We start from the raw sequence: 57,671 nt of genomic DNA on the forward strand, positions 1-57,671 counted from the left end.
TTCATCTACAAGCTAAATCGAAGATATTTTGGAGATAGCCTCTTTGAAAGGCTTATTATTGCTAACATTACAGGGTTATGATTAAAAACGGATAATCAATTTTTTGTTCTATTAAATTAATATCAGGCTTTCTGTTTACTGTTATTGAAATTTCAGTTTCTATCATTACTTTGATTTAGCGATTTGTAATTGTTGACAAATTTCAAATTTAATCAATTAGAAATTGTTTGATAGCTTACAAAAAAAACAAAAGACAAAATTAACCAAGCGACGTTCTTTTGCTTCTTTTCTTTGGTCGCTGTGTGGAAAGAAAAGAAGTCATTACAAAACAAATAATGGGATACTGAATATCCCACACAATAATATCGTAACCTATTTTGATAAAATGTAAAATGGGGAAAGTGCAGAGCGGTTGCATTTTGACAAAGGGGTTACACCTATTCAATGCAAAAAGACTGTTCCGACCATCGGAAGGATCTGTCTTTTTGCCGCCCGACTTTTCGGGTCAGGCGGTTTGTTAATTTTTCGGGTTATTTAACCCTACTTTTAAAGCTAATAATTTCTCGTGTATATCTGCCCAATATGCCTGTCTTTCCTTATCGCTTTCAACGGGTGGGTTATGCTGATATTCTTTGTACCACCCAGTTTGCCAAATACCTTTTTTGAGGTCAGTAACTTCAATCCAATTTCCGTTTTTATCTCTGATTTTCATTGTGCTGAATTTTTCTGATTAAGCAATTAACTTGATTAATGAAAACTCTTCCGTCCAAAATTCTTCGCTCGTATGCTTTCCGTATGCTGTATAGTAGCCTGTACCGTTTGCCCGCAATACAAGCCTGAAACAATCCAGTCGGTTTTCAGGAACGGTAAACGTTTCCTGCTCTTGCTCGTCAAGCTCCACGAATACCCATTCCTTACCGTTTAGCATTTCTTCAATGTTCGGGTTATCGTCTTCGCCTGTACTGTAAAAATCTACTGCCGTATCATAGTAGTTCATTGAGCAGAAATAAGAATTGCCCTCTAACGGCTTAACCAGTGCAAGCCGTTTTTCCTGTTCTTTTTTCCATTCTTCGGATAGGTGGATAATTGCAAACCCGCAATTATCCCATTCGCTGTTAGTATTGGCTTTAACCAAAATATGTGCTGTCGCTTTATCTGATAGTTTCATCGTTCTAAATTTTAATGGTGTTTAATTGATTTTCGCTTTTACGCTCTAACAAAGTGTCGAGTATTTCCCATTCGCTGTCGTACTCCTTGCCCTCAAAATGGTACGTGTCTGTGTCCTCGTCTAATTCATAGCTGCAAAAGTCCTGACTATCTAAGCAGGTGTTTGTTAGTATGCCGTCTTCAAATATTGCCTGACCATATACTAAGCATCCTAATTCCTCATAGTCCTGTGTGAAATTCACTTTGAAATGTTCGGCTATCTGCTTAACGGCATCCGTATTTGGCGACCATTTTGTTTCATACTGGAATACACCCGCACTTTCATTGTCCTGACTGATATTGTAGAAATAATCTCCGTGCGTGTCCTGTACGAAATGGGGTAAATGCCCGCAGTTGTCTTTCTGTTCCTGTTCAGCCATTGATTTGAATAGCTGTGTTATCTGCTCTATTGCTTCGGCTGTTCCCTCAAAAACAACCCAGTTGTTGCACCAATTAGCCATAATTATTTATCGTTTAAGGTTATCTGTAAAAATTTGTCGTTCCCGAAAAGCAGGTGTATCGCCTGTTTTAATTGCGGGTCGCATTGTGCATCCTCTGTATATTCAATCAGGCAGTGGATAGCGAAAATTGAATTGTGTCCGTCAAAAAAATGGTCTGTAAACCAGTTCGGGCGTTTCCAAAGTGGTTCATTCTTGTCTATGCCTTTTTGTGCATTCTGCACAAGCCTGTACCAAAATTCAGCGGTAAAAAATCCCTTTTGATACCAACCCTCACGAAAGGCGGTTTCATTTTGCAGGAAGTAGTCGCATTGCGTTTTTATAGCGTTTTGCAGGTTCTCCAGTTCTGCGGGAAACAATTTGCACAACAAGCCCGCTTTATCGAGGTTGTCCATTTTATCTAATGCTTTCATATCTTTTGTTTTTAGTAGGCGACCACCTTTGCAGGCAGTCGCCTTTGATGATTAATTGAAGTTGAAAATCTCTGCTCCTGAATAGGCAAAGTCTGTACACAGTTCAAAGGCTTTTTGTGTCTTTAGCTGTGCTGTACCGCCCATTACAATAGATTGTAGTTTGGCTTCGCTATCCCTATAATTGCGTACATTCTGAAAGTAGCCTGTAACGGCATTATAAGCCCCGAACAATGTGCCTTTGGTAGTTTCCATTTGTTGAGTGTCGCTTATCATAGCGTACTGAAAGGCATCATCTACGGTGTTTCTGAACACGGTGGAAACCTCATCTTCCGCACCTTTTTTCAGCAGGTCAAGCGTTTCTTTGTTCGGGCATAGTGCCAACTGGATTAACTTTCTTACTTCACGGTCTGTTACTCGTACTTTTGTCCACTGGTTAAAAATGCCCTCTAATTGGTTGCTCAAAGTATTGGCAAGTCCCATAATCTTATGGGCGTTCTCGATACGTTGTTTTGCTCCTGACGTATGTTTGATACGCACTACATTGGTCATACTCCGCAATGAAGCGTTAAGGGTGTTTTGGCATACGATACGGATAGGGGTAAATGCTGCGGTAATACTTCCGCTACCGTCGTGGCTTGTGGTTAAAAAAATGTACTTTTCTGTTACGTCGTCGCCGTTACCTACTCGGATATAGTCGGGCAGCTTGGCAGTGATAAAAATGCGTTCCCCGTTGCCCAATGCTCCTGCGGTTTCGTACAATATTCCCTCGCCTCCGCCTACAATAGCATCAAAGAAATTGAACGCCTCACGGTTTTGTACGATATGGTAGTCTTTGCCTACTACGCCTAACGGTCTATTAGTGTCTGTGCGGAGTGTTGCGAAACTGTTAGGTACTAAAATGTCATTAGCTTCAATTAGTTCTCCGCTGTCGCCTATGTTCATCGTTCTGCCCTGTGTAAACAGTGGGGATTTGATAACCTCGTAATCTAAACCTGCGTGTACGATTGCTTCCTCGCTTGTTGGGTACTGCTCTACGATTTGCCCCAAACCGTGCCACGCTTTTTGCTGAACGCTGAAGAATGAATGACGTCCTGTTTGCTCGTTGAAATTGATGTTGTGTGCCATAATGCTAAATTTTTGATGTTTGAAAAAATGTTATTTGCTTACTCGCTTTTCTCGTTTCCCGTTTCCCGTTGTGGTTTGCTCCGCTTCGCTTCGCATAAATTTTTCCAAAAGAAAAACCGGAAAAAAGAAAGCAGATAATCCAAGCGGGCAATAGCGTAAAACCGAAAGGAAACGGAATAAGTCCCAGAGGGTGGCAAGGCAACACACAGCAACTCGGCGAAGCCAACATTTTGCCTTGCCATTATGCCGTAGTCTTTTGGTTGGGAGTGTGGGGTGGCTGCCCGCTATAACTTAGCTGCCTTTTTACCGGTTGATTGTGGAAATTTTCTATTCTAAATTTTTATGGCATTAATGACCAGGCTATGATAGCCTGTAATAGAGATTTGAAAAACGGAATAGCAAGGGGGCGTTAGATATGGGTTTCGTTTTTCAATTTTCTATTTAGCAAGTAGGTAATAAGCTCTTTTACAGCGTTGGACTGGGTAGAGGAAAGTAAATGTGCTTTACCTACCTAAAAAGTATGGGCATAAAAAAGCAGAACCGTTAAGTTCTGCTCATTGTGATTAAATAAAAGCTGATTAGATTGCCATCATAAATGCTTCTTCCATTGCCTTAAATTTCGGTGTAACCAAATCCATATCCTTACTGATTTTTTGGCTTGTAATTTTAGCGTAAATCTGTGTGGTGGAAATGTTTTTATGTCCCATCATTTTGCTAAGGCTTTCAAGCGGTACGCCCTCCGTCAAAAACATTGTTCCGAAAGTATGTCTTGCCGTGTGAAAGGTTACTTTTTGTTCTGTAATGATTTCTGCCTTTTCAACCAGTTTACCTATGTGTGTATTGCAGGTTGCATTGGTCGGAACCGGAAAGATAAATTCATTCCTTGTCGTACCCTGATACTTCTCAATGATACGCTTAGGGATTTCCATTAACCGAACATTAGAAGCAATATCTGATTTCTTTCTCCTGCTGATAATCCACTGATGACCGTCAAAGAATGATTGAATATTGTTCCTTGTCAGTTTCTTAATATCCGCATAAGCAAGTCCAGTAAAGCAACTGAAAATAAACAGGTCTTTTACCAGTTCATACCGTGGGTGCGATGGTACGCACATTATCAGCTTTTCTACATCTTCTTTAAGGATATAACCCCGGTCGGTTTCTTCCATATTGATTTCATAATCCTGAAACGGATTATCACGTATCAAGCCCTTTTTAATAGCCAGTTCCACAACGGCTAATAAAGGCATCGTGTACACCCAAACCGTATTATGCGAAGACTGTAAATCGTACCGGAGGTAAAAATCAAACTCCCGGATAAAATCGGCAGTCAATTCCCGGAAAGCCATATCATCACGATGATAGCGTTCTTCGATAAACGTGGTAAGATGATTGTAAACTGTGATATACTTGTTGTAGGTGCTTTGTGAGCGTTCTTCCTTTTCGACCAGTTTTTTAAAATCCTCATTTTGGTCGTTGAAGACTTTAAGTATTGCATCATCCATTACACCAACACCTAAAAAAGATAGCTTTACTTTTTGGGCGGTCGCAAAGCCCTCGTGCTTCAGCATATCTTCATAAATCTTGTCGATACGCCCACGTATGTTATCCAGTTTTTTATTAATGCTTAGTGCCTGCGCACTTTTTCCCTGAACTCTTCCGTGTTTCAAATCCCAATTATTGGGGTCAATTTCTAACTTTGTTCCGAAAGTCTTAGGGGTTCCGTCAATGGTAATACGTGCCATAATCGGGGCATTACCGTTCTTTTTCAGTTCGTTCTTTTTCAAATAGAAAAGCAGTTTGAACGTCGATTTTTTTGTCTGCTCCATAACTCAAATGTTTAATGTTTAAAATTAAATTACATTGAGTTACAAGGGAATGTAGAAAAGGGCGCAAAAGACTGAAATATAATCAGTTAAGCCATATCATTACCTTTGTCAATCGGTAACGAATTAGTAACCTAACCTTGTCAATTTAAGCCCCAAACCTATCAGACACCGACTTCCGAACTAAGACTACTCTTTTTATAAAGCCTTGTATAGCAAAGGTTTTAACCGTTTTGCTTATTTTTGCTTTTTACTAATCTTTTTTTGTAAAAATAGAAAAATAATATCATTCTACAAATGTAGAACATTGAAATTATAAAAAAACAACTCCTTTTATAAAGAGCTGTTTTTAAATATTTTGAATTGAATTATCTATAATTAACCTTCAATAAAAAACTTTACATTTTCTACCGGTCTGCCAATCATTGCCACAGAACCTTTAATAAGAATAGGTCTTTGGATAAGAGAAGGATTTTCTGCCAAAATTTCTAACCATTCGTCTTCAGAAAATTCTTTACCTGCATATTTTTCAAGATAAAGCTTTTCATTTTTACGAATCATATTTTCTACTGGCTGATTGAGTTTTTTGAGAATTGTTTTAAGCTCCAGAACGGTTAAAGGATCTTTCACAATATCAATAATTTCGAACTGAACACCATTTTCATCCAAATATTCTAAAACAGCATTGGATTTGGAACAGTTACTGTTGTGTAAGACCTTTATCATAATATACAAGATTTAAAATAATCCGTTGAGTTCCGCATCTATTTTCTCGAGAATAAAACCAAAATCTTCAGGTTTTTCTACAAAATCCAGATCATCTACTTCAATAATCAGAAGTTTGCCTTCGGTGTAATTAGAAATCCATTTCTCGTATTTTTGGTTGAGTTTAGATAAATATTCTATACTGATAGAAGCTTCATATTCTCTTCCTCTTTTATAGATTTTTTTTACAAGATTAGGAACATCAGACTTAAGATAAATAAGCAAATCGGGTGCCGAAACAAAAGTTTTCATTAAATCGAAAAGCGAAGCATAATTGCTGAAATCTCTGTCTGAAAGAAGCTTCATATCATTAAGATTTTCTGCAAAAATATGAGCATCTTCATAAATTGTACGATCCTGAATAATGTTTTTTCCGCTCTCGCGAATTTCTTTTACCTGACGGAATCTGCTTCCTAGGAAATAAATCTGTAAAGCAAAACTCCACTTATTCATATCTGCATAAAAATCTTCCAGATAAGGATTATGATCTACGTCTTCGAACTGTGCATCCCAACCGTAATGTTTCGAAAGCATGGTAGTAAGTGTGGTTTTTCCGGCTCCAATGTTACCTGTAACAGCAATGTGCATTTTTTGTATGAAGTTTTTTCTAATTAAATACCCAAAGATTCTACTCTGGAAATTTCATCTATTATTTTTATAATATCTCCTTTTTCAGATTTTTCTTTTTCCAGCCTTTCTATCTCTTTCTGTAATTCTATTTTTTCCTTTTCCAGTTGTTCAAGAGTTTTTTCCGGCTTCAATTTCCGAAGATTTTCCAGAGTGTAAAGATAGAGTTTGTTGCCTTTTACTTCAAAATAAGCCAAAGAGTTTTTATCCACAATCTGCGTTGCAGGATCCTCAAATAATTTCGAGAGTTCTTTATCCTGAACATAGGTAAAAACAGCGGTATTGGTAATCACCATAATATTTTCGTTTTCTCTGCGAAATCTTTTTGCGTTGACAACAGGAGCTTCAAATAGTTTTTCGAACTTTAAATTGAAAACACGAAATGCATCCTTAGATAAAATATAAACCTTACTTTCATAAACAAGTAAATCTATGAGATCATCTACATTTACAGTGTAAGGAAAAGAATTGATGGTGGTATCGTTTCTGAAATTATACTGCAGCATTCTCTTTGTACTTTCATCGAGTACCCAAACCTGCTGAAGATCTTCTGCATAGGCATGTTTCACAAAACCGAATTTCTGTTTAAAATCTAATTTCTGAATTTCGTTAAGATTCTGGTCTACAAATTTCATTTCCTGAGCATTTTCAGAAAAAAGTGCAACGCTGAGAGGATTCTGTACTCCCTGAACTTTGAAAGGAACGGTAAACATCATTTTACCCAACTGTTTCCCAAGAGAATCGTATTTGGTAAAACTAAAATCTTTGTTTTTGTACAAATAGATGCTTCCGTAATCATCGGCAAACATGTCTCTTGCTTCGCTGAGTTTCAAGCTGTCGAAAGGCAAAACTTTCTGAGCCGAAACGGAACAGAAAAAAAGAATAAGCAAAAATGATAATATTCTCAAATCTTCTTTAATAAGATAGCGTCCCGAAAAGGAACGCTACCAATTTACATTTTTTATTTATTGTAATAAAATTCTGAAGGTTTTTTAACTACTTTAAAGCAACTTCATAAATTTTAGACCAATTCTTACCGGTAACCAGCATATTATCTCCTTTAAAGGCAATACCGTTCAGTACATGTTCAGAATCTACATCTGTGAAAGGATCTGCCAATTTAGAGAAATCGAATTTACCTACAACTTCTCCGTTTGCAGGATTTATTTTCAATATAATTGGTTTATGCCAAACGTTTGCATAAATAAATCCTTTGTAATATTCTAACTCGTTTAGCTGATCGTAAACACTTGTATTTCCCGCTACCGAAATGTATCTTACCAATTTAGATGGATTATTAACATCCAGAAAATAAAGATTTTTGGAACCATCTGAAGCAATAAGGTTTTTGCCGTCAAACGTTAAACCCCAACCTTCTCCTAAAACACTTGGATAATCGAATTCTGACAATAATTTCAAAGTTTTCTTATCATAAACAAATCCTTTTTTGTTTTTCCATGTAAGCTGATAGACTTTGTCTCCCGCAATAGTACTTCCTTCCGAAAAAACATCTTCAGGCTGTTTGGTACTTAAAACCGGAGTTGTATTTCCCAACTGATAGGTAAGAATTTGTGAAGAACCATTTTGCCCGTCGCTTTCATAAATTATATTTCCATCAATCTGAAAACCCTGTACGAAATTTTTAGGATCGTGTGGATATTCTGCAACAACTTCATAATTAAGCGTAGTTTCCGGAGATTTGCTGTAGACATTGATGGTTGCATCCTGATATAATGTTTCCCCACCTTTTGTTTTCACATTAAACGTAACCGCATTATCACCTAATGTAAAATACTTGGGATCAATTACAAGATTGTTCGTTTCTTTTTCTCCAAAACTTATGGTAATACTTTCTGCATTATCTATAACTTCTTGCGGCAAAGTAAGTTTATCGCCAAAATGATATCCTTTCTGCTCCATTCCTGTATTATAATCTGCAAGAGAAGTGAGGATTTTTTCGTCATTTTTACAAGAAACAATCAGTAATAATGCTGCAAAACCTGCTATTAATTTATTTTTCATTGTTTTTATCGAAATTTTTTTCAAAAATAACAAAATTTATTCCTCTCTGCTAATTTCTTGTACAGATTCGCCAAACTGAAGGATATATCCGTTGTTATCGTAAATGGCAAATTCTCTCATTCCCCAATCGAAAACTTCGAGTTCATAACAAATTTTTGCAGTAGACTTCAAAAAATCCCAAAAAGACTGAATATTTTCAATATTAAAATAAAAAGATCCGGAAAAACCTATTTCGGTTTTCTTTTCATGAGAATTGGGCAAAGAAATCATGATTTGAATTTCATCTTTCTCTAAAACAGCCCAATTCCATTCTGAGTTTTGGTTTTTTACAGAAAACTTCAAAACATGAGTATAAAACTGAATCGTTTCTTCAAATTTTTCAGTCCATAATACCGGAGTTAAAGAATTTACTTTCATTCTCAGTTCATTAATGGGTAAATCCTGTAATTTTAGCTTCATCAAAATCGAGCTGCATTTCTATACCCCGTAAGACTTGATCATCAAATATTTTTTCGCGTTTCATTCTATGAAGTTCGTTTCTCTGTGCCTGAATTACCTGACGAAGAACGTCTTTACTCTCGTGAAGAGAGGAAGAAAAATTTTCCGTAGAAGCCATGCATTGCGTTTTATCTGCCATCATCATCATTTCATTTTCAAGTTTACGTTTTTGATGACGAACCAAGCTGTTGGTTTCTATTAACTGAGTATAATCGTTCTCTAATGTATGTAAAGCCGTTTCTTTAAGCTTTCTCCAAAGTATAACTTCTTGTTTTTCCTCCGGAATATCGCTTTCTACATCTTTAATTTTTAAAAGTTTTAAAATAGGGGAAAGCATTAAGCCTTGTCCCACCAAAGTAATAAGAATGATAACAAAAGTGACAAAAAGGATAATATTTCTATGTGGAAATGCCTCCCCATTCGGTAAAAAAGCCGGAATTGAAAGTGCTGCAGCCAAAGAAACTACCCCTCTCATTGCCGCAAAGCTAATGATAAAAGGTTCCCGCCAATCTGGTTTTGGAAACTTCAGCCTATAATCTTTCGAACACAGCCAAGGCAGATAAGCCACTGCATAACTGTACAAAATTCTGGTAAAAACTATTGCTCCTCCGATAACAACACTATAGATGATACCTTCAGAAATCGTATAATCTTTCATTCCTGCTACAACCACCGGTAATTCTAGTCCGATAAGGATAAAAATAATGGTATTCATTAGAAAAATAAGAACATTCCAGACATTTCCTGCCTGAATTCTCGTGGTATGACTCATGTAACAATGAGAATTATATGACATTAACAACCCACCTGCAACAACCGATAAAACACCGGAAAAATGGAAATGTTCTGCACCTACATACATTATATACGGTACAATGAGAGTAATAACTGTATCTATATTAGAATTAGAAGGAATGTATCTTAGAAAAAATCCAAAAACAAAACCGCAAGCAATACCAACTGCTACTCCACCAACTGCCATCATAAAGAAGTCTTTAGCAGCATCAGCAAAGATAAACTGTCCAGAAATAACTGCCGCCAAAGCAAATTTAAAAACAATTAAACTCGAAGCATCATTAATTAAACTTTCTCCTTCTAACACACTGGTAATTTTTTTTGGAATTTTCATGTGCTTCAGTACAGAAGTTGCTGCTACAGCATCTGGCGGAGAATTTACTCCTCCTAAAAGAAATCCCATCGCCACAGTAAGTCCCGGTATAATTGATGATGACAGATAAGCTACGACGATGGAGGTAAGAAAAACCAATCCAAATGCCATAGAAAAAATCTGCTTTTTCCATTTCCGAAAATCCTGCCAAGAAGTAAACCATGCCGCTTCAAATAAAATGGGAGGAAGAAAAATAAGAAAAACCAAATCTGGCTCTATTTCGATATGTGGCATACCGGGAACTAAACTTATTAAAAGCCCTGCAATAACCAAAAATATAGGATATGCAACTTTAAGCTTTTGCCCGATCATTACCAAAATCATCACCGCCAACAATACTACAATGGATAAAATGACATAATTGTGAATCATTCGTTTTTTATGTATTAAGTTAAAAAAATAATTAAGAATTTATTATAAAGCTCTGCTTATAAAGACCGAATAAAAGTATTATTTACTTTAATTTTTTGTGAAAGGTATATTATTATAAAAACCAATCTGTATTTGCCCACGGTTTTTATTTTCCTGAATTTGATTCATATAACCTGCTTCAATACGCATATTTTTATTAATCACAAAACCAACTGCTCCATAAACGCGGTTTCTATCGAAAACAGGGCTGTTGAAATGCAGGAAAATTTCATTATATGCCGAAGCATACCATGTTTTAGGCAGCATTTCTTTATTGTTAATGGGAATATTAATCCCAAGCAAATAACGGAATCTCATTCTGAAATCATCCTGTAAAAAACGTTCTTCTAAACGATAACGATGCTGAAGAAAAACTCTTCCGAATTTTTGTTTTGTAATATATTGCTGAAATAGTCTATGCTCAATATTTTCGGATTTTTCTCCATTGATGTAGGGTTTACTCAAAACAAAACCATATCCTACTAAGACATTATTATTATTCTCAGTAAGATCGTATCCAATCCCAGTACGTATTAATAATTGTTCTAAATCTGTTCCTGCATTGAAATTTCTGTACTGAATTTCATTATGAAAATTAAATCTGTCACTAATTTTATTATTTCCGAAATACATATACCAAGCTCCCCATTCGTTTTTCTGTGAAAAAACTGAAATACTCAAAAAACATAATACTACAACAATTACTCTGCAATAAGCCTTCATATTTAATAATTTAAAATAACTATCATTTATTACAAAATTAATAATAATTATCTATCAATCAAAATATAAATTTCAGACTTTACTTAACTAAAAAAACCGGCAATAACCGGTTTATAATTTTAAGGATGTTGTTGCATTTTTTCAGGATCATCATAATTAACCATCCATTGGATTCCAAATTTGTCTGTAAACATTCCAAAATAAGCTCCCCAAAAAGTATCTTGCAAAGGCATGGTTACAATTCCTTCATCCGAAAGACCTTCAAAAAGTCTGTTTGCTTCCTCCTTAGATTCTGTATTAATAGAAATCGCATAGTTATTTCCTTCTTTAAAAGGATAATCTCCCATAATATCGCTTCCCATCAACATGGTTTCTTTAGAAATCGGTAAACAAACATGCATAATTCTGTTTTTATCCTCTTCCGGTAATTCTTTACCGTCAGATGCAGGCATATCGCCGAAAGTTCCCATGTATGGAATTTCTCCGCCAAAAACTGACTGATAAAATGCAAAAGCCTGTCTGCAGTTTCCATTGAAAGTAATATATACATTTACTGTTGCCATAGTTTATTACTGTTTAAATGTTTTTAGATTAAAATTTACAATATTTCTATCTGTGCTGGTCTATAAGAATCATATTTCCGTCGGGATCTTTAAGATAAATATGTTCCGGACCAAAAGAGTTTTCGTCTGCTTCTTTTTGCAATTCTACTTTATTATTTTTCAAATGTTTTTGAATTTCTCTTACATCATCAAAAATTTCCAAGTTTTGCGCATTTTCATCCCAACCCGGATTGAAAGTGAGCATATTCCCATCAAACATTGCCTGAAAAAGCCCGATAAGTGTGGTTCCGTTCTTCATGATAAGATAGTTTTGCTCTACGCTTCCACCCATTTCTTTAAAGCCGAGTATTTCATAAAACTCTTTAGATTTCAAGAGGTCTTTTACACTTAAACTAATAGAAAATGCACCTAATTTCATATTCTTACTGATTTTTAAGTTTAGTTTTAAGATTTAAATCTCCATCATAACTCTTCCAGTTTCCCACTAAATCAATAGTCTGATTTTCGATTGTTTCGGATGCATTATTCCAGCGAAACGCAAAGGTGAATTTTCCGGAGAAAATACCAGAATGTTTTCCTTTATTTTCTTCCGCCAATTCGTAATTCCCGAACACCAATCCTCTTTTTCTACCGTCTTTATATTGGGTAATGGTAAACTTACCTTCAAATTTTGTATAATTTAAATCTACCAAAGAGTATCCGGAAACAAAATATTCCTGATCGTTTTTCTTACTCTGTTCCGAAATAGTAATTTTCAACTTAATCGGCTGGTTTTTGTTGCCAATTGTACCTATGTAAGGATTAGAATTATTCTGCCAAACATTGGAAATGTTCGGCATTTGGGAAAACAGTAACTGAGCTGTGAACAGTAATAAAAGAAATATTTTCCTCTTCATGAAATTACGGTAAAATTACACTCCAAATTGACTTAAGTGATGATTGAGATGTTTCGCAAGCATATTATTCCATTCTTTTGACGATAATCTGCCGAAAGAGAAAGATTCTTTATCTTCAAATGCTGTAGCTCCCAATTGTTGGGTTTTTTGGATATATCCAATCAGTCTTTTCTTTTCATCATCAAAATTCTTTCTTTCTTTAATTATAAATTGGGGAGCGGTCGGAGAATCTTTCGTATAAGATTTTTCGCTTACAACCTTAGATTTCACAAAAGTTTTCAGGATAAATTTAGCAACTGCACCCGGCTTTTTATGTTTTTCGGGTTCATAGATCATTTCGTAGGATACACAACAATGTGCCAACATCTGGTCGACAGTCATTCTCCCCCACAACCCATGAGTATCTTCAATTAAATTATTGATTCTGTTGATATAATTCTGTGCATCTTTTGCATCGAATACATTTTCCATGATAATTTACTCTTTTATAACAAATATATCAGTTTTTTTTCTTGTGTGAAATATCAGAATGATTTCAGTTTGAGAAAAAATATTTCTTATGATTAAGACACAAAAATAGGAGCTGAATTTCTCCCGCTCCTATTATAATATTCAAAAAGAATGTTTAAAAATTATTTTTTAATTGCTTTTACAGTTTGCTTAGTACCGTCATTCATATGAAGAACAACCAAATACATTCCAGAATGCAATTCGCTTAACTGAAGATTAGCTGTTGGTTTTTCAAAAGATTTCACCAATCTTCCAGCAACATCCATCACAGAAATAGATTTCACATTTTTAATGTCTGAAATATTCAATACATCAGTAAACGGGTTTGGATATACTTTAATATCGTTTTTAGTCTTAACAACTTCTGATGTTGATAAACTCGCATCATAAGCAGAAACTTTGAAAGTTCCGCTGTTAGTAGCACTGTAATTCCAAACTCCAATTAAGAGTGTTTCTCCAGGAGTAATAGAATTAGCAGATGTTAAACTAAGTTTAGAAAACGATCCATCGTCTGAGCTATCGTCATCACAACCAATTTCAACAAGAGATCCACACGATCCTGAATATACTCCAAGAACCGTATCGGTAACTGAAGATCCTGCATCTGAATTTGTTTCTATAGTAATACTACCACTTGCCGGTACAACAACTTTATACCATGTATCTGCATATCTTATGGTTTGACAAGTTGTTGTTGCAGTAGCATCACTCGTAAGAGTAGCACCAACAGTGGTTCCTACAACAGAATTCTGAGCAAAATTAGCTCCAGGAGTTAAAATAGTTGCATTTGAACAATTATCATTTACAGGAGGTGTTTTAAATGTACCTGTTATCCAATTACTATTAGATGTAGTTGTACAGTTAGTTCTTATCCAATAATAATAGGTTGTATTTGCTACTACAGATGGTAAATTAACAGATGTTGCAGATGTAACTGTTCCTGCTGTTGGAGCTGTATTCACTGTTGAAACATAGTACTCATAACCAACTCCTGGTACAGGAGATACTGATGACCAGTTTAAAGTAGCTGTATTGTATGTTAAATTTGTAATTGAGGAAGATGATGGCTCCGAACATGCCGGCTTAAGATCAATATTAATATCATCTAAATATATCTGATTCATATCTTCGTCCGAATATGCCTGAAAGCCAAAATAATAAACCCCTGTTGTAGCTGGAGTAAAATCTACAAAATCATTGGTAATAACACCGCCAATTACACTAGGATAATCTCTAAGCAGATTAGTCATTCCGGCAGCATTATTTGTATTTCCGTAAGCTACTTTCATTTTTTCGTTATATTGATAGCCAGTGGCATTAGAAAACTTATATTTTATTCTGTAATTAACACCAGCGGTTAAATTGATTCCCTGTGTAAAAAACCAAGTATCTGCTGGTTCATTAGAATTATATGAATAATTTAGAGCATTACCATTGAAACCAGCTGGTACAGTAGAAGATTGAGATATATCTTGCGTTTTCCAAATATTTCCTAATCCATAATTTACCGCAGTAGTACAACTTGGTAATGATGGAGCAGTAACACCATCAAAATTTTGAACATAAGGAATAGTAGTTGAAACACAAGGAGTATTAAAGGTAAGAGCTCCTATCCAATAACCCTTATCTGAAGTAGAACATACAGATCTAACCCATACATAATAAGTACTATTAGCAACCAAATTAGGCAAATTTGCAGATGTGGTATTAGATGTTACTGAATTGGTTGCATTTAATACAATTGTACTTGTAGGAAATGCTGATGAAGTACTATAATAAACTTCATATCCATTCGCAGGAACTGTTGAAGGTGCAGTCCACGATAATAGTGCATTAGATGAAGAAATATTTGATGCCGCAATTCCTGATGGTTGCAAACATGTTGGGGGAGCAGATTGTGAAATTGCTACATTATCGAAATAATAAAATGAATCTCCTGAATTACCAGAAATTACATTAAACCTCACATAAAAAGTTGCTGAATTTGGAGGTATAAATGTAAATGTCTTTGCAGCACATGATGCACTTTCTGTGTGATTATTTTCATCGATTGTATAAACAGCTGTCCAAGGCCCTGATAAACTCGATGCAAATTCTACAGATATACTTCCAATTAGGTTAGATGCTGTTGGACTACCAGGACCTGACCATGAATAATCTAACACCTTATAATCAAAAGACATTGTTATTTGCCCCTGATTATTTCCTGTCATCTGAGGGGAAGTTAACTGCCCAGCGTTCCCATAATATCTTTCTCCTCTAATAGTTCCACCAGATGAACCACAAATTTCAGAAGGATCTGTAACATCTTCAAAAATATCTCCACTCCAATCCTGAGAAGAGGTCCAGCCATTAAGACCAGAAGCTGTCCAGTCTTGTGTGTATGACACCTGAGCCATCATAAATACTCCAAAAAGCATTTGACTTAATAATAAAATTTTCTTCATATAAACTTTTTTTTTGAATTATTTAATAAAATTATAAAATAACAATGAAGTCAACAATAAAAAACATTAAAAATATTTTTTTATCAACAAAATATTAAAATCACAAACATATCTACATTTTACAATAAAAAAAAGGTGGCCTTCTCAGACCACCTTCACTATAATAACTTTAAAAATTATTTTTTAATTGCTTTTACAGTTTGCTTAGTACCGTCATTCATGTGAAGAACAACTAAATACATTCCAGCACTCAATTCGCTTAACTGAAGATTAGCTGTTGGTTTTTCGAAAGATTTTACCAATCTTCCAGCAACATCCATCACAGAAATAGATTTCACATTTTTAATGTCTGAAATATTCAACACATCAGTAAATGGGTTTGGATATACTTTGATGTTATTTTTAACAGGAGACGAAACATCATTTGTATTTAATACACTTGCTAAATCATACCTAACATCGTCGATTAAAACACTATAAGCCGGTGTACCTGCGTTTCTTAAGGCTAATGTTGTAACACCCGCTGGTACTCCAGTAATTGCCAAATAATAATCATCTACTGTTGTAGTACTTGTTGTTGTGTAAGTACCCAAAATTACAAAAGAAGAAGCAACTGTAGGATCCGTCATGTATCCAACATCAATTTTTCCTCCAAGAGTATAATTAGCTCTTCCTTTAAATTTAATAGCATAATTACCTGTACTTAATGTAGAAATACTTGGCAACTTTACAATAACAGGCTCTGTTGCACTATTTGCGTACACATATAAATTATTAGGAGCACTCATAATAGTACTTGCCTGAACATAAGCATTTGATGATGTACCAGTTACTAGTTTACTCCAGCAATTTGGTAAAATACTTCCACTTGTTGAAGTAGTATCAAAATTTTCATTGATGTTTGCCACTTCTGCACATAATGTCATAAATGAAGAGGACTGAGACCAAGAACTCTTATCAGTAGTACTACATACAGAACGCACCCAAACATAATATGTTGTTGCAGATAATAAATTTGGTATCTGAGCCGTCAGACTTGAGGACGCTACAGAGTTTGTTGAATTAAGGATAGTTGTAGAAGTCGGAGCTGTATTAGAAGTACTATAATATATTTCATATCCGTTAGCAGGAGCAGAAACCGAGGCAACCCAAGATACACTAGCTGAATTAGCTGTAATATTTGAAGAAGTTAAGCTCGAGGGAACATCACAGCTAGGGATAGTTTCAACTACGAAATTATCAATGTAAAAATTATAATCTTCACTGTCATCAACTGTCCCATCACTTCCATAAAATGCAAATACTGTATTTGCATTTGTATAACTTGTTAAATTAAGGTTATAAGTTGACGTTGTATTACCTGCAGAATTAGCAGCGTTCCATGTTTTTAAAACAGTCCATGTATTACCTCCATCTTGAGAAACAACAAATTGTACCACATCATCACTTCCCATTGCAGAAACAGCAGTTCCTGAATACGTAGTTGCTCCATAATCGAACTTCACTCTATATCCTCCAGCCGAAAGATTTATTGATGGCATCTTAAGCCAACCAGCTCTATTAGTGCTATACAAATTCATTCTCATAGATCCATTTCCAGTATTTGCAGACGGTGAATTCAACCAATTGTTCTGAGTCCAATAAGCAGTTGTTCCTGTAGGAGCAGTACCTGTAGGAGATCCTCCTGAAACTTGAGAAGTACATGCTCCTGCACTTGTTGCAAAGTCATTAGAATAAGATGGAACTAATGAAGGTGATGGAGATACACTTATTGGCGAAGAATTTGTAGTAATTCCTGAACAAGTCACTCCACAATAATAAGAATCTGATGAAGTAACTGTAATATTATTCAAAGTTGAAGAAGTAGCTCCTGCAATAGCTCCTGAATTATTATACCACTGATATGTTACTCCATAACCAGGAACAACATTTTGCAAACTAAAATTTGTTACATAAGCACCAGGACAACTTGGTATTGTAGATGAAATTGTGTTTCCTGGAGCAGGAGTACCAGTACAAGCCGGAGCAGTATAAGTTATACGTGTCTGATATCTCCTTGTTTGCGTTGTATATGTTGCATTACTAGTTGCAATAGCAGAAGAATTACTTGTACCCAATGCTTGAACAGAATTTGTAGAATCATATTTCCATTGAAAAGCCCCTCCAGTATATGGACTGACCATTGAAGTTCCAGGAACCCAATCAATATACACTTCAATTGCACCTCCAGTATAAGTAAAATTATTTCCTGTATTATTATCAAAATTTACCCAACCTTCTGTAGATGGAAAATTATTGGTACTATTAATTGTAGCAGTATAGAAAAGAGTTGCTCCGGTAGTCATTGTAGTCCATGATGTTCCAGATGCTAAAGCTGTTGCAGAACTATTTTTTAAATAAACATTTATAGTCCAAGAATTAGTACCTGAAACATTAAAGGCAGAAGTCTTGTAATAAGCTATTGAATTTACAGGATAATTATTTTGAATCCCAGAAGAATTCAAATCAGCAGCAGTCAATAATTGAACCGATTTTGAATAATGGTAAGAACTTGTGCTGCTAGATCTATAAATAGGATCACCATTTGTACCAGAAGAATTATTTGCGCCAGCTCCAATTGTAGAGGAGACTTGTTGTGCAGTTATTCCTATCGAAAGAAATACTAAACACCAATTTAAAATTTTTTTCATTTCAGTTAAATTAAAATTAGGTTGCTAATTTAATAAAAATTAACATTCCAATTTAAACAAATTATCATTTTTTTTAAAAATATACTAGAACAAACTCTAAAGCATTAAAAATTTACTAAACATTTGTTTAATTCTATTATAAACAATCATATTCTATTTATTAACAATTAAATTAATTTCAAATAAAATCGCAGTTCAAAATAATCTGAACTGCGATTTAATCTTTAATATTTTAGAGATACATTAATTCAAATAAAACTCATACTTGTTTAAAAGCTGAATCTCCTTTATAAGATCTCCATTAAGATCAACAGACTGCTTCATAGATTGCAACTCTATTTGAGAGTCATCATCATTGTTTTTAATAAAAAACTTAATTTTCTGTGAACCTTGATTTCTTTCCAGAACAGTACGGAAAAAGTTTAAATCTTCGGGACGGAAATCCATTACATCCATTACTAAAGAAATACTTTTGGCATATTTTTCAAAAGCTTCCTGTAGCTCAATTACCTCATTTACATTCACAAAAACCCTTCCGTCTTTTACCTGTGCAAATTTTATTTTTAAAATAACAAACCGCTGTACTTCAAGCTTTTCTTTCAGTTTCATATAATCTCTATCGCCTAACCTGAAAGAATAAGATCCTGAATAATCTTCCAAGGTAAGAAAAGCCACTTTTTCACCACTTCTGAAACCGTCTTTTACAACATATTCAGTTATTAAGCCTGCCACAGTATATTCTTTTCCGCCACCGCCGTTTTCTCTTTCTTTCTGAATCGTTTTCCAGTCTTTTTTCTTTTCTTCAAAGAGTTCTTCCTGTTTGTTGGCAAAAGCCTGCTCTTTATAAGTATCAACCTCATCCAGATTCAAAAATCCGAAAACGCCCTTTGGTTCTGCTTTTTTAGTGATTTCTTCAATAATTTCTTCCTCTTCTCCCGCCACAATATCATCCGAAATAATTTCTGCTAAATCTGTTAAATCTTCCGTTTTATCCTGCTCAATAATCGGAACTTCTTCAATAATAGGTTTTATCTCCTCACCTTTTTCCAATACTGCATTTTTAGACAGTTGCCCCTGCATAAACTGGAACTGATATTTGAATTCATCCAGCGGATGTGCCGAAAGGTAGAAACCAATAATTTCTTTTTCTTTATTGAGCTTATGCATGTTTGGCCACTCCGGACAAGGAAGTAATTTTGGCTGCTCAATCTGAACTTCTTCGGCAAAATCGGCAAAAAGAGAATTCTCCATTTCGTTTTTACTTTCCTGAAAACTTTGTCCGTAACGGATCAATCTTTCTAAATTGGTTCTTCCAGCCATATCAATATCGAAATACTGACCGCGGTGATACGCATCCAATTCGTCAAAAGCTCCTGCCAAAACCAAACTTTCGGCTACTCTTTTATTCATTTGGGAAGGTAAAATTCTTTCAAAAAAATCATAAATATTTTTGAATTTTCCGTTTTCTCTTTCTTTGGTTATGGCTTCACTTGGTCCCTCTCCAATTCCTTTAATCGCTCCAAGACCAAAACGTATCTGCCCTTTTTCATTTACAGAAAATTTATACTGAGATTCATTCACATCAGGTCCCAAAACATCTACACCAATATTTTTACAGTCTTCCATAAACATGGTAATAGAGTCGGTATTGTTAATGTTATTACTCATTACACTCGCCATATATTCTGCCGGATAATTGGCCTTCAGATAAGCGGTCTGATAAGCAATGAAGGCATAGCAAGTAGAGTGAGATTTGTTGAAAGCATATTCTGCAAAGGCTTTCCAGTCATTCCAGATTTTTTCTAAACGTTCTTCATTAAGGTTATTTTTTCTTCCGCCCTCAATAAATTTCGGGTACATTTTGTTCAGAACGTCTATCTGCTTTTTACCCATTGCTTTTCTCAGCGTATCGGCTTCACCTTTGGTAAAGTTCGCCAGTTTTTGAGAAAGAAGCATTACCTGCTCCTGATAAACGGTAATACCATAAGTTTCTTTTAAATACTCTTCGGTTTCGGGTAAATCGTAAACAATTTCCTCAATTCCGTGTTTACGGTTAATAAAATTCGGAATATATTTAATAGGTCCCGGTCGGTAAAGAGCATTCATAGCAATGAGATCGGCAAAAACCGTAGGCTTCAGTTCTCGCATATATTTCTGCATTCCCGGGCTTTCATACTGAAAAATCCCGACTGTTCTTCCTTCTTTAAAAAGCTGATAGGTTTTTGCATCATCAAGCGGAATCAAATCCGGATCAATATCAACATTATATCTTGCTTTTACCAGTTTTAAAGCATCTTTTATAATGGTTAAAGTTCTGAGCCCCAAAAAGTCCATCTTCAAAAGTCCTGCACTTTCTGCCACCGAGTTATCAAACTGAGACACCAAAATATCAGCATCTTTTGCCGCAATGGTTACAGGAACAAGATTACTTACATCTTCAGGCGTAATGATGACCCCGCATGCATGAATTCCTGTATTTCTAATGCAGCCTTCCATCTTTTTGGCACTTGCCAAAACATCGTGTCGGGCATCATCTGGGGTATTCAGAACGTATTTCATCTCATCAACGAGCTGCTGTTCTTCCGGCTTCAGTTTATCATATTTAGATAAAGCTTTGGCAATATTCATCCCCGGACTTGGCGGGATAAGCTTCGCAATATTATTGGTATCGGGAATCGGCACATCTAAAACTCTTCCGGCATCCTTAATTGCCGATTTACCACCCAAAACAGAATAAGTAATAATCTGTGCCACCTGAGTTTTACCGTATTTTTCTACCACCCATTTGATGATTTTATCCCGACCTTCATCATCGAAGTCAATATCAATATCGGGCATAGAAACCCTTTCCGGGTTCAAAAATCTTTCAAAAAGAAGATCGTATTTTATAGGATCTACATTGGTAATCCCAATACAATACGCAACGGCAGAACCTGCTGCAGAACCACGACCGGGACCTACCCAAACTCCCATTTTACGGGCTTCGTTACAGAAATCCTGCACAATCAAAAAGTAGCCCGGATAGCCCGTATTGGCAACTACTTCCAGTTCGAAATCAAGACGTTCTTTTATTTCGGGAGTAATTCCGGTTGCTTCGTATCTTTTTTTTGCACCTTCGTATGTTAAATGCGTTAAATAGGCCATTTCACCCCGCTTTCCACCATCTATATCATCTTTAGGATGAATAAACTGTTCCGGAATATCAAATTTCGGCAAAAGAACATCTCTTTTTAAAGTATAGGGTTTAAATTTAGCCGTAAATTCTTCATATGCCTCAAAAGCATCGGGATAAGCTAAAAATGCTTCTTTAATTTCATCAGAATTTTTGATGTAATACTCGCCTGTCGCCAAACCTCTTCTTTTACCAAAACCTTTACCTACAGGCGTTGTAAGCTTCTCTCCGTCTTTAATACAGCTTACGATATCCTGAATATTAGCATCATCTTTATTGGTATAAAAAGTTTCGTTCTGAGCTAAAATTTTAACACTGTATTTATCTGCAAAATGAAGTAAAACATCATTCAAATGCTCTTCTTCGGGCAGCTTGTGATTTTGAATCTGAACATAGAAATCATCTTGAAAAGTATCTTTCCACCATTTGAAAAGCTCCTCTCCTTTCTGTTCACCGGTATTGAGAATAGCATCCGGAATATCTCCATGAATTCCTGAAGTTAACGCAATGATACCTTCCTTATATTCAGCAATCAATTCGCGGCTAATTCTTGGAACTCCGAAATAAAAGCCTTTAAGAAAACCGATACTTGAAAGTTTAGCTAAATTTTTATATCCGTTAAAATCTTTCGCCAGCAAAACCACCTGCGTTCTTCTGTCCGGATCATCTTTGGTAAACTGCTTCTGTTCGTAGCGGTCTGAAATATAAAATTCGCAGCCTACAACAGGTATCAAAGGTTCTGAAACAGGTTCTTCTTCGTTAAATTCTTCTCCCTTTTCTTCTGCTTCCTGTTTTTTTGCCAGATATTCTTTATGCTTTTTCGCCCGGTCACCATTCGCACCTTCTATTGCCGAAACAAACTTGAAAGCCCCCATCATATTCCCCAAATCTACCATTCCCACAGCAGGAAAATTGTCTTCTGCGGCTTTTTTAATTAAATCATTAATACTGGAAGTAGCCGTTAAAGTAGAAAAAACACTGTGACTATTAAAATTAAAATATTTTCCAAGATCAATATCTTCAACACTTCCAAAATCCTGCTGCTTTTTCTTACTGTTGAAGTCTGCAACCTGCCTTCTGATTACAATATTGAAAGGCTTGATCGGATTGGGATAAAGCGTTTTAAAATAAGAAAGCTGATCTTCAGAAATTTTTAAAATCTCAGCAGGAATTACCCCGATTCTCATCATTTCAAAGAAAACCTGAGCCGTTGCATTAACATCGGCAGCCGCATTGTGAGCTTCATCAAATTTATGACCGTATAGTTTTTCATACAATTCTTCCAGTTTGGGAGATTTGTAACGTCCACCTTTTCCGCCACCCAGCTGACAATAATCTGTCCCCAGAATCATGGTATCGGCTTTAGGCTTTTCCTGAAGGTTATCCTTTATATTTTTTCGGTAAAACTCGGCTCCTACGATGTTATAGTCAAACTCAACATTATGTCCGGAAACTACTCTTACTTTTTCTAAAACTTTAGAAAACTCGTTGAGAATTTCTTCCAGTTCACGACCTTCTTCCTGAGCAATTTTGGTGGTAATCCCGTGAATTCTTGCGGCGTTGAAAGGAATATCATATCCTTCCGGTTTTATGATATAATCCTGGTTTTCAATTAAAGTTCCGTCATCATCATGCAACTGCCATGCAATCTGCACCATTCTTGGCCAGTTATCTGAATCCGAAAGAGGAGCGTTGAAATTCTTTGGTAAACCCGTGGTTTCTGTGTCAAAAACTAAATACATGTAACTTTTTTCTAGCTTTTTATTTTAAAAAAGAGAATGTAAAGTTAGGGTAATTTTTCAGTTATAACAATATCTGGATGTAGTCTTCCAGACTAAAACTGTAATAAAAAATCCTCAAACCATACGGAATGAGGATATATCAGTATTTTAGTGAGTTTTAAACTTTTTTTGTAGCCAGACTATATATTTTTTTTCCAGCACTTATCAAAATCAAAGCTATTAAACCGCCTGTAAGACCGTAAATAATATGTTTAACCATTTCATTCCAATCTGGTAAAACATGATGAAGTACGTCTATATTATGATCGAAAATTCCCCCTGCAACCAAAATCAAAGCAATAGTTCCGACTACGCCCAAAGCCTTAATCACGAAAGGAAGAGCTTTTACAAGCAAATGTCCTAATTTACCTATTATACCTTTATCGTTACTTTTTTTAATCAGTTTAAAACCAGCATCATCCATTCTAACAATGAGTGCGACAATTCCATAAACCCCAATCGTTGCAATAATGGAAACAATAGAAACAGTAACAATTTCCACTAGAAAAGGATTAAATTGAGATTTTAAGCTTTCGTAACCTGTTTTTGCAGAAGCAAGTGCTATAATGACGATTTCTAGAGAAAGAATAAAATCTGTTGTGATAGCAGATTTTACTTTTGTTTTTTCTGCAACTTCGCCGTCTTCCACAACATCATCCGATTCTTCTATAACTTCCTGTCCTTTTTTCTCTCTGTGAAATAAAAATTCTACAATTTTTTCTACTCCTTCGTATGCAAGGTAAAATCCACCAATAATTAAAATAAGACTAATTGCCGGAGAATAGAGCCATTCTAAAAGAAATACAAAAGGAATAATAATCAATTTATTGATGAATGATCCCTTCATAATCTTCATTAGTACCGGAATTTCTCTTGAAGATAGGAAACCGGTGGCTTTTTCTGCATTTACCGCAAGATCGTCCCCAAGAATTCCTGCTGTTTTTTGGGTTGCAATTTTACTTGTAACCGCTACATCATCCATTAAAGCAGCAATATCGTCTAAAATTGCAAAAAAACCTGAAGCCATATTTTAAGTAATTTTTAATCTTTGTTAATACCCCGCAAAAGTATAGATTTTTTTAGGATAAATTTTAATTTTGGTAACTTTTCGATTCTGTTTTCAGCATAAAAGATTGAATAATTCCTCATTAGAAATTATAGTTTTCTTTATATCTTTACTTAATGAAAAAACCGGTTCTGAAATTCCCTATTATTTTTTTAGGATTAAGTGTTTTTATTTTGAATTCTTGCAACACAAAATTTCGGGTTTGGGTGGGAAATAATAGTCAGAAAATCTACAATTTGAAATATGGCGAACATAAACGCCAAAAAATGGACATTTTTTTACCCGCAGAATATTCTAAAGATTCTCCTGTAGTTTTGCTGGTACATGGTGGTGCATGGAAATACGGACGCAAAGAACACATGATTAATATTCAGAAATTGTTGTTTGAAAATGACATTCCAAGCATCAACATCAATTACCGTTTGGTTTCTAAAAATATTACTTACAGAGATCAGCTGGAAGATATTCATTCAGCGATTGAAAAATTCAATTCTCTTTCGGAAAAAGCTGAACTTCTTCCAGATCATTATATCATTTTGGGCGAAAGTGCAGGAGGACATCTTGCTTTGCTTTACGGATACAGAAACCCTGAAAGAATTAAAAAAATCATCTCTTTAAGTGCCCCCACAGATTTCTATTCATCAGAATATTTGCATTCTTTTTATTCCAGATACACTTCCAGAACTGTACAAAAAATGGTAGGTTCGAACTTTAACCGAAAAAATCTCTCGGAAGAATTCAAAACAGCAAGTCCGATAGCAAATATCAGTAATGTTCCTACTCTATTATTTCAGGGAAATCAGGATTTTTTAGTGAATTACAGACAAGGTTTAGCATTAGATTCTGCTCTAACTGAAAAGAAAGTTCCCCATCAGTTTATTTTTATGGATAAAACAGGGCACGCTCCTAGATTTTTCAATAAAAAAAAGAGAGATACCATTATATATCCCGCAATTTTGGAATGGATAAAAAAATAACCCGCAAAAATGCAGGTTATTCTATTTTTTAATCTTCTTCTTTATCTATAAGCTCTTCCAGTCTTTCGTCTTCAAGTTTTGGATTTCCTTTTGGGGCACCAAATACAAATTTAAGAATAACTGGGACAGTGGTAATAAGAACAATAACGATAATGATAAATTCCAGTTTATCCTTTAAATCTATCCCAAACTGAGCTCGGAAAAGTTCATTAAGATAATGTCCGGCAAAAATCAGGATAAAAGACCATAATATACCTCCAATGATGTTATCTCTTACGAACTGTTTTCTGTCCATCTTTACAATCCCTGCAACAATCGGCATAAAAGTTCTTACAACGGGTAAAAATCTAGCCATTATAATTGCCAAAGCCCCATTTTTTTCAAAAAAATCGTGAGCCTGATACAAATATTTCTTTTTGAAGAGCATTGTATCTTTTTTGTTATACAAAGCAGGACCTGTTTTACGCCCGAACCAATACCCTACCTGATTACCAACAATTGCAGCAAAAGCAACCGCAGAAGATAATAATGTAGTATCTAAAAAATCACTACCTGTAGAACCAAAAGTTTCTTTAATAATTTCAACGGCGTAAATTCCTGACACGAAAAGCAGTGAGTCTCCCGGTAAGAAAAACCCAATAAATAAACCTGTTTCGGCAAATACGATGAATAAAATAAGCCAAAACCCTCCCATTTTAATATAAAGTTCAGGGTTTAATAAATCTTTCCAACTATTGATATCTTCCATAAATAATGATGTGTAGCAAAAATAAGCTTAATACTCTTGAAAAGGAAATATATTAGCATATTTTAACGAAAATTCTTATACCAGATTTATAGGTCTAAATCATCTTCTGAAACCGCTGTTCCATCTGCCATTAAAAATGCTTTTAAAAATGGAGTAAGGTTACCATTCATCACCGCATCTACATCGGAGGTTTCATAACCCGAACGGACATCTTTTACGAGTTTATATGGATGCATCACATAATTTCGGATCTGACTTCCCCATTCTATTTTCATTTTATTGGCTTCAATCTCGTTTCTGGCTTTCATTCTCTCTTCAAGTTCCATTTCATATAACCTAGAACGCAACAACTGCATGGCTTTTTCTTTATTCTGAAGCTGAGATCGAGATTCTGAATTTTCGATGATAATTCCTGTAGGAGCATGACGAAGACGAACTGCTGTTTCCACTTTATTTACATTCTGTCCTCCAGCTCCAGAACTACGCATGGTTTCAAAAGAAATATCTGCAGGGTTAATATTAATTTCTATGGTATCGTCTACCAAAGGATAAACATATACAGATACAAAACTGGTATGTCGTTTTGCATTAGAATCGAAAGGAGAAATTCTTACCAAACGGTGTACTCCGTTTTCGCCTCGTAGATATCCAAAGGCAAATTCACCTTCAATTTCCAGCGTAACCGTTTTTACCCCTGCAACATCACCTTCCTGAAAGTTTAACTCACGAATTTTATAGCCTTGCTTTTCTGCCCACATGGTGTACATTCTCATAAGCATCGAAGCCCAATCGCAACTTTCAGTTCCCCCTGCACCAGCTGTAATTTGTAAAACAGCAGACAACTCGTCGCCTTCATTAGAAAGCATATTTTTGAATTCTAAATCTTCTATTTTTTCCAAAAGCGAAGGAAAAGATTCGTCCAGTTCTTTTTCGGATTCGGGATCTTCTTTGGCAAACTCTATTAAAACCTGCATATCTTCAAACTGAGTATTGATTTCTTCGTAAGCTTCCACCCATTTCTTTTTAGAACGAAGCTGTTTCAAAAATGCTTCTGCCGTTTTAGGATTATCCCAAAATTCGGGAGCAGCTGTTTTTTCGTCATCATTAGAAATTTCAATCTTCTTTTTATCAATCTGAAGGTATCTGTGAAGATCTTCTATTCTTAGCTGAGTATCTTTTATTTGTTCGTTATTAATCACAATTATGATTTTTTGCAAAATTACGGATAAATTAGAATTGAAGACTTCAATATGAATAATTACTCAAATTGAAGTACCGGCTCATTAAAATCCGTTATTAATTATAATTTCTAAAAAAAATCCTTTCAAATTTCTCTGAAAGGACTCATATTATTTTTTAACCTGAATTATCGAGCAATATTTACTGCTCTAGTTTCTCTGATCACCGTAACTTTTACTTGTCCCGGATAAGTAAGTTCATTCTGAATTTTCTCTGAAATATCGTAAGAAAGCTGTGCTGCAATCTCGTCATTTACTCTGCCACTTTCTACCATAACTCTTAGTTCTCTACCTGCCTGAATTGCATAAGCAGAAGATACTCCTTCAAAACTTAAAGCTGCAGCTTCCAGATCTTTCAATCTCTGAATATATGATTCTAAAACCTGACGTCTTGCTCCCGGTCTTGCTCCCGAAATAGCATCTGCAACCTGAATAATTGGAGATAAAAGAGAAGTCATTTCTACTTCATCGTGGTGTGCACCGATTGCATTAACAACTTCTGCATTTTCACCATATTTTTCTGCCCACTGCATTCCCAATAAAGCATGTGGAAGTTCAGACTCCTGCTCCGGAACTTTACCAATATCGTGTAATAAACCGGCTCTTTTCGCTAATTTTACATTCAGGCCTAATTCAGCAGCCATTGTTGCCGCAATATTGGCAACTTCTCTTGAGTGCTGTAAAAGATTTTGCCCGTAAGAAGAACGGTATTTCATACGACCAACAATTTTCACCAATTCAGGATGCAAACCGTGGATACCTAAATCTATAATCGTTCTTTTCCCTACTTCTATAATTTCTTCTTCTATCTGTTTTCTTGTTTTCTCTACAACTTCTTCAATTCTTGCAGGGTGAATTCTTCCGTCTGTTACCAATCTATGAAGTGACAATCTTGCAATTTCTCTCCTTACAGGATCGAAACATGAAAGTAAAATTGCTTCCGGAGTATCATCTACAATAATTTCTACACCTGTAACGGCCTCCAAAGCACGGATATTTCTACCTTCTCTACCAATAATTCTACCTTTTACTTCATCAGATTCAATATTGAAAACAGAAACTGAATTTTCGATTGCCTGCTCTGTACCAATTCTCTGGATAGTCTGAATTACAATTTTACGAGCCTCACTCTTTGCATTTAGCTGAGCTTCTTCCATGATGCTCTGAACATGTGCCTGAGCTCTTGTTTTGGCTTCAGCTCTCATGGTTTCTACCAATTCTGCCTTAGCTTCTTCTGCTGTATAGTTAGAAATTCTTTCCAGCATTTCTACTTTTTTAGCAGTAGCAGAATCAAGTTCATGCTGTTTTTTCTCTAAAATTTCATTTTTTTTGGCGTAATCAGCAATTTGCTTATCCAGATCTTTTTCTAGTTTTCCGGTTTTACTAAGCTCATCATTCAGCTTGTTTTCTTTATCTTTAATACGCTTTTCTCCCTCCTGCATTTTCTTTTCTCTTACCTGAATGTCTGCATCATGCTGAGATTTCAGTTCCAGAAACTTTTCTTTTGCCTGGAGATGCTTTTCTTTTTTTATGGATTCTGCCTGTACTGTAGCTTTATCCAACAAATTATCTGCATTTTTCTTTGCATCGTCTATAATAAATTTTGCCTTGGTATTCAGCGAACTTTTAGAGAAAACCATCCCTATTACCGCTCCGATTACCAGACAAATAACGCTTATAATAATAGCGGTTGCTGTCATAGTATATATTGAGTTTTAATTGTCTAATTGTTTATTGATATTGTATAAATTAAACATTTTCGCAATGTTATATTTTCATAAATACCCACAAAAAAACCTACAGTAATCCAGTGATATAGAGTAAACTCCTAATCAACACGATTTGAACTGATTTCCACTGTCTGTAATCCGGAATTCCGGCGCGCCATTCAATGGACATTTGTTCGGTAATTGTTTAGCGTTGAGTTTACCTTTAATGTGTTAGAATTACTGTAGGCAGATTTTCTTGGGAAAATTACTAATTCCCAAATTCTTCCAGGGTCTGATTTATGCTTTTCAATCGTTCGCTGGAAGATTTTATATTTTTTTCATGATTAAGACTCACCACTTCAGCATTAGTTCCCAACTTAAGGGCACACATAGCCAAAGCATCCTGTTTATCTCTTACATCAAAATTTTGTTCAAAATCTTTAATCATATTTTCTATTTGCTTCCCCACTTTGCGTAAGGTTTCTTCCTCGGCTGCGGGTACGTTAAGAGGATAAATTCTTCCTGCAATATTAATGGTTATTCTCCTTACCTCCATTATAATCCGCTGTTTTGAAGCTGCGCAATACAAAAGTCTACTTCTTTCACCAATCTGTTGATATGGTTTTTCATAAGTCTGTTGTGTTCAGGATTTCCTGATATTGCCGAATACAATTTTATATTTTTCTGTTCTTCTGCTAATACCTGATTTTTTTTTCTTTCCTCTTCATATTTCTTTTTCAGTTCTTGATGCTCCTCGCTGAGATCAGAAAATTTTTCAGAAAGATTCTGATAACTTTTCTGAAGATTCAGAATCCTTTTTTCCAGTTCTGAAAATTGAGTTTCTAGTTCTTGAAGCATTTCAGGCTTTATATTCTAACTTATAGCAAAAATAGGAAAATATTGCCATCAATAAAAATAAATATCTCTATATTTTGAAAAAAACAAAAAAGGAGATGCCAAGCAACTCCTTTTATTATTAATTTTTTGTTATTTTATTCAAACTTCAAAACAAACATTACTGCTCTTGTCTGCAAAGTAGAAATTGCAGCAGACCAATATGGCGGTGTTGAGGCATTATCTGCCACCATTTCGTTATTCATGAAGAAAGTTCCTCTAACCGCTGGAGTTAACTTAAATTTATTGAAATAAAACTGAATTCCCATTTCTGCAGACCATGCAAAGTTATGCGTTGTAGATCTGAATGTCTGCTGTAAGTTATCATCCGGAGAAGAAGAATTCGACTGTAAATTAACGATATAATTTACACCACCTGCAATGTAAGGTCTAGAATTATACCATCTTTCTCCATGGAGTTCTAAAAGTACAGGAACATCTATTAAAGTTGATTTAATCTCTCTTACTTTGTCTTTATCTTGCAATGCAATAGGAATAAACGGTGCATTTTGAGGATTTCCGTCTTTGTAAAAATCGTTGGACTGTGTATTAAAAGTAAGTTGTCTTTGGGCAAACTGCAAACCTGGCTCTACTCTTACATCCAAATAGTCATTCAGTCTGAATTTGGTAATTAAACCAGCACCAAAACTATAACTTTCTTTAGATTTTACCAATGTATGATTATCGTACATCCCATATCTAGGATCTAGCACAATGCGATAATCCATTTTATTCCCGTTCAAAAAGAAACCCCAACTGAACTTTTGCTGGTCGAATTCCTCCAACCTGTCCATCCTGTTACGAGTTCTAAATTGAGCGTCTGCAAAAACTGCAATATTTACTGAGGTCAAAACCAGAGCTTTTAATAGAAATTTATTCATAGGTTATTTTGTTGCTTTATAAATTGTGGCTATACCTAAACTTAGCTTTTTATATTCTACTTTTTTAAATCCTGTATCTGTAAGAATCTGTTTCATTTTTTCTCCATACGGGAAAGCGTTCACAGAATCAGGAAGATAAGTATATGCCCTATTGTCTTTAGAAACCAGCCTGCCAATTGCAGGAAGTATGTTTTTAAAATAAAACATATAAAAAGGTCCTAAAAATCCTTCTACCTTAGAAAATTCAAGAATATATACACTTTTATTTTCTTTTACCACTCTTCTTAACTCTGCCAAACCTTTGGTAAGGTTCTCAAAATTTCTCACTCCAAAAGCTACAGAAACCGCATCAAATCTATTATCTTCGAAAGGTAGTCCCTCAGCATCACCCTTTTGCATGGAAATTTTGCCGTCTAAATTAAGTTTTTTTATTTTAATAACGCCAACATTTAACATTTGTTGCGATAAATCTAAACCAACTACTTTTGCACCGGTTCCTTTTTGTACTGCTATGGCAAGATCACCAGTTCCGGTTGCTACATCCAAAACCTCTCCGGGGTTGTCTTTTTTCATCCACTTCACCAAAACATTTCTCCAGAGCACGTCTATTTTCATAGACAAAACATGGTTGAGCAAATCGTATTTAGGCGCAATATTGTCGAACATATCCTCTACCTGACTTTTTTTGCTTGAGTCTGAATTGTAGGGAGTAACTTGGTTGATATCTTTTGTCAAAACTTAAAACTTATAATATTCTTTATAATAATTGAGATAATCCTGTTTGCGGAAAATCTTAGAGCGCGATTCTACTTTTTGGATATTCTTAATTAACTGATCGTAATCTTCGTCTATATTGTAGTAAAAATCTTCTGTGTAAAGCTTATTGAAATGCTTTGCACCTCCAAAATAGGGTTTTCCGTCTATCATGGTTTTATTCAGTGCCAAAAGTAATGAATCTTTTTTAAGATTGTAGCCATAATATTGATCATTAATGTAATAATCTTTATGAGCTATATTAATTAAGCCTCTTATTTTATTAACTTCGAAAGCAGAATCATAAAGCATTTTTTTGTTCTGATCGAAAACTTTTATAGAGTTCTTCCCTTTATTCAGGTCTACTTTCACGTACTGACCGGCAGAAATAATCCCTTCTTCCCCATTGTTTATTTTGAAATAATAGGTATTAGGAGTAGGATTATCTACGAGATAATAATTTTTTTTCGCCAGAAAGAAATAATAAGTGGCAAAAGCAGCTATAAAGACAAGAAATGCAATGAGTAAGCCTTTTAAAGAAGGATTGTTTTTCATGATAGTCTGAGACAATTTTTGCAAATTTAATAATATTTTTAATTCTTTCTTATTAATATTAATTATTAACTTTGCAACTTTAAAAAAATTATACAAACGAATGCCGAATACAATCATTATTGGTTCCGGATCTTATCTTCCTAACAGAATTATTGGAAGAGATTTTTTCTTAGATTCAGAGTTTTATACGGAAGATGGGCTGAAGATTGACAAGCCAGCTGAAGAAACCATTTCGAAATTTGTAGAAATTACAGAGATAGAAAACAGAAGATTTATTGAAGATGACCTTTCAAATTCAAAAATCGGCTACGAAGCGGCTAAAATAGCTCTAGAAGATGCAGCTATTAATGGTGAAGATTTAGATTATATTATTTACGCAAGCAATTTCGGGGATGTTACTGTAAACGGTTATGCCGATTTCATGCCTAACATGGCAGCGAGAGTAAAAAATATGCTTGGCATTAAGAACAGAAAATGTATTACCTACGATATGATGTTCGGATGTCCTGGTTGGGTAGAAGCAATGATTCTTGCTGATAACCTAATTAAAGCCAAAGTGGCAAAAACTATTTTGGTAATTGGTGCAGAAACCCTGAGCAGAGTAACAGACCTTCACGATAGAAACAGAATGATTTTTGCAGACGGAGCCGGAGCTGTAGTTGTAAAAGCTACCGATGAAGAAAATGTAGGAATTATTGCCCATAATACGATCTGCGATAATGGTGTTGAGCTAGAATATCTTGCTAATGGACCTTCTATCAACAAAGAAGCAGACCAAAGCAGATTATATGTAAGAATGATGGGAAGAAAAATTTACGAGTACGCTCTTAAAAATGTTCCTGTGGCTATAAAAGAAACGATTGATGATGCCGGACTATCTATTGAAGATATTGATAAGATATTAATTCACCAGGCAAATGCAAAGATGGATTATGCAATGATAGAAAGACTTCACAAACTTTATGATATTAAAGATTACGATCATTCTATCTCTCCTATGACTATTCAGGAATTTGGAAATTCTTCCGTTGCAACAATTCCTACCATGTATGATTTAATTATTAAAGGAAAATTGGAAGGTCATTCGTTTAAGGATAAAGGCAACATTGTAATGACTTCTGTAGGTGCAGGAATGAATATTAACGCTATTGTTTATAAATTTCCTTAAATTATTTATCTATAATTAAAATAAATCTGCACAAAAGGAAGTTTTTCTTTTGTGCTTTTTTATATAATTTATTGTATGCAAAAAAATTTCTTGATCATTACCGGAATATTCATTCTCCTTGAGATTTATATTTACCAGGCAATAAGAACTTTAACCGATAATTCATGGATAAGATGGGGTTATATTGGTATTTATGTTCTTATTTATGCGCTTTTTACTTACGAAATTCTCAATTTTCAAAGAAGTGACAGAGATGCTACTAAATCTCATATTATCAGTATTTTGTTATTGGTGTTCATAATTCCTAAGCTATTTGTATTCTTATTTTTGTTAATTGATGACATTTTCAGAACAGGAAGTTATTTATTCGGGTTCACCCGCTCGTCAGAAAACTTTTTCCCTGAAAGAAGAAAGTTTTTAAGTTTAATGGGACTTGGTTTGGGAGGTGTGCTTTCGGCATTATTTATAGATGGTGCTACTTTTGGCAAATACCGTCACAAAGTAAGAAGAGTTAAAGTGAAAATAGCCAATCTTCCTAATAGCTTTAAAGGGTATAAAATCATTCAGATATCAGATGTCCACAGTGGAAGTTTTTCGGATCCCAGCAAACTGGAACACGCTATAAATTTAATTAATGAACAAAAACCAGATTTGGTTTTATTTACCGGTGATATGGTAAATAATGTTGCAGACGAATTTAAGCCATTCATACCACTTTTTTCTAAAATCTCCGCAAAGGATGGAAAATTTTCGGTATTGGGAAATCATGATTACGGAGATTATGTAACATGGAAATCTCTTGACGAAAAGAAAAATAATCTGGAAACACTCATAGATTATCAAAGAAAAGCAGGATTCGATTTATTAAGAAATGAAAACCGCATCATAGAAAAAAATGGCGAAAAACTTTATATTTTAGGCGTAGAAAACTGGGGTTTGAAGCCATTTCCTCAATTTGGAAAGATTGATGAAGCTTTGCTAAACGTTCCAACCGATGCACCCAAAATATTAATGAGCCACGACCCTACCCATTTCGATTATGTGGTAAAAAAACATCCCGGAAACATTCATTTAACTTTATCCGGACATACACATGGGATGCAGTTCGGTTTAGATTTAAAAAACATCAAATGGTCTCCGGTACAGTATAAATATCCAAAATGGGCAGATTTATATGAAAGCGAAGGCAAATTATTGTATGTGAACCGGGGGTTTGGAGTTTTAGGTTATCCCGGAAGAGTTGGCGTATTACCTGAAATTACTTTATTTGAATTATCTTAAAACCATAAAAAAATCCGAAGCTCAATGAGTTTCGGATTTTTTTGTTCAAGAACTTTATGCATTGAAATGTTTTTTCACGGTTTCTAAAACCTCTTCATCAGACATTTGCTGTGCGGTATCTAACGTAATTTTAAGATTTTTAAACTGTGCTGTATCATGCAAATAATGTTTAAATTCTTCTTGAATGGTACCCGGTCCGGTTACATATACTTCTTCTGAATTGGTAAGTAAATGCTCCACTTCCTTAAAAAACTTCACTTTATTGGTTTGCTCAGCATTATTAGCTGTATTTTCACTAGAATTACCATGCTGAATGGTTGCTTTTACCGGACTGCACAAAAAGAATTTGAATGCATTTTGAGCATCATGATTTTTTACAACAACCGCTTTATGCGTATCTATCCAGATTCCCGCCAATTTTTTTTCTGACATAATATTTTATTTTTAAAGTTATGCCATACAAAGACAAGAATAATGCAAAATTATTGTTAACGGGTGTTAAATTATTTTCCCAAAACAAATACAGCAGGAATTTTATGAAGTTCTGGCTTTTGTTTCTGCCAGTCTTTAATGGTTTTTGTTTTGATGAATTCCAGTTCGGGATCGTTGATGTTTGCTGCGATACAGAGCTTTGTATGGGGAGAAAGGAATTTAATTAAATCCTCCAAAAGCTGATTATTTCTATACGGAGTTTCCATGAATATTTGAGAATACCCTGTTTTATCAACCAAATTTTCCAAATGCAGAATTTGTTTTTTCTTTTCTCCTTTATCTATGGGAAGATATCCGTTAAAAGTAAATTCCTGACCATTAAATCCACTGGAAATGAGTGCCAAAATTATAGACGAAGGCCCAGAAATAGGAATAACTCTTATATTTTTTTCATGACACCACTTTACCATGAGATTTCCGGGATCGGCAATACATGGAAGTCCGGCTTCGGATAAAAGTCCGAAATCCTGTCCTTGAAGCATCAGTTGCTGAGCTTCTTTTACATCTGAATTTTCGGTATATTTATCTAAAAGAAAAAGTTTCAGTTCCGACTGCTTTTTTTCAGGAGCAAAAAATTTCACCACTTTTCTTGCCGTTTTTTCATTTTCGACAAAAAAATAATCGGTTTGCATAATATAATCCTTTATTACCGGAGCAAAATGATTAACAGATGTATTCTCTGAAAGATAAGCAGGAATTAAAAAAAGCATAGTTTAGAATATGAATTGTTTATTTTGATTAATTGCGAGATTCAGCAAAAGATTTTATCAGTTTTTTAGAGATTATTTCGCAGGCATCATCTATCTGTCTGAAAACTTTTTCAAAGCCTTCCGCACCGCTCCAATAAGGATCGGGAACTTCTATGGAATAATTTTCGAGGCCGAGATCCTGCATCAGTAAACTGACTTTACTTTTTTGTTGCTCATTTTTAGCAAGAGAAAGCACATCACGAAGATTATTCTTGTCCATACTGTAAATTTTATCATAATAATCTAAATCGCTTAACAGAATTGGCCTTGAACATTGTTCCGAAATATCCAAACCGTTTTTAAGAGCAATTTCCACCGATCTTTTATCTGGTCGGCTTCCTTGGTGCATATCTATTGTTCCTGCCGAATCTACTTCAAAAGTATCCGGAAGTTTAGATTTCAAAATTCCCTCTGCCAAAGGGCTTCTGCAAATATTTCCTAGGCAAACCATTAAGATTTTCACTGATTTCAAATATATTTTAATAAAATTTCACAACAAAACTAAATAAAAAATGGAGAATAAAATTACTCTCCATTTCTTTATCTTATATAAAAACGATTAGCTTTTTATCTTTTCAGTAAGCTCTTTTACGTATTTTTTCACTTCTTTATCTATCTTAGAAACATCTTTTATTGTTTCGCAGGCGTACATTACTGTAGAATGGTCTTTTCCTCCCATTTCTTCTCCAATTTTGGTAAAAGTAGCATTGGTAAACTCTTTCGCGAAATACATTGCCAATTGTCTTGGAAGAGCAATTTCTCTTTTTCTTGTTTTAGATAAAAGCTGTTCTCTTTTTATACCGAAATAATCACACACCACTTCCTGAATATAAGGAATATTGATGATTTTTTTCTGATTAGCGGCTATTTTATTAATAGTTTCCTTTAAAAGTTCTAAACTGAGATCAGATTTGTAAATCGTAGAATACGCAATTACTGAATTGATTACTCCGATAAGTTCTCTTACATTCGTTTTAGCTTCCGAGGCAAGAAAATCCAGCATATCTTCCGTAAGAACAATTCCGTCTCTGCTTAATTTATCTTCGATAATTTTTTTTCTGGTATCTAAATCCGGAGATTTTATTTCTGCAGAAAGTCCCCATTTGAAACGGGAAACAATTCTGTCCTGAATATCCATAATATCTACCGGAGCTTTATCGGAAGTTAAAATAATCTGTTTTCCGTTTTGGTGCAGATAATCGAAAATATGGAAGAAACTGTCCTGTGTTGCAGATTTACCAGATAAGAACTGAATATCATCAATAATCAGAACATCAACCATTTGGTAAAAATTGGCAAATTCTGTCTGTTTATGAGCTTTAGCAGCAGAAATAAACTGCTGGATAAATTTTTCTGATGAAAGATAAAGCACTACTTTATCTGGAAACTGGCTTTTTACCTCTAATCCTACAGCCTGACCTAAGTGAGTTTTTCCCACTCCATATCCTCCATACAAAAATAAAGGGTTAAAAGCGGTTGCTCCCGGTCTTTTGGCAATAGATTTTGCCACTGTTGCCGCAAATTTATTGCTTTCTCCCTCTACATAATTATCAAAAGAAAAATCTGCTTTAAGATTAGAATCTATATTTACTTTTTTAATTCCCGGAACTACAAAAGGATTCACAATATTAGAAGAAAACCCTTGTGGCATTGTTTCCTGAACTTTTGGTGTAGGAACAGATTTCCCTTTCATATTCATGGTAACGGGTTTTTCCTGACCTACCGGTTTGTTTTCCATTACCGAATACCAAAGTTTAACACCTTTGCCAATATTTTTCTTCAGGGCAGCAGAGAGCAATGACAGATAATTATCTTCAATATATTCTTTATAGAAATCGCTCGGAACCATCAACGTAAGATTATTTTCAACCAAAGAAATTGGCTGAACTTTGTCGAACAGTAAATCAAACGATTTTTCAAGTTTTTTGAGATCAGAATTGTCTTCGGCTGCGTTCAAATTATCCCGCATAAACTGAAGGCATTTCTGCCATACCATCATTAAATTTTCATCCATATTTTATGCCCTGATTTTTACTATGATCTTCGTCTTTATAGAGGGAAGACAAAGGTCTAATTTTTTAATTTAAAAAAAAATATTTCTCATATTGATTATTTAAAAATATATTTGTATGAATAATTTAAAACTCAAAATGATACATTCAACACACTCATTAAGAGTACGTTATGCAGAAACAGATCCTATGAAATATGTCTATTACGGAAATTACGCAACCTATTTCGAATTGGGTCGTGTAGAACTTTTCCGCAGCATAGGAATCTCTTACGATGAAATCGAAAAAAGTGGAATTTGGCTTCCGGTTTCAGATTATAAAATTAAGTATTTAAAACCAGCATTATACGATCAAAAATTAGAAATTCATACTTATTTAAAAAAAATTCCGGAAGTGAGAATTGAATTTGAATATGAAATTTATAATGAAGAAGGAACAAAAATTACAGAAGCAGCTACTACTCTGTTTTTCTTAAATTCGGAAACCCATAAAATTATTAAATGTCCCGATTTCTTAATGAAGCTAATTGAGGAAAACTGGAAAGAATAAAATTTGGAAACAATATTTCAAAGATTTAAGATATTAAAAGGCGTAAGACTTATCAAAGCAAATACAAAATTCTTTATTGTTTTGATAAATGAATCTCATTGTTTAACCTGAGAACGTTCTTTTATCCCGAGTTCAGGTTAATTTATAAGTAATTCATTTTATTTTGTTTTATTTCCCAAAAAATAACTATATTTATCAAGTTTTTAACAGTTATTTGTTTTTACTATGAAAAAAATTCTATATTCTTTACTTATTTGTGCATCTGCAACGGCATTTGCCCAAAAAAATCCTAATGTAAGATTCGCAGTATCTAACAATGCCGTTGGTACGGTTTCTATGTTTGATGCCAACAAAAAGTATGTACAAAGTGTAAATGTTTTTAAAACTAAAGCAAATATTCCTCAAAATCTAAAGAAGTACGATTTTTTGGCAGATAATGGTTTAACTGAAGTGAAATTTAAAAAAGATAGTGATGTCTTGGATAAATTATTACTAAGCAACTATAATATCCAGCATAATCTCCCGGAAAACAACCCGGTTTATATTGACGGTTACGAATTTAAAGATTCTAGCATGATGATTTTTGCAGATATCATAGGTTCTACAAAAGTGGATATGGTGAATGGTCAAAAAGTGTTAACGATTACTACGCTAAAGAAATAATCTTTTCTTTGCAAAATTAGTTTGAAACATTCTGCATATTAAATGCAGTAATTATCAAAAAAAGAATCGGTTAAAAAATTTTCTAACCGATTCTTTTTTTGATGAATATTTCGTAAGCAAGATAGATTAATGGTAAAGACATGATTGCAATAAACAATGCGTTCTGGATGGCGCTTTCAGGATGAACAATAACTGCATAAACCAATCCGAAAAATGCTCCTCCCAAGTGAGCAGCATGCCCAATATTATCATTCATTCTAGGATTCAGCATCATATATACAGAATAGCTGAAATACAACAAACCAAAAATAAACCCTGGAATCGGAATCGGGATAAAGAAAAAGTAAATGCCAATTTGCGGCACCAATGCAATAGCAGAAAATAATACTCCAGAAACTCCTCCACTTGCACCAATAGCAGAATACCACGATTGATTCTGATAAATAAAGAGAGAAAAAATATTTCCTAAAAGTATGGATCCGAAATAAATTAAAAGAAATCCAAGATTACCAAATCCTTCTACAATCACGGGACCAAAAAAGTATAATGTCATCATGTTAAATAAGAGATGCATAAAATCCGCGTGTAAAAATCCGGAAGAAAGCAATCTTATATATTCTTTTCTATGAAGAATAGCTCCTACATTAAACTTGTATTTTTCGAAATTTGCACTTCCGTTAGGAACTGTAAAAGTTACCAAAGCAGTAATTGCAATAATTAATATAATAATATTCATTCTTTTTTAAGCTTCTGTGTTATCGTCCTCAAATAAATCTCCAATTGTACCACCATCTTCGTCTACGGAAAGTCCAAATTCCGGTTCTTCGTACAATTCCGGTTCCTCTTCAACAGGTTCAGGAACCGTAATGTTAATATTTTTCACCTTGAATTTGGTAAACTGATTTCCGATGGCTTTTATTCCTTTGATGGAAATAAATTCGTCAATATTTACAGTTTCAGGTTCTCTATCTTTGCCTTTATCTTTAGCAAATACAATTTCAGCAGAAGCATTATCCGAAACAATTATACTCTCTATAAAAGATTTTGGATGTTCGGATGGCATAAATGTCTGAACATTGGTAGTATTTTCGAACAAGAATCTTTTAATAAAATAGATGTCTTTTTCTCCATCATAATAAATACAGGTTACTGCCTGTTGCGGTTTCCATTTCTCTAAAATAATATATTCATCGTCGAAACGGTTACCCAAATCGAAGCTTATCAATTTGGCTTCTCCCTGAGAATTGATGGTTAAAATTTTATCATCTCCTTTAAAGTTGCCTAAAAAAGTTCCCCTCGCATCAGCATTTAGTCTTCTTACAGTATCATCGAACCAGATTTTTCTTGGTGCAAGAGTAGAAACTCCTTCTTCCTTCAAATCTACTTTTTTCACAGAATATTTTGTAACCAAATTACCTTTGGAATCTCTTCCTTTAATTGCCAACTCAGAAAAATCTATTTCCATTTTATTTTTTCTGATTCTTGGGTTTGGTTTTAGAAGAACGGTTACCACTTCTGCTTCGCCATTAGGATTGGCAGAAAAATAAAGCATTTCTGAACCTTTTTTATCGGAAGCTAAAGGATAATCTGTATTTCTGGTTACTCCTGTCACCGAAAAACGCTTCATATAATAAGGACCTTCTCTACCTTCACGATAAATCATGTTATAAACAGTTCTTTTATCATTTTTCTTCCAAATAGCTACGTGCTGTATGTCTTTACCAATAAAAGTTTTAGCTTCTACTTTTACAACCTTCATACTTCCGTCTTTTCTGAAAGTGATGATATCATCAATATCCGAACAGTCAAACAGATATTTATCTTTCTTCAGAGAAGTTCCTATAAAGCCTTCCTCGAAATTAGCATAGAACTTTTCATTGGCTACCGCTACTTTTGTAGCATCAATAGTATCAAAAATTCTGAGTTCTGTTCTTCTTTCTTTTTCTTTTCCGTATTTTTTCTGAATATTGATATAATAATCTATTGCATAAGCAATGAGATTGGATAAATGAAACTTTACCTGTTCTATTTTGCCCTCTAAAGCTGCAATATTTTCTTTGAATTTATCTAAATCGAATCTTGAAATTCTTTTGATTCTGATTTCGGTTAATCTGAGAATATCTTCCTGCGTAACCGCTCTCAAAAGATGAGATGTATGAGGTTTTAAGCCTTCATCAATAGTTTTAATAACTTCTTCCCAGCTTTTAACTTCTTCAATATCGTGATAAATTCTGTTTTCTATAAAAATTCTTTCGAGTGAAGAAAAATGCCAGTTTTCCTGAAGTTCGTGCAGTTCTATTTCCAACTCTTTCTTTAATAAAGAAACGGTGTGGTCGGTATTCATTTTAAGAATTTCCGAAACACTCAAAAACATAGGTTTATCTCCTACAATAACACATGCGTTGGGAGAAATAGTAACCTGACAGTCTGTGAAAGCATAAAGTGCATCTATAGTTTTATCTGGTGAAACATCGTTGTGAAGATGAATAAGAATTTCTACCTTGTCTGAGGTATTGTCTTCAATTTTCTTTATTTTAATCTTCCCTTTTTCATTGGCTTTCAGGATAGAATCTATAAGATCGCCTGTATTTTTGGAAAAAGGAAGTTCGGTAATCATTAAGGTATGCTTATCGACTTGGGAAATTTTTGCTCTCGCTCTTACTTTCCCACCTCTTGCTCCGTCATTATATTCAGAAACATCCAGATAACCTGCTGTTAAAAAATCAGGAAAAACCTCAAATTTCTTTCCTTTAAGATAAGCAACCGAAGCATTAATAAGTTCATTAAAGTTATGCGGAAGAATTTTAGTAGAAAGACCAACTCCAATTCCTTCAACGCCCTGTGCTAAAAGTAAAGGGAATTTCACGGGAAGATCTACCGGTTCGTTATTTCTTCCATCATAAGATTTAGACCAAACGGTAGTCTTAGGATTAAACACAACTTCTAATGCAAAAGGAGTAAGTCGTGCTTCAATATATCTTGCAGCAGCAGCAGAATCTCCTGTGTAAATATTTCCCCAGTTTCCTTGCGTATCAATAAGAAGTTCTCTCTGCCCAATTCCCACCATTGCGTCTGTAATAGAAGCATCACCGTGAGGGTGATATTTCATGGTATTCCCAACAATATTGGCAACTTTATTATACCTTCCATCTTCCAGTTCTCGCATGGAATGCATAATTCTTCTCTGCACAGGCTTAAAACCATCATAAACAGACGGAATTGCCCTGTCTAAAATAACATAAGATGCATAATCGAGAAACCAGTCTTTATACAGTCCGGAAACTTTTTTCAAGCTTTCGCCTTCGTGAGCATTTTCTTCTATCATTATTTATTCTTGATATTTTTCTCTTGGTTAGCTTTTACTACTTTATTCAGAGAAAACTTTAAATCATTTACTTCTTTTTTTGTTAAATATGAAATTTCATATTTCAGCATTGTTGTACCGCTATTTTTACTTGAAACTGTAACGTATAATCTTTTTACAAACAATATCGATATTACTTCATATTTTATCAGCTTATATTTGGGAAACTCATCGCTTAAATCTTTATGTAAAAACGGAATAAAATTTCTGTTTTTAAAATTGAGAGCCTCGCCATCGCTGTCATATTCGAAAATTTGTCTTCCCAGTAAATGAAACATACAGAGTAATAACAAAGGAAATATAATTAATACATAACTTGCATTACCTAAAATATCGAATTTCATTTCATTGAAAATAAAACCAATAATTCCCGCTGAAAGCAATAACAATAACAAAGTATTGAAAAAATTATAAAGCGGTACTTTCTTTTTATTACTTAGTCTCATTCTATTTGTGTTTTGTGTTTTTGTGTTTTCTTTATATATCTATTTCATCCAAGATTTCCTTTTTATCTATATCAGGATCCTCAACCACTAGATTTTCGAGGATAAAAACCTGTCTGTCGGGAGTATTTTTGCCCATATAAAACTCAAGAAGCTGGTCTATTGTCTGGTCTTTTCCGATCACTACCGGCTCTAATCTAATATCTTTAGCTATAAAATGCTTAAACTCATCCGGAGAAATCTCTCCCAAACCTTTAAACCTCGTAATTTCAGGGTTTTTCCCAAGTTCATTCAGAGCCTTTATTCTTTCCTGTTCTGTATAACAGTATCTGGTTTCTTTTTTATTTCTCACCCGGAACAAAGGAGTCTGAAGAATATATAAATGTCCGTTTTTAATAACATCAGGAAAAAACTGAAGAAAGAATGTTATCATCAACAATCTGATATGCATCCCGTCTACATCGGCATCTGTCGCAATAATTACCTGATTGTATCTTAAATCTTCAAGACTTTCTTCAATATTTAAGGCTGCCTGAAGCAAGTTGAACTCTTCATTTTCATAAACCACTTTTTTGGTTAAACCATAGCAGTTTAAAGGTTTTCCTTTTAAGGAAAAAACCGCCTGAGTTTCTACATCTCTAGATTTTGTGATTGAACCTGATGCAGAATCTCCCTCGGTAATAAAAATCTGAGTTTCTCCTTTTCTTTCTGCTTTCTGATCGTTGTAATGCTGTCTACAGTCCCTTAATTTTTTGTTGTGTAGCGAAACTTTTTTAGCTCTTTCTCTAGCCAGTTTCTGAATTCCCGAAAGTTCTTTTCTTTCTCTTTCGGAAATTAAAATTTTTCTTTGAATGGCTTCTGCAATCTCCGGATTTTTATGTAAAAAATTATCTAACTGGCTTTTTAGAAAATCAATAATAAAAGTTCGGACAGTAGGACCATTAGGACCTATATCGTTAGAACCCAATTTTGTTTTCGTTTGAGATTCGAATACGGGTTCTTCTACGTTAATTGAAATAGCAGCAACAATAGATTTTCTAACATCGGATGCATCAAAATTTTTGTTGAAAAATTCTCTAATAGTTTTTACAAAAGCCTCTCTAAAAGCATTTAAATGTGTTCCTCCCTGCGTTGTATTCTGTCCGTTTACGAAAGAAAAATACGTTTCTGTCTGAGATTTATCGGTATGGGTTATCGCTACTTCAATATCGCTGTCTTTTAAATGAATAATGGGATAAAGAGTTTCATTTTCCAGCTCTTCATCAAGCAAATCTTTCAAACCGTTTTCAGAAAAAAATGTCTCGCCGTTGAAGATAATTTTCAGTCCTGGATTAAGATAGGCATAATTTCGGAGCATTCTTTCGATATACTCTTTTCTGAATTTGTAATGAACAAAAATTTCAGCATCCGGAGTAAAAGAAATCTCTGTACCGTTTCTGTCTGAGGTTTCTTTTTCAGGAAACTCTTCAGTAATAAGACCTCGGGAAAACTCCGCTACTTTCATTTTACCATCGCGGAACGAACGTACACGAAAATAATCAGACAATGCATTTACCGCTTTTGTTCCCACTCCATTAAGACCGACCGATTTTTTGAATGCCTTACTGTCGTATTTACCACCGGTATTCATTTTAGATACAGCGTCTACCACTTTCCCCAAAGGAATTCCACGACCAAAATCACGAATTAAAACCTTACCCTCATCTACTTTAATTTCGATTCTTTTTCCTGCTTTCATTCTAAATTCATCAATAGAATTATCCAGAATTTCTTTCAGCAAAATATAAATACCGTCATCTGCAGAAGATCCATCTCCCAGTTTACCGATATACATACCGGGACGGAGACGAATGTGTTCCTGCCAATCGAGGGTTCTGATATTTTCTTCGGAATAGTTGGGTTGTAAATCTTGTGACATATAAAAATCAGTAAACAGACAAAAATACGAATAAGAACAAAAAAATACGAATTTTAAAGCATGTTTTTCTATTCTTTTTCACTTTAAATAAACATCAAATTTTACATAAAGCCTGTGGAATATGGGATATAACCAAATTATACTTTTACTATTCTGCTTACCGAACCATTTTTGTCTGTTTTTTTGTTGATTTTTCAGTAAAAACTAACGAAAATACTTTATTTTAGTAAATTAAACTGAAATTCACCAATGATACAGCTTCCTAAATCTAAACTTCCGAATGTCGGGACAACTATTTTCAGCCAAATGACCCAGCTTGCGAATGAGCATCAAGCCATCAATTTATCTCAGGGATTTCCCGATTTCCCCGCAGATCCTCAACTTATTGCTTTAGCAGATGAGTATATGAAAAAAGGATTTAACCAATACGCTCCGCTAGGTGGAATGTTGCCTCTTAAAGAACGGATTGCCGAAAAAATAGAAAATTCTCATCAAGCTATATATCATCCTGAAACCGAAATCACGATTACCGCAGGCGGAACCCAAGCAATTTTCACAACCATTGCCACTTTGGTAAAAGAAGGCGATGAAGTGATTATTTTTGAACCTGCATACGACTGCTACGAACCCACTGTAGAATTATTCGGAGGAAAAGTAAAGAGATTTAAAATGAAGGCTCCGAACTATGAAATAGATTGGAATATTGTGAAAAATTTGATTGCCGAAAAAACAAAACTTATCATTCTCAACAATCCAAACAACCCTTCAGGAAAGATATTGCGTGAAGAAGATATGCAGGAACTTATTAAAATTGTAAAAGGAACCTCGATATTTATTTTGAGCGATGAAGTTTACGAAAATATAGTTTTTGATGAAAAAAAACATTTAAGCATCTGCAAATATCCCGAACTTAAAGAAAGAAGCTTTCTTATTGCATCGTTCGGTAAACTTTTTCATATCACCGGATGGAAAATAGGATATTGTGCCGCTCCGAAGGCTTTTACAGAAGAGTTCAGAAAAGTACATCAGTTCAATGTTTTTTGTGTAAACACTCCATTACAACTCGCATTGGCAGATTATATGAAAGATGATAGTAATTATCTCTACCTCAGCAATTTTTTTCAGGAAAAGCGAGATTTTTTAAGAGAAGGACTTCGCCAAACTTCATTTGAACTGCTCGACTGCGAGGGAACGTATTTTCAGGCTTTGAAATATGATAAAATCTCCGATAAAAATGATTTTGATTTTGCTCAGGAATTAACCATTCAGCATAAAGTAGCGACGATACCTTTTTCTTCTTTTTATCAGGATAAAATGAATGAAAATGTAATAAGGTTATGCTTTGCCAAGAAAACTGAAACTTTGGAAAAAGCGATTGAAAATTTAGCGAAACTTTAAAGTAATTTTTCTTTTGTCTTGAAACAAAAGAAACAAAATTCAAGACTGGAACTGTCGGCTAAAAATAAATTTTAGTCTCTAAAAATTCTAAACTTGCGCGATTCTCAATTGTTTTTACTTTCGAATTTTCGTCGCACTTCGAACAGAAGAATTTTCTTAACACCTCCAATTCCTAAGTCATTTTTGGTAACACAAAAAATTAGAGAATGCTTTAAATAAAAATCTTCCAGAGAAGCTTGAGCTAGTTTTTCCAGGATGTGGAATTTGTATAATTCAAATATAGGAATTTATGAAAAATGAGTTAAATAATATATCCTCCACCAATTTTCAAAATCCATTGACCATCTTTATATTCTGCAGAATAATCTGTCATGCTACTGCTTCCCCATTGCTTTATATAAAAAACATTAGGGTTACTTTTATTTCTCCTGATTTTATCGATTCCATAACTGGAAACATCAGTAATTTTCACATACTTTGGCTGTAATTTTACATCTTCAGAAACAAACAGAACATGGTATTTAGGTTTTATTTGATGAAAATAATCGCAGTCACTGATAAAAACTTGAAAAAAGTAATTATTATCTCGAAGATTTTCAGTCCCGTAATCAGGCAATAACATTTCATAAAGTTGCGTAAACTTATTGTTTTCAGATTTAAACATCGGATTCAAATCATTAAAATCATCCGTTCCATCACCATCTGAATCTTTATTATGAGGGTTTAAACCAAAACTATTTTCGAAAATATCATTATATCCATCACTATCAGAATCTTTTATTAAATCATCTAATTTTATTTTAAATAATTTACCATCTTCAATTGCAGAATAATCATCATAACCGGGTAAGCCAGGAACTTTTATGATTTTAACAAAACTTCCCTCAATCTCTAAAAAACCATTATTAATAATTGGTTTTTCCTGCACTTCGTTAATATAATAATGACTGAAACTTAATCCTAAAAAATAAGCAGAAGGCTTTTCGTTTTCAATCTTACAAAGCCAAAATCCAAGATTATTTCTGCCAAAAGCATACAATATATTATCTATTTTTTGTTGGTTAGAAAATGTAAATTGTTTTGAAAATTTATCATTAAAAATTTTAAATTCCGAATCATATTCTTTCCATTTCTTTTCCATAATCTCTTCTGAGTTCAATTCTATACTATCTTTTTTAAAACTTCTAAACTCTCTGAGATTAACAATCTGTAAATAATCTGGTTTTTCTGCAATAATCCGTTTCACATCATATTCCTGCATTTGCATATCATGGTTATCAATGATTAAATCTTCATCATTTTTTAAATGCTTCGTTAAGCTATCAGACGATTCAAAACATCTGTCTTCCACAGTTTTTGAACACGAAAAAATCAAAAATAATAAAAATAAATATCTCATAATAGCTTTTTTCTAAGATAGTGAAAAAACGCTTCCAAATTCATGAAAGCGTTTTAAAAAATATTATATAACTAACTTTTAATATTTTAAACATTAAATCTGAAGTGCATAATATCACCATCCTGAACGATGTATTCCTTGCCTTCAACAGAAAGCTTTCCTGCTTCCTTCACTTTAGATTCTGATCCGTAAGTAACAAAATCATTAAACTTGATAACTTCTGCACGTATAAAACCTTTTTCGAAATCTGTATGGATCACTCCGGCTGCTTGAGGGGCAGTCCAACCTTGTCCGATTGTCCAGGCTCTCACTTCTTTAACCCCCGCTGTAAAATACGTTTGAAGTTTCAGTAAATCGTAAGCTTTTCTAATTAAACGGTTTACGCCCGGCTCTGTAAGACCAAGCTCATCAAGAAAAATCTCTCTTTCTTCAAAAGTTTCCAACTCATTGATGTCTGCTTCAATCTGAGCTGCTAAAACAACAATTTCAGCACCTTCATTTTTTGCCATTTCTTCGATTTTAGGAACCCAATCGTTCCCGTTTTTAATCGAATTTTCGTCTACATTACATACATAAAGAACCGGTTTGTTGGTAAGAAGCTGTACATCTCCGATAATAGATTTTGTTAAATCGTTGACCACAAATTCTCTTGCATTTTTACCATCTTCCAAATGCTTTTGCAAAGCCTGAAGCGTTTCATACGTTAAAATATCTTCTTTCTTCCCAGATTTGATGAATTTTTTAGCTTTCTCAACAGCTTTTCCTACTGTTTCCAAATCTTTTAGCTGAAGTTCAATATCAATAATTTCTTTATCTCTTAAAGGATCAACAGAACCTTCAACATGCACAATATTTCCGTTATCGAAACATCTTAAAACATGAATAATCGCCTCACACTCACGAATATTGGCAAGAAACTGGTTTCCAAGACCTTCTCCTTTACTTGCCCCTTTTACAAGACCTGCAATGTCTACAATTTCTACAACAGCAGGAAGCACTCTTTCAGGATTTACCAATTTTTCGAGTTCGAATAACCTCTGATCCGGAACTGAAACTGTTCCCAAATTGGGTTCTATGGTACAGAAAGGATAATTTGCCGACTGTGCTTTAGCATTGCTTAAGCAGTTAAAAAGAGTTGATTTACCTACATTTGGTAAGCCTACGATTCCACATTTCATAACGAAATTATATTTTTATTGCATTATTAACCGTTTGGTTTATAACAGCGATTTCAAATTTTGACGATTAAAAAGTTTTCGCTAATTAGCTTTTACTTTCAGCGTGCAAAGATAATATAATTAACCTTATTTCAAATCTATAAGTATATTTATTTTCAAATTGATTTCCTGTTTTTATTTTATATCCTTTTTAAATGAACACAAAAAAATCTGTCGAAAAATTGACAGATTTTAATTATTATTATGTTTTTAATCTTATGGATTATCTCCAGTAGCTTCCTGTGCTAAAGGCACATCATTCGGTGCACTTGCAAGGGTTTTATCTAAGGTGAATAAAGATTCATCAGTTGCTCTGTCACCACCCGCAATTTTCAATTTATCTATTAGGTTTTGAGCCAATGTTTCTTCTTCGATCTGTTCCTGAACAAACCATTGCATGAAATTCCATGTAGCCCAATCTTTTTCATCCAACGCCATATCAACAATCTTATAAATAGAGGTTGTATTATCTACTTCATGTTTAAAAACATTATCAAAACATTCTGTAAGAGATTTTGGGTCGTTTGGCGGGGCAGGTATGGCTTCTACTTTTGGTTTTCCACCACGATTCAATACATATTCCATAAATTTTATCGAGTGATTTCTCTCTTCCTGCGAATGGCGGTAAAGAAAATTGGCAATTCCTTGATATCCTTTATCATCTGCCCAAATTCCGTAGGATAAAAATATGTGCGAAGCGTGAATTTCTTTATTCATCTGGTCGCTTAGAGCTTTTTCCATCGCAGATGAAAGTCTGTTGGTGTTCATAATTGTATATTTTTGATTTAATTAGTATTCAAAATACAAAAATGATTCCCAGAAAGTGTTTTTATAAAAACCAAAACTCGCATCAAATACAATGTGTTGATTTTCAATTATTTACATCTGTAATTTATAGTCAATCTAAAATAAATTCATTTAATAATTTAGAATTATACATTGTAAAAAAACAATCAATAAGTATTGTAATTACCTTTTTGTGATTTTCGCCAGATAAGAATTCTCCTCAGTAATCATCTTTTCTATTTTGAAACCATTATTTTCTACAGCATTTTTAAGAGTATTAAAGTCTAAATAAAGCCATTTTATAGGATCTTCAGTATCAGCTTTATAGTGTATAATATAATCTATTTCGCCATAATATCCTTCCGCCGGAATATAAACCCCACCATCTTCATCAGCATCAAACATGTAAATAATATCTGTACTGTCGATTAAAATTTGTCCGTTTTCATTTAAAAGAGAATATAGTTTTTTGAGGTAAATATCAATTACAATTAAACTCTGAAAAATCCCTGTGCCGTTCATCAAAAGAAGAATCGTATCGAAAGTTTCTCCTGAAAATTCCAACATATTTTGATTGACAGTTTTTCTTATTCCCCTTAATTGACAAACTTCAATAGATTTTGGTGAAATATCCAGCGCAGTAACATCCAAATTTCTTTCATTCTGAAGATAAAGAGAGTGAGAACCCGCACCTGCACCAATATCTAACACTTTACCTGAGGATAAAGTAAGGGCTTTTTTCTCAATACTATTCATCTCTTCAAAATCTCTGAAAAGATAACTTACCGGAAGTTCATCGAGTTCGGAAATAGAAGTTTCGGTCTGCAGATCTTCAGGATTTTTGTTGTGGAAATAATCTGAAATTGCCTGTCCCATTAAATCTTTCATCTGTAAATTATATATCCACAAAGATACTGTTATTTATTTTTGAACCATTCTACAAATACTTACTTTTATCATCTTAAAGTATGTTTCACGATTGGATTATTAATCCAATAGAATCATGAATTTTTTACTATTTTGCACGAAATTTCACATAGAAACAAAATCACATTTCGACCAGTTTGAAGAACTGAAAGAATTTTAAAAAACAAAAAATACCCGGATTTTTTGTAAACAATTATCAACAATCGAAAAATGAAAAGCATCAAATTACTTTTAATCCTGTTTTCGGGCTTTATATTTGCCCAACAATCGGTTTTAGACAAAAAAATAAATTCTATTATTAAAGATAAAAAAGCAACGGTCGGAATTTCTGTTTTAGGATTTGAAAATAATTTTCAATATCATAAAAATGGTAAAAAAAAGCTTCCAATGCTCAGTGTTTTTAAATTTCATATTGCTGCAACAGTTTTGGATTGGGTAGATAAGGGAAAACTTTCTTTGGAGCAGAAAATTTTCATAAAAAAGGAAGATCTTCTTAAAGATACCTGGTCGCCTATTCGTGATCAATATCCCGATGGAAATATTGAAATGAGTCTTGACGAAATCATCCGTTACACCGTTGCATGGAGTGATAATAATGGTTCCGACATTCTTCTGAAATTGATTGACGACACAGAAACAGTACAAAAATTTATAGATTCTAAAGGAATTAAAAATTTTCAAATTAAGAATAATGAAGAGCAGATGCACAAAGCCTCAAAATATGTTTACGAAAATTATACAACTACCCAATCTTTAGCATTGCTTTATAAGCAGTTTTTTCAGGGAAAAATTCTTTCAGAAAAATCTACACATTATTTATATAATATCATGCTGAACACGGAAACAGGCAAAAATAAACTTAAAGAACAACTTCCTCCGAAAACTGTTGCACACAAAACTGGCTCTTCTGGAAAATATGAAGGCTTAACAATTGCTGAAAATGACAGCGGAATTGTTACTTTGCCCAACGATAAACACTACTATATTGTCGTTTTTGTGAATAATTCTACCGAACCGGAAGCAGTAAACTGTAAGATGATTTCAGATATTTCAAAAACAGTTTGGGATTATTTTAATAAGTAAAATTTTAAGCTTAATTTTAAAACCATAAAAATGAAGCAGAATTTAGAAGATGAAAATATTTAAAGCAGCTTAAAAAAATTGATAATTTAATTATAAAAGAACTTTTAAAATGATTAAAAACATTGTAGTTATCGGAGCAGGAACCATGGGAAACGGTATCGCACACACTTTTGCACAAAGCGGATTTAGTGTAAATCTTGTTGATGTTTCTCAGGAAGCTTTAGATAAAGGTCTGAAAACCATTACTACCAATCTCGACAGAATAATTGCAAAAGGAAATCTTACTGAAGAGAAAAAAGCAGAAACTTTAGGCAATATTACAACGTACACGCAACTGAAAGACGCTGTAACCAATGCAGATCTTATCGTTGAAGCTGCTACAGAAAACCAAGATCTAAAGCTGAAAATTTTCACACAAATGGATGAATTTGCTCCCGAAAATTGCATTTTGGCTACCAATACATCTTCAATCTCGATTACAAAAATTGCTGCCGCTACCAAAAGAGCAGACAAAGTAATAGGAATGCATTTTATGAACCCTGTTCCGATTATGAAGCTGGTAGAAATCATTAAAGGCTTTTCTACATCGAAAGAAACGTTCGATTCTATCTACGAAATGAGCAAAACTTTAGGAAAAGTACCGGTAGAAGTGAACGATTATCCTGGATTTGTTGCAAACAGAATTTTAATGCCGATGATTAATGAGTCTATTGAAACATTATACAACGGCGTTGCAGGTGTTGAAGAAATAGACACGGTAATGAAATTGGGTATGGCACATCCTATGGGACCGCTTCAGCTTGCAGATTTCATCGGTTTGGATGTTTGCCTAGCAATTCTGACTGTAATGTACGACGGTTTCAAAAATCCAAAATATGCACCAAATCCTTTATTGGTAAATATGGTGATGGCAGGTAAATTGGGTGTAAAATCCGGTGAAGGTTTTTATGATTATTCTGAAAGCAAAAAAGCTGAAAAAGTAGCTAAAATGTTTTCCAAATAAACATTAACTGTGAAGTTTTGTTTCGGGCATTCTGTAAAACAAATTCTATTTTGTTGACATATTGACTTGCATTGGGAAATTCATTACTTTCACAATCCATGAAATTTAAAGAAAAAAACATTCAGATAATATTGGTCATCATCACAGTTTTGATGACCGTTTTTCGTTTTCTGCTTAATGAGAAAGGAAGAACCAGCCCAGATTCCATAAGATTTATGCATTTTGCAAAGGTTTTTCCTGTTATCGACAATACTATAACTCCATTGGGATATCCTTTAAGCATAAAGTTTTTCACATTTTTTGGTTTTGATGAGTTTTGGAGCAGTAAAATTGTAGGCTTAGCTGCTTTGGCTTTTATTCTAATTTTCACCTATCGCAAAAACTTTTTCTTTCGAGAAGCGTTGGTTACCTGTTCATTATTCAGTTTGGTTTCCCTCTTTTCTTTTACGATGAGTGAAGCTTTAATTCTGCCCTTCGTTATTGGGTTTCTTTACATTTCATCACAAATTATTATTGGGAATTTAGAAAAAGGGAAAGCAATCTTTTATTTAACCATAAGCTTAATTTTACTGTATAACATCAGATACAGCGCCTTATTTCTAATGGGTGGAACCGGGCTTTACGGCTTAATATTTTGGAAAAAAAAGCACGCATCTTCATTTATTATTTCTGGAATTCTGGCGGGCATTTTTGTTGTCCTTTACAAATTATTTTTCATCGATTATTTTAACGAAAACTACGTAAAAGAATCGCTCGAAATGGGTTTACACCCTACTTCCCAGCTTTTAAAAGAATTATTTTGGGGGCTTTGCACCACCTTCAACCCGTTTATTCACATGGCTAATCCGAACGGAGGAATTATCAATTACGGAATTTATGGTTTAGGATTAGTAAACATTCTGTTAATGATTTATTTTTTCATTATAAAACCGCTTAGCGAAACAGAAGTCTATTTTATTTTTATAGGAATTTTCGGAATTATCTGTTCATTTTTCATTCAGTATTTTTATCCTGTCAATGCAATCGATTTCCGTCTGCTTTCAGCTTTCAGCTTACCCATCTGGTTGGTATATTTCAGAAAAATATTTCAGAGATTTGAATGGAAAACGTATGCAATTGGGTTTTTAAGCATTTGTTCGGGATTATTCTTTACGCTTCTTTCTAAAGGCAACTATCTTGAAAACAGAAAAGAAGTAAAACAGTTTCTTAAAAATGAAAATCTGGAAAACAAACCTATAAAATTTTATCTTGAAGCCACAGAAGATTTGGAAAACATACAGATTGCAGAACTAATAAGCACCGTAAATGCCGATTTAGACATTACTTTCAAACCATCGGACACGCTTCAGAAGAATACCCTTACCAAGCATAAAGTTTTACAAAAAATTAAAATTGACAAGAACAAATACCAATAATTTTATATATCTTTGAGAAAGTTTAAATATTAAAAAAATGAAGTTACCAAAGTTTTTATTGGCAGATAATTCTGAGTTTCCTGAAGATTTATTTGTTGTACACACAGAATATCCAAGATTTATCTTAAACGTTGAAGAAGAAGAAGTTGAATGGCTAGATGATCTTGAAGGAGATGATGAAGAAACCATGGCAGATGAAGCTACTAAAGTAGTAGAAGCAGCATTTAAATGGTGCGATGAAGAGTTGGCAAAATACGACGAAGAAGAGGAAGATTAATTCCAATTATAAAATGAAGCTGCCCAATGGCAGCTTTTTTTACAAACTCACCATACAAGAGGCTGTCATTTTTTTGGCAGCCTTTTTCATTACAAAAAACAGATTTTTACTTTAATGTTCTTCATTTTTCCACATTAATTATCATATAATTTTATGGAAGAATATTTTATTAATTAAAAATTCTGAACGTTAAATTCTACATTTTTTAGCTCCTTCAACGCAGTTTTATATTATTTATCCGGATATATTAGTAAATTTGGAATATGGAAAGTTTTGGAAAAGATTTATTACGGAAAATTAAAAAAGCATCTCTCGAAGGTCAGAATGCACACGGAATTTTTTCCCCACCATACAGACCTTTGTTCAGCTACGATCAGATTTTAGAAAAAAATCCAAAGTTTGCTGCAGTTAACATTGTTCTCTATCTTAAAAATGATGAATGGCATTTTCCGCTCATTGTAAGATCTATTAACGAACACGACAGACACAGCGGACAGATTTCTCTTCCCGGAGGAAAACGCGAAGAACTGGATAAAGATTTTGCCGAAACCGCCATAAGAGAAACTTCTGAAGAAATAGGAATTGAAAAACCTTACGTAAAAATAATTCGTGAGCTCTCTCCTATTTACATTCCGCCGAGTAATTTTTATGTGTATCCTTATATTTCTTATACGAAAAGAAATCCTGAATTTATCTTACAGCAAACCGAAGCTGTAGAAGTGATAGAATTCCCCATTACATCGTTCCTGAATCTTTCTGGAACGCCAGAAATTATGGCACTTCCCGGAGCTGGAGGAAAAGAAGTTCCTGTTATTAATTTCAACGGATATATTATTTGGGGAGCCACAGCAATGATTCTAAGCGAATTCAGCCAGTTGATTAAAAAAATGTAACTTTGCGGATATTATGTTTAACTGAAATATGGCGAAGAAAAATATTTTCACCGATTCGTTCGGAACTCCTTATTTTTTAAAAAGACTTATTATTTTCATTCTGGGATTTATTTCTTACAGAAGATTTAATGGTTTCAATAAACTGAAAATTACAGGAACAGAAAATTTGGTAGATCTTCCCGACACGAATGTATTATTCGTATCTAATCATCAAACCTATTTTGCGGATGTCGCTGCGATGTATCATGCTTTTTGCGCTGTAAATAACGGATATTTAAATACCATTAAAAATCCTATTTATCTTCTTAATCCCAGAGTAGATTTTTATTACGTAGCTGCAGAAGAAACCATGAATAAAGGTATTCTTCCGAAAATCTTCAAAATTGCAGGAGCAGTTACTGTAAAAAGAACATGGAGAGCAGAAGGAAAAAACGTTAACAGAATGGTAGATCTTAGCGAGATTGATAATATCATGAAAGCTCTGGATAACGGTTGGGTAGCCACATTTCCGCAGGGAACAACTGCTGCTTTTGCACAAGGAAGAAAAGGAACCGCAAAACTGATAAAAAACCAAAGACCTATTGTAATTCCTATAAAAATAAATGGTTTCCGAAGAGCATTTGATAAAAAAGGACTTCGCGTAAAAGTTACGGGAGTAAAACCTACTATGGAATTTAAGAAACCTTTGGATATAGATTACGACAACGAAAATGCTCAGGAAATTCTATATAAAATAATGACTGCGATAGAACAGACGGAAGATTTTAATGTACTTCATACTTATGATGAAGAAATTAAAGCCAAAAAATCTGAACAGAATAAATCTCAAAATTAAAAATCAATGAAAAAGTTTTTAGGAATCTTTTTTATAGCATTGCTTGTATTGTCATGCAATTCCCAAAAAATATATTCCGATTACGATATCAGTTTTTCGAGAAGCGGAGGATTTGCTCCCACTTATGAAAATTTATTAATTAAAGGCAACAATGCTCATTACTCTTTCGAAGGTCGCGATCAAAAAATAAAACAAACCTTCAAAGTTTCCGATGAAGAACTTAAAATTTTGAATGATGTTCTGTCTCAAAACAACTTCAGACAAATACAGGAAGATCACAAAAAAATGTATGATAATATTACCACTTCTGTAAATGTAAAAAACGGTAAAAATTCTGGGAGTAAAAATGACGGAAGCATGATTATGCCGAATTATAAAACCAACTGGGGAAATATTGTTACTGCCTTTCAGGAAATCATTAGTAAAAACATCAAAAAATAACACAAAGTTGAGAACGCATTTCATTGCTATCGGCGGAAGCGCCATGCACAATCTCGCCATTGCTTTAAAAGATAAAGGTTATATAGTTACAGGATCAGACGATGCTATTTTCGAACCATCCAGATCAAGACTGCAAAAAAAAGAAATCTTACCTGAAGAATTAGGATGGTTTCCCGAAAAAATAACTTCCAATATTGATGCAGTGATTGTTGGAATGCACGCTCATCAGGATAATCCGGAACTGGCAAAAGCAAAAGAATTAGGTTTAAAAATCTATTCTTATCCAGAATTTTTGTACGAACAGTCTAAAGAAAAAACCAGAGTTGTTATTGCCGGATCTCATGGGAAAACAACCATCACATCTATGATTCTTCACGTACTGAATTTCCATCAGAAAGATGTAGACTTTATGGTTGGAGCTCAGCTGGAAGGATTCGACTGTATGGTAAAACTTACTGAAGATAATGATTTTATGGTTTTAGAAGGTGACGAATACCTTTCATCTCCCATAGATTTACGCTCCAAATTTCTTTTATACCAACCTAACATTGCTCTGTTAAGTGGAATTGCATGGGATCACATTAATGTTTTTAAAACTTTTGATGATTATATAGAACAATTCCGAAAATTTGTTGCAAGCATTACTCCGGGTGGCGTTCTTGTTTATAATGAAGAAGATAAAGAAGTAGTGAAAGTGGTAGAAAGTGCCGATAATTATTTCAGAAAAATACCATACAAAACGCCAGAATACGAAATTGTAAACGGTAAAGTTCTCCTTAAAACTGAAATGGGAGACGTTCCGCTTTCTGTTTTCGGAGCCCATAATTTATTGAATATGGAAGGTGCAAGACATATTTGCCATACTTTGGGAATTATGGATGAAGACTTTTATGAGGCGATTATGAGCTTTAAAGGTGCATCTAAACGTTTGGAGAAAGTAGAAAGAGAAGACAAAGGTATTTTATATAAAGACTTTGCACACGCTCCCAGCAAAGTAAAAGCTGCTGTAAAAGCTTTTTGTGAACAGTTTAAAAATCAAAAAAAATATGGTTTTCTGGAGCTTCACACTTATTCGAGCTTAAATCCTGTTTTCTTAGAACAGTATGACCACGCAATGGACGGATTGGATGAAGCAATCGTTTTTTATTCTGAAGATGCTTTAAAAATTAAACGTATGGAGCCTATTTCTCCGGATTTAATTAAAGAAAAGTTTAAAAAAGATGATTTAAAAGTTTT

General features: G+C 34.1%; 55 protein-coding genes (1 of these 55 running past the window's edge). 14 read left to right on the top strand and 41 right to left on the bottom strand.

Features of this window, described 5'->3' with window-relative positions; translation table 11 throughout:
* Positions 1 to 517: 517 nt before the first annotated feature.
* The 21 genes from IV513_RS04830 to IV513_RS04930 form a co-directional block, all read right to left on the bottom strand.
* Positions 518 to 712, bottom strand: coding sequence for a hypothetical protein (locus IV513_RS04830; protein WP_024566581.1), 195 nt, complete (start codon positions 710 to 712; stop codon positions 518 to 520).
* 18 nt (positions 713 to 730) lie between these two features.
* Entirely contained in the window at positions 731 to 1,168 is a 438-nt protein-coding gene (locus IV513_RS04835; RefSeq protein WP_024566580.1) for a hypothetical protein, read from the bottom strand.
* A 4-nt stretch (positions 1,169 to 1,172) separates the two neighbouring features.
* Entirely contained in the window at positions 1,173 to 1,667 is a 495-nt protein-coding gene (locus IV513_RS04840) for a hypothetical protein (protein ID WP_098203534.1), read from the bottom strand.
* 2 nt (positions 1,668 to 1,669) lie between these two features.
* Complete coding sequence (locus IV513_RS04845; RefSeq protein ID WP_066436456.1) at positions 1,670 to 2,077, bottom strand: hypothetical protein; 408 nt, start codon at positions 2,075 to 2,077, stop codon at positions 1,670 to 1,672.
* 51 nt (positions 2,078 to 2,128) lie between these two features.
* Positions 2,129 to 3,202: a DUF932 domain-containing protein gene (locus IV513_RS04850; protein WP_209389385.1), complete on the bottom strand. Its 1,074-nt coding sequence runs from the start codon at positions 3,200 to 3,202 to the stop codon at positions 2,129 to 2,131.
* 578 nt (positions 3,203 to 3,780) lie between these two features.
* Positions 3,781 to 5,031 carry a site-specific integrase gene (locus IV513_RS04855; protein WP_209389386.1) on the bottom strand — a complete coding sequence of 417 codons (1,251 nt, stop codon included), beginning with the start codon at positions 5,029 to 5,031 and terminating at the stop codon, positions 3,781 to 3,783.
* 375 nt (positions 5,032 to 5,406) lie between these two features.
* The gene (locus tag IV513_RS04860; RefSeq protein ID WP_245168861.1) at positions 5,407 to 5,754 is read right to left on the bottom strand and encodes an arsenate reductase family protein; all 348 of its coding nucleotides are present in this window, start codon (positions 5,752 to 5,754) and stop codon (positions 5,407 to 5,409) included.
* 12 nt (positions 5,755 to 5,766) lie between these two features.
* The gene (locus IV513_RS04865; RefSeq protein WP_209389387.1) at positions 5,767 to 6,381 is read right to left on the bottom strand and encodes a deoxynucleoside kinase; all 615 of its coding nucleotides are present in this window, start codon (positions 6,379 to 6,381) and stop codon (positions 5,767 to 5,769) included.
* A gap of 23 nt (positions 6,382 to 6,404) precedes the next feature.
* Positions 6,405 to 7,310 carry a P-loop NTPase fold protein gene (locus IV513_RS04870; protein ID WP_245168862.1) on the bottom strand — a complete coding sequence of 302 codons (906 nt, stop codon included), beginning with the start codon at positions 7,308 to 7,310 and terminating at the stop codon, positions 6,405 to 6,407.
* Between the two features lie 106 nt (positions 7,311 to 7,416).
* Positions 7,417 to 8,442 (bottom strand): glutaminyl-peptide cyclotransferase, encoded by a 1,026-nt coding sequence (locus IV513_RS04875; protein ID WP_209389389.1) that lies wholly within the window; start codon positions 8,440 to 8,442, stop codon positions 7,417 to 7,419.
* Between the two features lie 36 nt (positions 8,443 to 8,478).
* Entirely contained in the window at positions 8,479 to 8,901 is a 423-nt protein-coding gene (locus IV513_RS04880; RefSeq protein WP_209389390.1) for a VOC family protein, read from the bottom strand.
* Positions 8,870 to 10,480, bottom strand: a complete 1,611-nt coding sequence (locus IV513_RS04885; protein WP_209389391.1) for a Na+/H+ antiporter — start codon at positions 10,478 to 10,480, stop codon at positions 8,870 to 8,872. Before IV513_RS04885 ends, IV513_RS04880 begins: the two co-directional genes overlap by 32 nt.
* Positions 10,481 to 10,567: 87 nt before the next feature.
* Entirely contained in the window at positions 10,568 to 11,242 is a 675-nt protein-coding gene (locus IV513_RS04890; protein ID WP_209389392.1) for a DUF2490 domain-containing protein, read from the bottom strand.
* A 119-nt stretch (positions 11,243 to 11,361) separates the two neighbouring features.
* A complete protein-coding gene (locus IV513_RS04895; protein WP_209389393.1) occupies positions 11,362 to 11,805 on the bottom strand; it encodes a VOC family protein in 444 nt (147 codons plus the stop codon).
* Positions 11,806 to 11,851: 46 nt separating this feature from the next.
* Positions 11,852 to 12,223 (bottom strand): VOC family protein, encoded by a 372-nt coding sequence (locus tag IV513_RS04900; RefSeq protein ID WP_209389394.1) that lies wholly within the window; start codon positions 12,221 to 12,223, stop codon positions 11,852 to 11,854.
* Between the two features lie 4 nt (positions 12,224 to 12,227).
* A complete protein-coding gene (locus IV513_RS04905; protein ID WP_209389395.1) occupies positions 12,228 to 12,701 on the bottom strand; it encodes a hypothetical protein in 474 nt (157 codons plus the stop codon).
* Between the two features lie 15 nt (positions 12,702 to 12,716).
* Complete coding sequence (locus tag IV513_RS04910; RefSeq protein ID WP_209389396.1) at positions 12,717 to 13,172, bottom strand: DUF1569 domain-containing protein; 456 nt, start codon at positions 13,170 to 13,172, stop codon at positions 12,717 to 12,719.
* Between the two features lie 161 nt (positions 13,173 to 13,333).
* Entirely contained in the window at positions 13,334 to 15,658 is a 2,325-nt protein-coding gene (locus IV513_RS04915) for a T9SS type A sorting domain-containing protein (RefSeq protein WP_209389397.1), read from the bottom strand.
* A gap of 176 nt (positions 15,659 to 15,834) precedes the next feature.
* Positions 15,835 to 18,348, bottom strand: coding sequence for a T9SS type A sorting domain-containing protein (locus tag IV513_RS04920; RefSeq protein ID WP_209389398.1), 2,514 nt, complete (start codon positions 18,346 to 18,348; stop codon positions 15,835 to 15,837).
* Positions 18,349 to 18,591: 243 nt separating this feature from the next.
* The gene (dnaE, locus tag IV513_RS04925) at positions 18,592 to 23,262 is read right to left on the bottom strand and encodes a DNA polymerase III subunit alpha (protein ID WP_209389399.1); all 4,671 of its coding nucleotides are present in this window, start codon (positions 23,260 to 23,262) and stop codon (positions 18,592 to 18,594) included.
* Between the two features lie 157 nt (positions 23,263 to 23,419).
* Positions 23,420 to 24,328, bottom strand: a complete 909-nt coding sequence (locus IV513_RS04930; RefSeq protein WP_209389400.1) for a DUF808 family protein — start codon at positions 24,326 to 24,328, stop codon at positions 23,420 to 23,422.
* A gap of 305 nt (positions 24,329 to 24,633) precedes the next feature.
* Here IV513_RS04930 and IV513_RS04935 point away from each other — a divergent pair, with 305 nt between their 5' ends.
* Entirely contained in the window at positions 24,634 to 25,344 is a 711-nt protein-coding gene (locus IV513_RS04935; protein ID WP_245168863.1) for an alpha/beta hydrolase, read from the top strand.
* A gap of 28 nt (positions 25,345 to 25,372) precedes the next feature.
* On the opposite strand, the gene IV513_RS04940 is transcribed toward IV513_RS04935, so the two are convergent.
* The 8 genes from IV513_RS04940 to IV513_RS04975 form a co-directional block, all read right to left on the bottom strand.
* Positions 25,373 to 26,092 (bottom strand): DedA family protein, encoded by a 720-nt coding sequence (locus tag IV513_RS04940; RefSeq protein WP_209389402.1) that lies wholly within the window; start codon positions 26,090 to 26,092, stop codon positions 25,373 to 25,375.
* An 86-nt stretch (positions 26,093 to 26,178) separates the two neighbouring features.
* Complete coding sequence (prfB, locus tag IV513_RS04945) at positions 26,179 to 27,291, bottom strand: peptide chain release factor 2 (protein ID WP_209389403.1); 1,113 nt, start codon at positions 27,289 to 27,291, stop codon at positions 26,179 to 26,181.
* A 167-nt stretch (positions 27,292 to 27,458) separates the two neighbouring features.
* Positions 27,459 to 29,030, bottom strand: a complete 1,572-nt coding sequence (rny, locus tag IV513_RS04950) for a ribonuclease Y (protein WP_209389404.1) — start codon at positions 29,028 to 29,030, stop codon at positions 27,459 to 27,461.
* Between the two features lie 277 nt (positions 29,031 to 29,307).
* Positions 29,308 to 29,595: a cell division protein ZapA gene (locus IV513_RS04955; RefSeq protein ID WP_209389405.1), complete on the bottom strand. Its 288-nt coding sequence runs from the start codon at positions 29,593 to 29,595 to the stop codon at positions 29,308 to 29,310.
* A complete protein-coding gene (locus IV513_RS04960) occupies positions 29,595 to 29,897 on the bottom strand; it encodes a hypothetical protein (protein WP_209389406.1) in 303 nt (100 codons plus the stop codon). Before IV513_RS04960 ends, IV513_RS04955 begins: the two co-directional genes overlap by 1 nt.
* A 134-nt stretch (positions 29,898 to 30,031) precedes the next feature.
* Positions 30,032 to 30,814, bottom strand: a complete 783-nt coding sequence (locus IV513_RS04965) for a porin family protein (protein ID WP_209389407.1) — start codon at positions 30,812 to 30,814, stop codon at positions 30,032 to 30,034.
* A 3-nt stretch (positions 30,815 to 30,817) separates the two neighbouring features.
* Positions 30,818 to 31,549, bottom strand: coding sequence for a bifunctional demethylmenaquinone methyltransferase/2-methoxy-6-polyprenyl-1,4-benzoquinol methylase UbiE (ubiE, locus tag IV513_RS04970; protein WP_209389408.1), 732 nt, complete (start codon positions 31,547 to 31,549; stop codon positions 30,818 to 30,820).
* Positions 31,550 to 31,552: 3 nt separating this feature from the next.
* Positions 31,553 to 32,122, bottom strand: coding sequence for a hypothetical protein (locus IV513_RS04975; RefSeq protein ID WP_209389435.1), 570 nt, complete (start codon positions 32,120 to 32,122; stop codon positions 31,553 to 31,555).
* A gap of 100 nt (positions 32,123 to 32,222) precedes the next feature.
* Between IV513_RS04975 and IV513_RS04980 the strand changes: the two genes are divergently transcribed.
* Both IV513_RS04980 and IV513_RS04985 read left to right on the top strand, forming a co-directional pair.
* Positions 32,223 to 33,290 (top strand): 3-oxoacyl-ACP synthase III family protein, encoded by a 1,068-nt coding sequence (locus tag IV513_RS04980; protein WP_209389409.1) that lies wholly within the window; start codon positions 32,223 to 32,225, stop codon positions 33,288 to 33,290.
* A gap of 75 nt (positions 33,291 to 33,365) precedes the next feature.
* Positions 33,366 to 34,571 carry a metallophosphoesterase gene (locus IV513_RS04985; protein ID WP_209389410.1) on the top strand — a complete coding sequence of 402 codons (1,206 nt, stop codon included), beginning with the start codon at positions 33,366 to 33,368 and terminating at the stop codon, positions 34,569 to 34,571.
* Positions 34,572 to 34,625: 54 nt separating this feature from the next.
* On the opposite strand, the gene IV513_RS04990 is transcribed toward IV513_RS04985, so the two are convergent.
* From IV513_RS04990 to dnaA, 4 genes are all read right to left on the bottom strand, one after another.
* A complete protein-coding gene (locus IV513_RS04990; RefSeq protein WP_209389411.1) occupies positions 34,626 to 35,003 on the bottom strand; it encodes a hypothetical protein in 378 nt (125 codons plus the stop codon).
* Positions 35,004 to 35,074: 71 nt separating this feature from the next.
* Positions 35,075 to 35,773, bottom strand: a complete 699-nt coding sequence (locus IV513_RS04995; RefSeq protein WP_209389412.1) for an SAM-dependent methyltransferase — start codon at positions 35,771 to 35,773, stop codon at positions 35,075 to 35,077.
* 28 nt (positions 35,774 to 35,801) lie between these two features.
* On the bottom strand, positions 35,802 to 36,263 hold the full coding sequence (locus IV513_RS05000) for a low molecular weight protein-tyrosine-phosphatase (protein WP_209389413.1): 462 nt from the start codon (positions 36,261 to 36,263) through the stop codon (positions 35,802 to 35,804).
* A 108-nt stretch (positions 36,264 to 36,371) separates the two neighbouring features.
* Positions 36,372 to 37,826 carry a chromosomal replication initiator protein DnaA gene (dnaA, locus tag IV513_RS05005; protein WP_209389414.1) on the bottom strand — a complete coding sequence of 485 codons (1,455 nt, stop codon included), beginning with the start codon at positions 37,824 to 37,826 and terminating at the stop codon, positions 36,372 to 36,374.
* A 136-nt stretch (positions 37,827 to 37,962) separates the two neighbouring features.
* Between dnaA and IV513_RS05010 the strand changes: the two genes are divergently transcribed.
* The gene (locus IV513_RS05010) at positions 37,963 to 38,373 is read left to right on the top strand and encodes a thioesterase family protein (RefSeq protein ID WP_209389436.1); all 411 of its coding nucleotides are present in this window, start codon (positions 37,963 to 37,965) and stop codon (positions 38,371 to 38,373) included.
* Between the two features lie 225 nt (positions 38,374 to 38,598).
* A complete protein-coding gene (locus IV513_RS05015; protein WP_209389415.1) occupies positions 38,599 to 39,036 on the top strand; it encodes a hypothetical protein in 438 nt (145 codons plus the stop codon).
* An 82-nt stretch (positions 39,037 to 39,118) separates the two neighbouring features.
* On the opposite strand, the gene IV513_RS05020 is transcribed toward IV513_RS05015, so the two are convergent.
* From IV513_RS05020 to IV513_RS05035, 4 genes are read right to left on the bottom strand one after another with little or no spacing between them, the layout of a single operon-like run.
* On the bottom strand, positions 39,119 to 39,772 hold the full coding sequence (locus IV513_RS05020) for a rhomboid family intramembrane serine protease (protein ID WP_209389416.1): 654 nt from the start codon (positions 39,770 to 39,772) through the stop codon (positions 39,119 to 39,121).
* 6 nt (positions 39,773 to 39,778) lie between these two features.
* Positions 39,779 to 42,358 carry a DNA gyrase/topoisomerase IV subunit A gene (locus tag IV513_RS05025; protein ID WP_209389437.1) on the bottom strand — a complete coding sequence of 860 codons (2,580 nt, stop codon included), beginning with the start codon at positions 42,356 to 42,358 and terminating at the stop codon, positions 39,779 to 39,781.
* 2 nt (positions 42,359 to 42,360) lie between these two features.
* Positions 42,361 to 42,846, bottom strand: coding sequence for a hypothetical protein (locus tag IV513_RS05030; RefSeq protein ID WP_209389417.1), 486 nt, complete (start codon positions 42,844 to 42,846; stop codon positions 42,361 to 42,363).
* 31 nt (positions 42,847 to 42,877) lie between these two features.
* Positions 42,878 to 44,761: a DNA topoisomerase IV subunit B gene (locus IV513_RS05035; RefSeq protein WP_209389418.1), complete on the bottom strand. Its 1,884-nt coding sequence runs from the start codon at positions 44,759 to 44,761 to the stop codon at positions 42,878 to 42,880.
* 249 nt (positions 44,762 to 45,010) lie between these two features.
* On the opposite strand from IV513_RS05035, the gene IV513_RS05040 reads away from it, so the two are divergent.
* A complete protein-coding gene (locus IV513_RS05040) occupies positions 45,011 to 46,159 on the top strand; it encodes a methionine aminotransferase (RefSeq protein ID WP_209389419.1) in 1,149 nt (382 codons plus the stop codon).
* A 301-nt stretch (positions 46,160 to 46,460) separates the two neighbouring features.
* Here the strand turns inward: IV513_RS05040 and IV513_RS05045 are convergent, their stop codons facing one another.
* The 4 genes from IV513_RS05045 to IV513_RS05060 all read right to left on the bottom strand — a co-directional run bounded on the left by IV513_RS05045 (position 46,461) and on the right by IV513_RS05060 (position 50,449).
* Positions 46,461 to 47,558 (bottom strand): hypothetical protein, encoded by a 1,098-nt coding sequence (locus IV513_RS05045; protein ID WP_209389420.1) that lies wholly within the window; start codon positions 47,556 to 47,558, stop codon positions 46,461 to 46,463.
* A gap of 86 nt (positions 47,559 to 47,644) precedes the next feature.
* Positions 47,645 to 48,736 carry a redox-regulated ATPase YchF gene (ychF, locus tag IV513_RS05050; RefSeq protein WP_209389421.1) on the bottom strand — a complete coding sequence of 364 codons (1,092 nt, stop codon included), beginning with the start codon at positions 48,734 to 48,736 and terminating at the stop codon, positions 47,645 to 47,647.
* A 255-nt stretch (positions 48,737 to 48,991) separates the two neighbouring features.
* Positions 48,992 to 49,543 carry a ferritin gene (locus IV513_RS05055; RefSeq protein WP_209389422.1) on the bottom strand — a complete coding sequence of 184 codons (552 nt, stop codon included), beginning with the start codon at positions 49,541 to 49,543 and terminating at the stop codon, positions 48,992 to 48,994.
* Positions 49,544 to 49,744: 201 nt separating this feature from the next.
* On the bottom strand, positions 49,745 to 50,449 hold the full coding sequence (locus IV513_RS05060; protein WP_209389438.1) for a bifunctional 2-polyprenyl-6-hydroxyphenol methylase/3-demethylubiquinol 3-O-methyltransferase UbiG: 705 nt from the start codon (positions 50,447 to 50,449) through the stop codon (positions 49,745 to 49,747).
* A 249-nt stretch (positions 50,450 to 50,698) separates the two neighbouring features.
* Between IV513_RS05060 and blaRAA the strand changes: the two genes are divergently transcribed.
* The 8 genes from blaRAA to murC all read left to right on the top strand — a co-directional run.
* Positions 50,699 to 51,571, top strand: coding sequence for an RAA family extended-spectrum beta-lactamase (gene blaRAA, locus IV513_RS05065; RefSeq protein ID WP_209389423.1), 873 nt, complete (start codon positions 50,699 to 50,701; stop codon positions 51,569 to 51,571).
* 112 nt (positions 51,572 to 51,683) lie between these two features.
* Entirely contained in the window at positions 51,684 to 52,574 is an 891-nt protein-coding gene (locus tag IV513_RS05070; RefSeq protein WP_209389439.1) for a 3-hydroxybutyryl-CoA dehydrogenase, read from the top strand.
* A 98-nt stretch (positions 52,575 to 52,672) separates the two neighbouring features.
* Entirely contained in the window at positions 52,673 to 53,989 is a 1,317-nt protein-coding gene (locus IV513_RS05075) for a hypothetical protein (RefSeq protein ID WP_209389424.1), read from the top strand.
* Positions 53,990 to 54,026: 37 nt separating this feature from the next.
* Complete coding sequence (locus IV513_RS05080; protein WP_002977986.1) at positions 54,027 to 54,266, top strand: hypothetical protein; 240 nt, start codon at positions 54,027 to 54,029, stop codon at positions 54,264 to 54,266.
* A gap of 263 nt (positions 54,267 to 54,529) precedes the next feature.
* Entirely contained in the window at positions 54,530 to 55,159 is a 630-nt protein-coding gene (locus IV513_RS05085; RefSeq protein WP_209389425.1) for a CoA pyrophosphatase, read from the top strand.
* Positions 55,160 to 55,187: 28 nt separating this feature from the next.
* The gene (locus IV513_RS05090) at positions 55,188 to 55,994 is read left to right on the top strand and encodes a 1-acyl-sn-glycerol-3-phosphate acyltransferase (protein WP_209389426.1); all 807 of its coding nucleotides are present in this window, start codon (positions 55,188 to 55,190) and stop codon (positions 55,992 to 55,994) included.
* A 6-nt stretch (positions 55,995 to 56,000) separates the two neighbouring features.
* On the top strand, positions 56,001 to 56,435 hold the full coding sequence (locus IV513_RS05095) for a hypothetical protein (RefSeq protein ID WP_209389427.1): 435 nt from the start codon (positions 56,001 to 56,003) through the stop codon (positions 56,433 to 56,435).
* A gap of 7 nt (positions 56,436 to 56,442) precedes the next feature.
* Positions 56,443 to 57,671, top strand: partial view of a UDP-N-acetylmuramate--L-alanine ligase gene (gene murC, locus IV513_RS05100; protein WP_209389428.1) — the 5' portion only. It continues 109 nt past the right edge of the window; only the first 1,229 of its 1,338 coding nucleotides appear in the window; the start codon lies at positions 56,443 to 56,445; its stop codon lies beyond the right edge, outside the window.

The organism is Chryseobacterium sp. RR2-3-20 (assembly GCF_017808115.1).
Classification (GTDB): Bacteria; Bacteroidota; Bacteroidia; order Flavobacteriales; family Weeksellaceae; genus Chryseobacterium; species Chryseobacterium oryzae.

Bases quoted from the DNA above. Each gene is read 5' to 3' on its own strand.
- IV513_RS04830 (WP_024566581.1), bottom strand. From the start codon at position 712: ATGAAAATCAGAGATAAAAACGGAAATTGGATTGAAGTTACTGACCTC.
- IV513_RS04835 (WP_024566580.1), bottom strand. From the start codon at position 1,168: ATGAAACTATCAGATAAAGCGACAGCACATATTTTGGTTAAAGCCAAT.
- IV513_RS04840 (WP_098203534.1), bottom strand. From the start codon at position 1,667: ATGGCTAATTGGTGCAACAACTGGGTTGTTTTTGAGGGAACAGCCGAA.
- IV513_RS04845 (WP_066436456.1), bottom strand. From the start codon at position 2,077: ATGAAAGCATTAGATAAAATGGACAACCTCGATAAAGCGGGCTTGTTG.
- IV513_RS04850 (WP_209389385.1), bottom strand. From the start codon at position 3,202: ATGGCACACAACATCAATTTCAACGAGCAAACAGGACGTCATTCATTC.
- IV513_RS04855 (WP_209389386.1), bottom strand. From the start codon at position 5,031: ATGGAGCAGACAAAAAAATCGACGTTCAAACTGCTTTTCTATTTGAAA.
- IV513_RS04860 (WP_245168861.1), bottom strand. From the start codon at position 5,754: ATGATAAAGGTCTTACACAACAGTAACTGTTCCAAATCCAATGCTGTT.
- IV513_RS04865 (WP_209389387.1), bottom strand. From the start codon at position 6,381: ATGCACATTGCTGTTACAGGTAACATTGGAGCCGGAAAAACCACACTT.
- IV513_RS04875 (WP_209389389.1), bottom strand. From the start codon at position 8,442: ATGAAAAATAAATTAATAGCAGGTTTTGCAGCATTATTACTGATTGTT.
- IV513_RS04880 (WP_209389390.1), bottom strand. From the start codon at position 8,901: ATGAAGCTAAAATTACAGGATTTACCCATTAATGAACTGAGAATGAAA.
- IV513_RS04885 (WP_209389391.1), bottom strand. From the start codon at position 10,480: ATGATTCACAATTATGTCATTTTATCCATTGTAGTATTGTTGGCGGTG.
- IV513_RS04890 (WP_209389392.1), bottom strand. From the start codon at position 11,242: ATGAAGGCTTATTGCAGAGTAATTGTTGTAGTATTATGTTTTTTGAGT.
- IV513_RS04895 (WP_209389393.1), bottom strand. From the start codon at position 11,805: ATGGCAACAGTAAATGTATATATTACTTTCAATGGAAACTGCAGACAG.
- IV513_RS04900 (WP_209389394.1), bottom strand. From the start codon at position 12,223: ATGAAATTAGGTGCATTTTCTATTAGTTTAAGTGTAAAAGACCTCTTG.
- IV513_RS04905 (WP_209389395.1), bottom strand. From the start codon at position 12,701: ATGAAGAGGAAAATATTTCTTTTATTACTGTTCACAGCTCAGTTACTG.
- IV513_RS04910 (WP_209389396.1), bottom strand. From the start codon at position 13,172: ATGGAAAATGTATTCGATGCAAAAGATGCACAGAATTATATCAACAGA.
- IV513_RS04915 (WP_209389397.1), bottom strand. From the start codon at position 15,658: ATGAAGAAAATTTTATTATTAAGTCAAATGCTTTTTGGAGTATTTATG.
- IV513_RS04920 (WP_209389398.1), bottom strand. From the start codon at position 18,348: ATGAAAAAAATTTTAAATTGGTGTTTAGTATTTCTTTCGATAGGAATA.
- dnaE (WP_209389399.1), bottom strand. From the start codon at position 23,262: ATGTATTTAGTTTTTGACACAGAAACCACGGGTTTACCAAAGAATTTC.
- IV513_RS04930 (WP_209389400.1), bottom strand. From the start codon at position 24,328: ATGGCTTCAGGTTTTTTTGCAATTTTAGACGATATTGCTGCTTTAATG.
- IV513_RS04935 (WP_245168863.1), top strand. From the start codon at position 24,634: ATGGACATTTTTTTACCCGCAGAATATTCTAAAGATTCTCCTGTAGTT.
- IV513_RS04940 (WP_209389402.1), bottom strand. From the start codon at position 26,092: ATGGAAGATATCAATAGTTGGAAAGATTTATTAAACCCTGAACTTTAT.
- rny (WP_209389404.1), bottom strand. From the start codon at position 29,030: ATGACAGCAACCGCTATTATTATAAGCGTTATTTGTCTGGTAATCGGA.
- IV513_RS04955 (WP_209389405.1), bottom strand. From the start codon at position 29,595: ATGGAGGTAAGGAGAATAACCATTAATATTGCAGGAAGAATTTATCCT.
- IV513_RS04960 (WP_209389406.1), bottom strand. From the start codon at position 29,897: ATGCTTCAAGAACTAGAAACTCAATTTTCAGAACTGGAAAAAAGGATT.
- IV513_RS04965 (WP_209389407.1), bottom strand. From the start codon at position 30,814: ATGAATAAATTTCTATTAAAAGCTCTGGTTTTGACCTCAGTAAATATT.
- IV513_RS04975 (WP_209389435.1), bottom strand. From the start codon at position 32,122: ATGAAAAACAATCCTTCTTTAAAAGGCTTACTCATTGCATTTCTTGTC.
- IV513_RS04980 (WP_209389409.1), top strand. From the start codon at position 32,223: ATGCCGAATACAATCATTATTGGTTCCGGATCTTATCTTCCTAACAGA.
- IV513_RS04985 (WP_209389410.1), top strand. From the start codon at position 33,366: ATGCAAAAAAATTTCTTGATCATTACCGGAATATTCATTCTCCTTGAG.
- IV513_RS04990 (WP_209389411.1), bottom strand. From the start codon at position 35,003: ATGTCAGAAAAAAAATTGGCGGGAATCTGGATAGATACGCATAAAGCG.
- IV513_RS04995 (WP_209389412.1), bottom strand. From the start codon at position 35,773: ATGCTTTTTTTAATTCCTGCTTATCTTTCAGAGAATACATCTGTTAAT.
- IV513_RS05000 (WP_209389413.1), bottom strand. From the start codon at position 36,263: ATGGTTTGCCTAGGAAATATTTGCAGAAGCCCTTTGGCAGAGGGAATT.
- dnaA (WP_209389414.1), bottom strand. From the start codon at position 37,826: ATGGATGAAAATTTAATGATGGTATGGCAGAAATGCCTTCAGTTTATG.
- IV513_RS05010 (WP_209389436.1), top strand. From the start codon at position 37,963: ATGATACATTCAACACACTCATTAAGAGTACGTTATGCAGAAACAGAT.
- IV513_RS05015 (WP_209389415.1), top strand. From the start codon at position 38,599: ATGAAAAAAATTCTATATTCTTTACTTATTTGTGCATCTGCAACGGCA.
- IV513_RS05020 (WP_209389416.1), bottom strand. From the start codon at position 39,772: ATGAATATTATTATATTAATTATTGCAATTACTGCTTTGGTAACTTTT.
- IV513_RS05030 (WP_209389417.1), bottom strand. From the start codon at position 42,846: ATGAGACTAAGTAATAAAAAGAAAGTACCGCTTTATAATTTTTTCAAT.
- IV513_RS05035 (WP_209389418.1), bottom strand. From the start codon at position 44,761: ATGTCACAAGATTTACAACCCAACTATTCCGAAGAAAATATCAGAACC.
- IV513_RS05040 (WP_209389419.1), top strand. From the start codon at position 45,011: ATGATACAGCTTCCTAAATCTAAACTTCCGAATGTCGGGACAACTATT.
- IV513_RS05045 (WP_209389420.1), bottom strand. From the start codon at position 47,558: ATGAGATATTTATTTTTATTATTTTTGATTTTTTCGTGTTCAAAAACT.
- ychF (WP_209389421.1), bottom strand. From the start codon at position 48,736: ATGAAATGTGGAATCGTAGGCTTACCAAATGTAGGTAAATCAACTCTT.
- IV513_RS05055 (WP_209389422.1), bottom strand. From the start codon at position 49,543: ATGAACACCAACAGACTTTCATCTGCGATGGAAAAAGCTCTAAGCGAC.
- IV513_RS05060 (WP_209389438.1), bottom strand. From the start codon at position 50,449: ATGAAAGATTTAATGGGACAGGCAATTTCAGATTATTTCCACAACAAA.
- blaRAA (WP_209389423.1), top strand. From the start codon at position 50,699: ATGAAAAGCATCAAATTACTTTTAATCCTGTTTTCGGGCTTTATATTT.
- IV513_RS05075 (WP_209389424.1), top strand. From the start codon at position 52,673: ATGAAATTTAAAGAAAAAAACATTCAGATAATATTGGTCATCATCACA.
- IV513_RS05080 (WP_002977986.1), top strand. From the start codon at position 54,027: ATGAAGTTACCAAAGTTTTTATTGGCAGATAATTCTGAGTTTCCTGAA.
- IV513_RS05085 (WP_209389425.1), top strand. From the start codon at position 54,530: ATGGAAAGTTTTGGAAAAGATTTATTACGGAAAATTAAAAAAGCATCT.
- IV513_RS05090 (WP_209389426.1), top strand. From the start codon at position 55,188: ATGGCGAAGAAAAATATTTTCACCGATTCGTTCGGAACTCCTTATTTT.
- IV513_RS05095 (WP_209389427.1), top strand. From the start codon at position 56,001: ATGAAAAAGTTTTTAGGAATCTTTTTTATAGCATTGCTTGTATTGTCA.